General features: G+C 69.9%; 57 protein-coding genes and 2 tRNA genes (1 of these 59 only partly in view). 31 read left to right on the top strand and 28 right to left on the bottom strand.

Annotated elements, in window-relative coordinates:
* Window positions 1-558 carry the 3' end of an EAL domain-containing protein gene (locus tag AB0E85_RS29815; RefSeq protein WP_361933486.1) on the top strand. 1308 nt of this gene lie to the left of the window's left edge, so the window shows 558 of its 1866 coding nt (coding positions 1309-1866); its start codon lies beyond the left edge, outside the window; the stop codon is at window positions 556-558.
* On the opposite strand, the gene AB0E85_RS29810 is transcribed toward AB0E85_RS29815, so the two are convergent.
* The 4 genes from AB0E85_RS29810 to AB0E85_RS29795 form a co-directional block, all read right to left on the bottom strand.
* On the bottom strand, window positions 528-1646 hold the full coding sequence (locus AB0E85_RS29810; RefSeq protein WP_361933483.1) for an LLM class flavin-dependent oxidoreductase: 1119 nt from the start codon (window positions 1644-1646) through the stop codon (window positions 528-530). The two genes, AB0E85_RS29815 and AB0E85_RS29810, sit on opposite strands and share 31 nt — an antisense overlap.
* A 92-nt stretch (window positions 1647-1738) precedes the next feature.
* Window positions 1739-2008 (bottom strand): hypothetical protein, encoded by a 270-nt coding sequence (locus AB0E85_RS29805; protein WP_361933480.1) that lies wholly within the window; start codon window positions 2006-2008, stop codon window positions 1739-1741.
* Window positions 2009-2416: 408 nt separating this feature from the next.
* Window positions 2417-3148 carry an aspartate/glutamate racemase family protein gene (locus AB0E85_RS29800; protein ID WP_361933477.1) on the bottom strand — a complete coding sequence of 244 codons (732 nt, stop codon included), beginning with the start codon at window positions 3146-3148 and terminating at the stop codon, window positions 2417-2419.
* Entirely contained in the window at window positions 3145-3960 is an 816-nt protein-coding gene (locus AB0E85_RS29795; RefSeq protein ID WP_361933474.1) for an aspartate/glutamate racemase family protein, read from the bottom strand. Before AB0E85_RS29795 ends, AB0E85_RS29800 begins: the two co-directional genes overlap by 4 nt.
* Window positions 3961-4157: 197 nt before the next feature.
* Here AB0E85_RS29795 and AB0E85_RS29790 point away from each other — a divergent pair, with 197 nt between their 5' ends.
* On the top strand, window positions 4158-5105 hold the full coding sequence (locus AB0E85_RS29790; RefSeq protein ID WP_361933471.1) for a D-2-hydroxyacid dehydrogenase: 948 nt from the start codon (window positions 4158-4160) through the stop codon (window positions 5103-5105).
* 17 nt (window positions 5106-5122) lie between these two features.
* Window positions 5123-6541: an amidase gene (locus tag AB0E85_RS29785; protein WP_361933469.1), complete on the top strand. Its 1419-nt coding sequence runs from the start codon at window positions 5123-5125 to the stop codon at window positions 6539-6541.
* On the opposite strand, the gene AB0E85_RS29780 is transcribed toward AB0E85_RS29785, so the two are convergent.
* Window positions 6522-7016 (bottom strand): DUF3830 family protein, encoded by a 495-nt coding sequence (locus AB0E85_RS29780; RefSeq protein ID WP_361933466.1) that lies wholly within the window; start codon window positions 7014-7016, stop codon window positions 6522-6524. The two genes, AB0E85_RS29785 and AB0E85_RS29780, sit on opposite strands and share 20 nt — an antisense overlap.
* Before the next feature lie 209 nt (window positions 7017-7225).
* Between AB0E85_RS29780 and ehuB the strand changes: the two genes are divergently transcribed.
* The 6 genes from ehuB (at window position 7226) to AB0E85_RS29750 (ending at window position 11358) form a co-directional block, all read left to right on the top strand.
* Complete coding sequence (gene ehuB, locus AB0E85_RS29775) at window positions 7226-8065, top strand: ectoine/hydroxyectoine ABC transporter substrate-binding protein EhuB (protein ID WP_361933463.1); 840 nt, start codon at window positions 7226-7228, stop codon at window positions 8063-8065.
* Window positions 8062-8778, top strand: a complete 717-nt coding sequence (gene ehuC, locus AB0E85_RS29770) for an ectoine/hydroxyectoine ABC transporter permease subunit EhuC (RefSeq protein WP_361933460.1) — start codon at window positions 8062-8064, stop codon at window positions 8776-8778. Before ehuB ends, ehuC begins: the two co-directional genes overlap by 4 nt.
* Window positions 8775-9425 (top strand): ectoine/hydroxyectoine ABC transporter permease subunit EhuD, encoded by a 651-nt coding sequence (gene ehuD, locus AB0E85_RS29765; protein ID WP_361933457.1) that lies wholly within the window; start codon window positions 8775-8777, stop codon window positions 9423-9425. The genes ehuC and ehuD overlap by 4 nt, the downstream gene beginning before the upstream one ends.
* Complete coding sequence (ehuA, locus tag AB0E85_RS29760) at window positions 9415-10212, top strand: ectoine/hydroxyectoine ABC transporter ATP-binding protein EhuA (RefSeq protein ID WP_361933454.1); 798 nt, start codon at window positions 9415-9417, stop codon at window positions 10210-10212. Before ehuD ends, ehuA begins: the two co-directional genes overlap by 11 nt.
* 208 nt (window positions 10213-10420) lie before the next feature.
* Window positions 10421-11179 (top strand): IclR family transcriptional regulator C-terminal domain-containing protein, encoded by a 759-nt coding sequence (locus AB0E85_RS29755; protein ID WP_361933451.1) that lies wholly within the window; start codon window positions 10421-10423, stop codon window positions 11177-11179.
* 105 nt (window positions 11180-11284) lie between these two features.
* Window positions 11285-11358: transfer RNA gene (locus AB0E85_RS29750), tRNA-Lys, on the top strand.
* On the opposite strand, the gene AB0E85_RS29745 is transcribed toward AB0E85_RS29750, so the two are convergent.
* From AB0E85_RS29745 to AB0E85_RS29725, 5 genes are all read right to left on the bottom strand, one after another.
* The gene (locus AB0E85_RS29745) at window positions 11324-12997 is read right to left on the bottom strand and encodes a long-chain-fatty-acid--CoA ligase (RefSeq protein WP_361933448.1); all 1674 of its coding nucleotides are present in this window, start codon (window positions 12995-12997) and stop codon (window positions 11324-11326) included. The genes AB0E85_RS29750 and AB0E85_RS29745 overlap by 35 nt on opposite strands.
* 40 nt (window positions 12998-13037) lie before the next feature.
* On the bottom strand, window positions 13038-13502 hold the full coding sequence (locus AB0E85_RS29740; RefSeq protein ID WP_361933446.1) for a DUF3592 domain-containing protein: 465 nt from the start codon (window positions 13500-13502) through the stop codon (window positions 13038-13040).
* A gap of 105 nt (window positions 13503-13607) precedes the next feature.
* Window positions 13608-14213, bottom strand: coding sequence for a lytic polysaccharide monooxygenase (locus tag AB0E85_RS29735; protein WP_361933444.1), 606 nt, complete (start codon window positions 14211-14213; stop codon window positions 13608-13610).
* A 101-nt stretch (window positions 14214-14314) separates the two neighbouring features.
* A complete protein-coding gene (locus AB0E85_RS29730) occupies window positions 14315-15436 on the bottom strand; it encodes an SPFH domain-containing protein (protein WP_361933441.1) in 1122 nt (373 codons plus the stop codon).
* Between the two features lie 85 nt (window positions 15437-15521).
* Window positions 15522-16835: a peptidoglycan-binding protein gene (locus AB0E85_RS29725; RefSeq protein ID WP_361933439.1), complete on the bottom strand. Its 1314-nt coding sequence runs from the start codon at window positions 16833-16835 to the stop codon at window positions 15522-15524.
* A 200-nt stretch (window positions 16836-17035) separates the two neighbouring features.
* Here AB0E85_RS29725 and AB0E85_RS29720 point away from each other — a divergent pair.
* The 4 genes from AB0E85_RS29720 to AB0E85_RS29705 all read left to right on the top strand — a co-directional run bounded on the left by AB0E85_RS29720 (window position 17036) and on the right by AB0E85_RS29705 (window position 22173).
* Window positions 17036-17109, top strand: a tRNA-Lys gene (locus tag AB0E85_RS29720).
* An 86-nt stretch (window positions 17110-17195) separates the two neighbouring features.
* Window positions 17196-17909, top strand: a complete 714-nt coding sequence (locus tag AB0E85_RS29715; protein ID WP_361933437.1) for a FadR/GntR family transcriptional regulator — start codon at window positions 17196-17198, stop codon at window positions 17907-17909.
* A gap of 326 nt (window positions 17910-18235) precedes the next feature.
* Window positions 18236-20236, top strand: a complete 2001-nt coding sequence (locus AB0E85_RS29710) for a glycosyltransferase family 2 protein (RefSeq protein ID WP_361933434.1) — start codon at window positions 18236-18238, stop codon at window positions 20234-20236.
* Window positions 20233-22173, top strand: coding sequence for a kelch motif-containing protein (locus AB0E85_RS29705; RefSeq protein ID WP_361933431.1), 1941 nt, complete (start codon window positions 20233-20235; stop codon window positions 22171-22173). Before AB0E85_RS29710 ends, AB0E85_RS29705 begins: the two co-directional genes overlap by 4 nt.
* Window positions 22174-22244: 71 nt before the next feature.
* Here AB0E85_RS29705 and AB0E85_RS29700 read toward each other — a convergent pair whose 3' ends face one another.
* The 6 genes from AB0E85_RS29700 to AB0E85_RS29675 all read right to left on the bottom strand — a co-directional run bounded on the left by AB0E85_RS29700 (window position 22245) and on the right by AB0E85_RS29675 (window position 27019).
* Window positions 22245-23282 carry a glycoside hydrolase family 6 protein gene (locus tag AB0E85_RS29700; RefSeq protein ID WP_361933430.1) on the bottom strand — a complete coding sequence of 346 codons (1038 nt, stop codon included), beginning with the start codon at window positions 23280-23282 and terminating at the stop codon, window positions 22245-22247.
* A 98-nt stretch (window positions 23283-23380) separates the two neighbouring features.
* Complete coding sequence (locus AB0E85_RS29695; RefSeq protein WP_361933428.1) at window positions 23381-24040, bottom strand: class F sortase; 660 nt, start codon at window positions 24038-24040, stop codon at window positions 23381-23383.
* 20 nt (window positions 24041-24060) lie between these two features.
* A complete protein-coding gene (locus AB0E85_RS29690) occupies window positions 24061-24885 on the bottom strand; it encodes a hypothetical protein (protein ID WP_361933426.1) in 825 nt (274 codons plus the stop codon).
* 121 nt (window positions 24886-25006) lie between these two features.
* Entirely contained in the window at window positions 25007-25786 is a 780-nt protein-coding gene (locus tag AB0E85_RS29685; RefSeq protein WP_344454027.1) for an HAD-IIA family hydrolase, read from the bottom strand.
* Window positions 25787-25894: 108 nt separating this feature from the next.
* The gene (locus AB0E85_RS29680; protein WP_361933423.1) at window positions 25895-26707 is read right to left on the bottom strand and encodes an LPXTG cell wall anchor domain-containing protein; all 813 of its coding nucleotides are present in this window, start codon (window positions 26705-26707) and stop codon (window positions 25895-25897) included.
* A 96-nt stretch (window positions 26708-26803) separates the two neighbouring features.
* The gene (locus tag AB0E85_RS29675; RefSeq protein WP_361933420.1) at window positions 26804-27019 is read right to left on the bottom strand and encodes a hypothetical protein; all 216 of its coding nucleotides are present in this window, start codon (window positions 27017-27019) and stop codon (window positions 26804-26806) included.
* A 121-nt stretch (window positions 27020-27140) separates the two neighbouring features.
* Between AB0E85_RS29675 and AB0E85_RS29670 the strand changes: the two genes are divergently transcribed.
* Complete coding sequence (locus tag AB0E85_RS29670; protein ID WP_361933418.1) at window positions 27141-27944, top strand: TetR/AcrR family transcriptional regulator; 804 nt, start codon at window positions 27141-27143, stop codon at window positions 27942-27944.
* On the opposite strand, the gene AB0E85_RS29665 is transcribed toward AB0E85_RS29670, so the two are convergent.
* The 3 genes from AB0E85_RS29665 to AB0E85_RS29655 all read right to left on the bottom strand — a co-directional run bounded on the left by AB0E85_RS29665 (window position 27909) and on the right by AB0E85_RS29655 (window position 29580).
* The gene (locus AB0E85_RS29665; protein WP_361933415.1) at window positions 27909-28091 is read right to left on the bottom strand and encodes a hypothetical protein; all 183 of its coding nucleotides are present in this window, start codon (window positions 28089-28091) and stop codon (window positions 27909-27911) included. The genes AB0E85_RS29670 and AB0E85_RS29665 overlap by 36 nt on opposite strands.
* Before the next feature lie 10 nt (window positions 28092-28101).
* Window positions 28102-28257 (bottom strand): hypothetical protein, encoded by a 156-nt coding sequence (locus AB0E85_RS29660; protein WP_361933412.1) that lies wholly within the window; start codon window positions 28255-28257, stop codon window positions 28102-28104.
* Between the two features lie 81 nt (window positions 28258-28338).
* Window positions 28339-29580, bottom strand: coding sequence for an ROK family transcriptional regulator (locus AB0E85_RS29655; RefSeq protein WP_361933410.1), 1242 nt, complete (start codon window positions 29578-29580; stop codon window positions 28339-28341).
* Between the two features lie 56 nt (window positions 29581-29636).
* Between AB0E85_RS29655 and AB0E85_RS29650 the strand changes: the two genes are divergently transcribed.
* The 3 genes from AB0E85_RS29650 (at window position 29637) to AB0E85_RS29640 (ending at window position 32178) form a co-directional block, all read left to right on the top strand.
* The gene (locus tag AB0E85_RS29650) at window positions 29637-30704 is read left to right on the top strand and encodes a Gfo/Idh/MocA family oxidoreductase (RefSeq protein ID WP_361933407.1); all 1068 of its coding nucleotides are present in this window, start codon (window positions 29637-29639) and stop codon (window positions 30702-30704) included.
* Window positions 30701-31222, top strand: coding sequence for a heme-degrading domain-containing protein (locus tag AB0E85_RS29645; protein ID WP_361933404.1), 522 nt, complete (start codon window positions 30701-30703; stop codon window positions 31220-31222). Before AB0E85_RS29650 ends, AB0E85_RS29645 begins: the two co-directional genes overlap by 4 nt.
* A gap of 89 nt (window positions 31223-31311) precedes the next feature.
* Window positions 31312-32178, top strand: coding sequence for an LLM class F420-dependent oxidoreductase (locus AB0E85_RS29640; RefSeq protein WP_361933401.1), 867 nt, complete (start codon window positions 31312-31314; stop codon window positions 32176-32178).
* Window positions 32179-32271: 93 nt separating this feature from the next.
* Here the strand turns inward: AB0E85_RS29640 and AB0E85_RS29635 are convergent, their stop codons facing one another.
* The 3 genes from AB0E85_RS29635 to AB0E85_RS29625 form a co-directional block, all read right to left on the bottom strand.
* Window positions 32272-33129, bottom strand: a complete 858-nt coding sequence (locus AB0E85_RS29635; RefSeq protein WP_361933398.1) for a fumarylacetoacetate hydrolase family protein — start codon at window positions 33127-33129, stop codon at window positions 32272-32274.
* Between the two features lie 231 nt (window positions 33130-33360).
* Window positions 33361-34068, bottom strand: a complete 708-nt coding sequence (locus AB0E85_RS29630) for a YidC/Oxa1 family membrane protein insertase (protein WP_361933395.1) — start codon at window positions 34066-34068, stop codon at window positions 33361-33363.
* A gap of 90 nt (window positions 34069-34158) precedes the next feature.
* Window positions 34159-34470 (bottom strand): DUF6412 domain-containing protein, encoded by a 312-nt coding sequence (locus AB0E85_RS29625; protein WP_361933392.1) that lies wholly within the window; start codon window positions 34468-34470, stop codon window positions 34159-34161.
* A 222-nt stretch (window positions 34471-34692) separates the two neighbouring features.
* Here AB0E85_RS29625 and AB0E85_RS29620 point away from each other — a divergent pair, with 222 nt between their 5' ends.
* The 11 genes from AB0E85_RS29620 to AB0E85_RS29570 all read left to right on the top strand — a co-directional run bounded on the left by AB0E85_RS29620 (window position 34693) and on the right by AB0E85_RS29570 (window position 48578).
* Window positions 34693-36168 carry a beta-1,6-galactanase gene (locus tag AB0E85_RS29620; protein WP_361933389.1) on the top strand — a complete coding sequence of 492 codons (1476 nt, stop codon included), beginning with the start codon at window positions 34693-34695 and terminating at the stop codon, window positions 36166-36168.
* Window positions 36169-36290: 122 nt separating this feature from the next.
* Window positions 36291-37307, top strand: coding sequence for an SEC-C metal-binding domain-containing protein (locus tag AB0E85_RS29615; protein ID WP_361933386.1), 1017 nt, complete (start codon window positions 36291-36293; stop codon window positions 37305-37307).
* 492 nt (window positions 37308-37799) lie between these two features.
* Complete coding sequence (locus AB0E85_RS29610) at window positions 37800-38426, top strand: very short patch repair endonuclease (protein WP_361933383.1); 627 nt, start codon at window positions 37800-37802, stop codon at window positions 38424-38426.
* A gap of 345 nt (window positions 38427-38771) precedes the next feature.
* Window positions 38772-39998, top strand: coding sequence for a DNA cytosine methyltransferase (locus AB0E85_RS29605; protein ID WP_361933380.1), 1227 nt, complete (start codon window positions 38772-38774; stop codon window positions 39996-39998).
* A 322-nt stretch (window positions 39999-40320) separates the two neighbouring features.
* On the top strand, window positions 40321-42948 hold the full coding sequence (locus AB0E85_RS29600) for a Z1 domain-containing protein (protein ID WP_361933377.1): 2628 nt from the start codon (window positions 40321-40323) through the stop codon (window positions 42946-42948).
* Window positions 42945-43979, top strand: coding sequence for a PD-(D/E)XK motif protein (locus AB0E85_RS29595; protein WP_361933374.1), 1035 nt, complete (start codon window positions 42945-42947; stop codon window positions 43977-43979). The genes AB0E85_RS29600 and AB0E85_RS29595 overlap by 4 nt, the downstream gene beginning before the upstream one ends.
* Entirely contained in the window at window positions 43976-45916 is a 1941-nt protein-coding gene (locus AB0E85_RS29590) for a hypothetical protein (RefSeq protein ID WP_361933372.1), read from the top strand. The genes AB0E85_RS29595 and AB0E85_RS29590 overlap by 4 nt, the downstream gene beginning before the upstream one ends.
* A gap of 137 nt (window positions 45917-46053) precedes the next feature.
* Window positions 46054-46839 (top strand): hypothetical protein, encoded by a 786-nt coding sequence (locus tag AB0E85_RS29585; protein ID WP_361933369.1) that lies wholly within the window; start codon window positions 46054-46056, stop codon window positions 46837-46839.
* The gene (locus AB0E85_RS29580) at window positions 46836-47606 is read left to right on the top strand and encodes a DUF6339 family protein (RefSeq protein ID WP_361933367.1); all 771 of its coding nucleotides are present in this window, start codon (window positions 46836-46838) and stop codon (window positions 47604-47606) included. Before AB0E85_RS29585 ends, AB0E85_RS29580 begins: the two co-directional genes overlap by 4 nt.
* Before the next feature lie 23 nt (window positions 47607-47629).
* On the top strand, window positions 47630-47842 hold the full coding sequence (locus tag AB0E85_RS29575) for a DUF397 domain-containing protein (RefSeq protein WP_361933365.1): 213 nt from the start codon (window positions 47630-47632) through the stop codon (window positions 47840-47842).
* Between the two features lie 73 nt (window positions 47843-47915).
* A complete protein-coding gene (locus AB0E85_RS29570) occupies window positions 47916-48578 on the top strand; it encodes an HAD family hydrolase (protein WP_361933362.1) in 663 nt (220 codons plus the stop codon).
* Here AB0E85_RS29570 and AB0E85_RS29565 read toward each other — a convergent pair.
* A complete protein-coding gene (locus tag AB0E85_RS29565; RefSeq protein WP_361933359.1) occupies window positions 48559-49833 on the bottom strand; it encodes a transcriptional regulator in 1275 nt (424 codons plus the stop codon). The two genes, AB0E85_RS29570 and AB0E85_RS29565, sit on opposite strands and share 20 nt — an antisense overlap.
* 190 nt (window positions 49834-50023) lie before the next feature.
* On the opposite strand from AB0E85_RS29565, the gene AB0E85_RS29560 reads away from it, so the two are divergent.
* Genes AB0E85_RS29560 through tgmC form a run of 3 tightly spaced genes read left to right on the top strand, consistent with a single transcriptional unit; the run spans window position 50024 to window position 53000 of the window.
* Entirely contained in the window at window positions 50024-50803 is a 780-nt protein-coding gene (locus AB0E85_RS29560; protein WP_361933356.1) for a putative ATP-grasp-modified RiPP, read from the top strand.
* A 3-nt stretch (window positions 50804-50806) separates the two neighbouring features.
* Complete coding sequence (gene tgmB, locus AB0E85_RS29555; protein WP_361933352.1) at window positions 50807-51808, top strand: ATP-grasp ribosomal peptide maturase; 1002 nt, start codon at window positions 50807-50809, stop codon at window positions 51806-51808.
* Window positions 51792-53000: an ATP-grasp peptide maturase system methyltransferase gene (gene tgmC / locus AB0E85_RS29550; RefSeq protein WP_361933349.1), complete on the top strand. Its 1209-nt coding sequence runs from the start codon at window positions 51792-51794 to the stop codon at window positions 52998-53000. The genes tgmB and tgmC overlap by 17 nt, the downstream gene beginning before the upstream one ends.
* Here tgmC and AB0E85_RS29545 read toward each other — a convergent pair.
* The 5 genes from AB0E85_RS29545 to AB0E85_RS29525 all read right to left on the bottom strand — a co-directional run bounded on the left by AB0E85_RS29545 (window position 52974) and on the right by AB0E85_RS29525 (window position 55476).
* Window positions 52974-53348 (bottom strand): hypothetical protein, encoded by a 375-nt coding sequence (locus tag AB0E85_RS29545; protein WP_361933346.1) that lies wholly within the window; start codon window positions 53346-53348, stop codon window positions 52974-52976. The two genes, tgmC and AB0E85_RS29545, sit on opposite strands and share 27 nt — an antisense overlap.
* A gap of 75 nt (window positions 53349-53423) precedes the next feature.
* On the bottom strand, window positions 53424-53972 hold the full coding sequence (locus AB0E85_RS29540) for a hypothetical protein (RefSeq protein WP_361933343.1): 549 nt from the start codon (window positions 53970-53972) through the stop codon (window positions 53424-53426).
* Window positions 53973-53995: 23 nt separating this feature from the next.
* Window positions 53996-54361: a VOC family protein gene (locus tag AB0E85_RS29535; protein ID WP_361933340.1), complete on the bottom strand. Its 366-nt coding sequence runs from the start codon at window positions 54359-54361 to the stop codon at window positions 53996-53998.
* Between the two features lie 72 nt (window positions 54362-54433).
* Window positions 54434-54919 (bottom strand): MarR family transcriptional regulator, encoded by a 486-nt coding sequence (locus AB0E85_RS29530; RefSeq protein WP_361933337.1) that lies wholly within the window; start codon window positions 54917-54919, stop codon window positions 54434-54436.
* A 98-nt stretch (window positions 54920-55017) separates the two neighbouring features.
* On the bottom strand, window positions 55018-55476 hold the full coding sequence (locus AB0E85_RS29525) for a DUF2267 domain-containing protein (protein WP_361933334.1): 459 nt from the start codon (window positions 55474-55476) through the stop codon (window positions 55018-55020).
* Window positions 55477-55563 lie beyond the last annotated feature (87 nt).

Here is a 55563-nt window from a genome sequence, read left to right as displayed (position 1 = left end):
ATCTTCGTCAGCGTGAACGTGGCGGTACGTCAGGTCTGGGACTCCGACCTGGTGGCCGACGTCGCGGAGACCCTGGCCGGGACGGGCCTGGCACCGCACCTGCTCCAACTGGAGCTCACGGAATCGGCGGTGATGGGCTCGGCGGGCCGCCCGCTGCAGACCCTCAAGGCCCTCAGCGACATGGGCGTGCGTATCGCCATCGACGACTTCGGCACCGGCTACTCGAACCTCGCGTACCTGAGCCGGCTGCCGGTGTCGGTGCTGAAACTCGACGGATCGTTCGTGCGCGGCTTCCAGTACGACGACCGGGAGGCCGCCGCTCGTGCCAACCCGGCCGACGAGGTGGTCGTCGAGGCGATGATCCAGCTGGCGCACCGGCTCGGGCTGACCGTCACGGCCGAGTGCGTGGAGACCTCGGCCCAGGCGACCCGGCTGCGCAGCATCGGCTGCGACACCGGACAGGGCTGGCTCTACTCCCGTCCGGTGCCGCCGGACCGCATCTCCGAGCTGCTGGGCACCCCCGACGTTCAGGCGGAGGCGGGCGTCGGCAACCCGTAGGCGTCGGCGATGAGTTCGTAGGAGCGCAGCCGGACGTCACCGCCGTGCGCGTTGGCCGTGATCATCAGCTCGTCGGCGCCGGTGCGCTTGGCGAGGTCGTCCAGGCCCGAGCGGACCTCGTCGGGGGTGCCGTGGACGACGTTGGCGTTCCAGGAGTCGACGAAGTCGCGCTCCATGGGGCTGAAGTCGTAGGCCTCCGCCTCCTCCGGGCTGGGCACGAGGCCGGGGCGGCCGGTGCGCAGCCGGACCATGCTGAGGGCGGCGGCCAGCACCTGCCGGCGGGCCTCCTTCTCCTCGTCGGCGGCGAGCGCGGAGACGCCGATGAGGGCGTACGGCTCGTCCAGCACGGCGGACGGCCGGAAGGACTCCCGGTACAGGTCCAGGGCCGGGACGGTGTTCTGCGCGGAGAAGTGATGGGCGAAGGCGAAGGGCAGCCCCAGGGTCCCCGCGAGGCGGGCGCTGAAGCCGGAGGAGCCGAGCAGCCAGAGCGGCGGGCGGTGCGGGGACTGGACGCCGCCGGGGGAGGTGGCCTGGACCGGGCCGGGGACCGCGTGGATGCGGCGGTAGGGGTGCCCGTCGGGGAAGTCGTCGTCGAGGAAGCGGGTCAGCTCGGCGAGCTGCTGGGGGAAGTCGTCGGCGCCCTCGTTCAGCCGTTCCGTGCGGCGCAGGGCGGCGGCGGTGGCGCCGTCCGTGCCCGGGGCACGGCCGAGGCCGAGGTCGATCCGGCCCGGGGCCATGGCCTCCAGCGTCCCGAACTGCTCGGCGATCACGAGCGGGGCGTGGTTGGGCAGCATCACGCCGCCCGAGCCGAGCCGGATGCGTTCGGTGTGGGCGGCGAGGTGGGCCAGGATCACGGCCGGGGACGAGGAGGCGACGCCCGGCATCGAGTGGTGCTCGGCGACCCAGTAGCGGTGGAACCCGCGGCGCTCCGCGAGGCGGACCAGGTCGACGCTGGTGCGCAGGGCGTCGGAGGCGGTACGGCCGGCCCCCACGGTGACCAGGTCCAGTACGGAGAGGGGGACGGGGGCGTCCCCCTGCGCCGCGCCGCGTATCTCGTCTGCCGCGCCGTGTGTGTCGTCTGCCGCCACGGTGGGGTGCCTCCTGCTGTGGGCCGTGTGCTGTCGTTCCGGCTCTAACAGGGGACAGTCTCCGGTTATTCCCGGCCATGCGCCCGGGATCGTCAGGCGGCCTGCTCCCAGTCGCTCCGGGCGTCGCCCTGCGGGGGTGGCCGGTCGGCCTTCTCGCGGGCCCGCAGGAGGGCCCATGCGACGGCGGTCGCGCAGGCGAGCCACCAGGGCAGGAGCCACACGGCACCCCACCACCCGGGCGTGGGACGGAGGAAGGCGTCCACGGCGGCGGAGGTCATGGCCGCGGCCAGGCACCAGCACAGCAGGCGCCCGGACAGCTGGACAGCGCTTGCGGGGGATCTGAACGGGCCCGGTTCGGCCATCGGGGAGTCCTTCACGGCACGACTGGCTGCGGACGTGGCCAGTGTGCACGGGATGGACAACTGGAGGGGAACGCGCTTCCGGTCAACCCAAGGGCCGGGCGTGGCGGCGGAGTTGAGCATTCCTCAGCTTTGAGTGGGGTGTTGGAGCCGCTTTGCCCTGCTTCGTCCCGAAGAAGGGGTAGGACCGATTCCGGCCCCCATGGACGGTGCGTTCGAGGGAACGGCGTCCTTCCTCGACCGCCCCGGGGCACTCGCACTCCCTGACGACGGGTGCGTACGGGGTGGTGCGGGCCGCCGGGAGCGGCCCACCGTCCCGCCACCGCCGCGTCCGCCGCCCCCACCCCCACCCCCGGCACGGAGGGCGTGAGCCGTGCCGGAAGCAGCGGCTCACGCTGGTGCCTCCTCGCCTCACGCCTGGACGATCGGCTCCCTCGTGAACAGCGCCCCCAGCTCCGGCGCGTTCACCCGCCGGTCCGCCAGGCGCAGGCCCTCCCAGACCGTGACCTGGTTGGCGGTGAGGATCGGCTTGCCGAGTTCCTTCTCCAGGGCCGGGATGTGGGCCGCCGTGTGGAGGGCCGTGTCGGGGAGGAGGAGTGCCTCGGCGTCGGGGTGGTCGGAGTTGCGGGCCAGCGCGAGGAGTTCGGCCTCGCCCCACGTGCCGACCTCGGCGGCCGTGATGATGCCGGAGCTGTTGACCGCCACGACCTCCACACCGGCCGCGCGCAGGAACTCGGCGAAGAGCTGCGCCACGTCCTCCGGGTACGTCGCTCCGATCGCGACCCTGCGCGCCCCCAGCTCCCGCACCGCGTGCGCGAACGCGAAGGACGTGGACGAGGCCGGCAGCCCGGCGGTCTGGGCCAGGGCACGGACCTGCTCCTGCGCGCCGTCCCAGCCGTAGACGAAGCTGCCGCTCGTGCAGGCCCACACCACGGCGTCGGCACCGGCGTGCCGCAGTTCCTGGACGCCCGCCGCGAGCCGCCCGGCGGAGCCCATCTCCAGCAGCGCGTCCACCCGGTGCGCGTCCTCACCGATGTCGGTGTGCACCAGGTCCACCCGGATGTCGCTGCCCAGCAACTGCTCGATGCGCGGATAGTCGTCCTCGGCGGAGTGGCCCGGGTAGAGAAATCCCAGTGCTGTCATGTCCAGCCTTCCTGCTGCTGCTCTTCTTCCGGCAGTACGGGGCCGGGGTCCGCCCCCGGCGCTGCGGGGCCGGAACGCGCCGCCGGATTGATCAGCGCTTGGTACGGCCCCACGGCACGGGTACCCAGTCGGCGCAGTGCCGCCCACATCGTCACTTGGTTGGCCGAGATCACCGGGATGCGCAGCTCGGCCTCCAGCTGCGGGATCACGTCGTACGTGGGCAGGTTGGTGCAGCTGATGAACAGCGCGTCGGCGTCGCCGCGGACGGCCTGCCGGGCCATGTCCACGACCTCCCGGTAGGGGACCTTCCAGATGTGCCGGGTCAGCCCCATGAAGGCGCAGCCGGAGATCGTGACGCCGGCCTGCGCGACGTAGGCCTCCAGGGACTGCGTCACCGAGACCGTGTAGGGCGTCACCAGCGCCACCCGGCGTACGTCCAGCTCCACCAGGGCCTCCAGCAGTGCGCCGGAGGTGGTGATCGCCGGTACGGCTCCGGCCCGGCTCATCGCCTCGCACATCGCCCGCTCGCCCATCATGCCGCCGACGAAGCTGCCGGACGTGCAGGCGTAGGCCACGACCTCGGGGGCGATCGCGTTGAGGGTGCGGACCGCCTCGCTGAGCGTCTCGTGCTCGCTGACCAGGCGGGCCAGGTCGAGACTCACCTCGACCGGCACGTAGGGCGTTCGTGTCATGTGCAGGGAGACCTCGTCCGGCACCCAGCGCCACAGCTCGCGGTCGAGTGCGAAGTCGAAGGGGGCGACGACGCCGACCCCGCGCTGCGGGCCGGGCCCGCCGAGAAATGAGACGTCCATGGCAGGCACCGGCCTCACGCTGGGCAACTAGTGTGCAACGGATCGTGGGAACGCCCGTGTTGACGACGGTAGGTTCGGGTGCGAGCGTGGTCAATCCGCCCGGATCACTCCTTGGTCAACACCGGGTTAACTCGTCGTCACCGACCGGCGCCCCGCGACCGGCCGGCCCCGCCGAACGGCTGGAGAAACGGCTGCTCATGCCCACCCCCACGCTTCTCGTCCTGGACGCCGAACCCCTCCCCCGCCTCGGCCGCCTCACCGGTCACGCCCATATCGAGCACACCGACGCGGCGGGACTCGCCGCGCGCCTCCCGCGTGCGGATGTACTCCTGGTGTGGGACTTCACCTCGCGCGCCGTGCGGGACGCCTGGCCGGGCGAGGGCCCGCGGCCGCGCTGGGTGCATACGGCCAGCGCCGGCGTGGACCATCTGATGTGTCCGGAACTCGCCGCTTCGGACACGGTGGTGACGAACGCGCGCGGCGTCTTCGACCAGCCGATCGCCGAGTACGTCGCCGCGCTCGTGCTGGCGATGGCCAAGGACCTGCCGCGGACGCTGGAGCTCCAGCGGGAACGGACCTGGCGGCACCGCGAGTCACACAAGATCGCCGGGAGCCGGGCCGTGGTGGTCGGCTCCGGGCCGATCGGGCGGGCCATCGCGCACACACTGGGGGCGCTGGGCATCACGACCGCGCTCGTGGGCCGTGCCGCGCGCTCCGGCGTGCACGGCCCGGATGACCTGGACCGGCTGCTGGCCCGCGCCGACTGGGTGATCGCGGCAGCGCCGCTGACGGACGAGACCCGGGGCATGTTCGACGCCCGCCGCTTCGGCCTGATGCAGCCGTCGGCCCGGTTCGTCAACATCGGCCGCGGTCAACTGGTCGTCGAGGACGCACTCGCCGAGGCTCTGGCCAAGCGCTGGATCGCGGGCGCGGCCCTGGACGTCTTCGAGGCCGAACCCCTGCCCGCCGAGAGCCCGTTGTGGCAGTCACCGGACCTGATCGTGTCCCCCCACATGAGCGGCGACACCATCGGCTGGCGCGACGAACTCGGTGCCCAGTTCGTGGAGCTGTACGAACAGTGGGCGGCCGGGGAGCCGCTGAAGAACGTGGTCGACAAGCAGCGTGGGTACGTACCTGGTCACTGACGTTCCTTGGAGGGTGGATGACCGAGCTCACCGAGCTGACCGCCGTACGGCTCCTCGACGGGTACCGCAAGGGCGAATGGAGTCCCGTGGAGGCGACGCAGGCGGCCCTGGAGCGGGCCGAGGCGATCCAGCCGGAGGTGAACGCCTTCGTCCGGCTGACCGCCGAGGACGCGCTGGAACGGGCCCGGGAGTCGGAGGAGCGATGGCGGCGCGGTGAGCCACGGGGCCTGCTCGACGGCGTGCCGGTCACCGTCAAGGACATCCTGCTCCAGCGCGGGGCGCCGACCCTGCGGGGCTCGAAGGCCGTGGACCCGGCGGCCGGGCGCTGGGACGAGGACGCCCCCTCCGTGGCCCGGATGCGGGAGCACGGGGCGGTCTTCCTCGGCAAGACGACGACCCCCGAGTACGGCTGGAAGGGCGTGACGGACTCGCCGCTCAGCGGTGTGACGCGCAACCCGTGGGATCCCTCGCGCACGGCGGGCGGGTCCAGCGGCGGCAGTGCGGCGGCCGTGGCGCTCGGCGCGGGGCCGCTGTCGCTGGGCACGGACGGCGGCGGCAGTGTGCGCATCCCGGCGTCGTTCTGCGGGATCTTCGCGCTGAAGCCGACCTACGGGCGGGTGCCGCTCTACCCGGCGAGCGCGTTCGGCACGCTGGCGCACGTGGGTCCGATGACCCGGGACGCGGCGGACGCGGCGCTGCTGATGGACGTCATCGGCCACCCGGACTCGCGCGACTGGTCGGCGCTCGGGGCCCCGGCCGGTCCGTACACGGAGGGCCTGGCGGGCGCGGCCGGGGTGCGCGGGCTGCGGGTGGCGTACTCGCCGTCGCTGGGCGGGCAGGTGGCGGTGCAGCCGGAGGTCGCGCGGACGGTGCGGCGGGCGGTGGAGCGGCTGGCCGAGCTCGGCGCGTACGTCACGGAGACCGACCCGGACCTCACCGACCCGGTGGAGGCCTTCCACACCCTGTGGTTCAGCGGGGCGGCCCGGGTGACCCAGCATCTGGGCCCCCGGCAGCGGGAGTTGCTCGACCCGGGCCTGCGGGAGATCTGCGCGCGGGGCGCCCGCTACTCGGCGCTGGACTATCTGGCCGCGGTGGACGTCCGGATGGACCAGGGCCGCCGGATGGGCCGGTTCCACGAATCGTACGACCTGCTCGTCACACCGACCCTGCCGCTCACGGCGTTCGAGGCGGGCCCCGAGGTACCGAAGGGATCCGGCCACCGGCGGTGGACGGGCTGGACCCCGTTCACCTACCCGTTCAACATGACGCAGCAGCCCGCGGCGAGCGTGCCGGTCGGTGCCGACGGGGACGGTCTGCCGATCGGTCTCCAGCTCGTGGCCGCCCGGCACCGGGACGATCTGGTGCTGCGGGCGGCGCACGCGCTGTACGAGGCGGGGGCGGCCTCCGCGGGCCGGCCTACGCCCTCCGGAAGCTGAGCGACTCCCCCGCCGCTCCCGACCTCCACAGGTCGTTGCACGCCTCGGCCATGGTCTCCAGGCCGTCGACGACCTGGCCCCAGACGATGCCGGGGACCCAGCCGACGTCGCCGTTCAGCAGCAGGTTGTTGCGCTCGTAGAACAGGGCCAGGTCGACGAGCGTGGTGCCGGCACGGACCTCGCGGTCGTAGCCGTACGCCTTGGTCCCCAACTCGGCCCCGGCGAAGGTGAAATAGCAGAGGTCGCCGGGAATGGGAGTGATGGTCGGGTTTTCCAGGGGTGGCTCGTTTTGGGCGAAAGGCGGGAAGAGGGCGTAGATCTCGTTGCGTGCGTACTTCGCGTGGTAGACGTCCCCGGCCAGTGGAAGGGAATCCCAGACGGCCGCGCAGGTGATCGGCGCGCGGTCGTCCAGCAGCCTGGCCGTGCAGGTCACGTCGCGCTTGACCAGCGAGACTTCGATGTAGCGATCAGCCATGCCCTCCATGGGAGTGCCCACCGCCGCTCGGGTCAAGGGCGCATCGGGCAAGTGGGGGGCTTGAAAAGACCGGAATAACTCGGATGCGGTCGGGTAGCCGCGCGCCCATGGCTCCACCACAGAGAAGCCCACACAGAAGCACACTGCGAAGTCCCGGACTCATATCCCGGCCCGCCTCAGGGCCCACACGCCGGTCGCTGCTCGCGGGGGTGGCGGCGCTCGGCGCGCTGGGTGCCGCCGGATGCAGCCGGGTCGCCACCTCGTCGAACGTCAAGGGTGGTGACCTGCTCGCCCGGCTCCGGGCGACGGGCGTCGTCCGGCTCGGCATCGCGGGTGAGATCCCGTTCGGCTTCATCGACACGGACGGCGAACTGACCGGTGAGGCACCGGAACTGGCCAAGGTGATCTTCAAGCGGCTCGGCATCGACCGGGTGCAGCCCGTGCCGACCGAGTTCGGCTCGCTCATCCCGGGCCTGAACTCCCAGCAGTTCGACGTCGTGGCCGCCGGGATGTACGTCAACCCCGAGCGCTGCGAGCAGGTCATCTTCGCCGACCCCGACTACCAGATGCTCGACGCGTTCATCGTGCGCAAGGGCAACCCCAAGGGGCTGCACAGCTACAAGGACGTCGTCGGGAAGAAGGCGAAGTTCGCCACCGGGACCGGCTACGCCGAGATCCAGTACGCCGTCGAGGCGGGGTACAAGGAGAGCGAGATCCTGATCGTCCCGGACCAGGTCGCGGGCCTGAACGCGGTCGAGGCGGGGCGCGTGGACGTGTTCGCCGGTACGGCGCTCACCGTGCGCGAGGTGGTGAAGAAGTCCGCGAAGGCGGAGGCCACCGAGCCGTTCAAGCCGATCGTCGGCGGTAAGCCGCACGTCGACGGAGGCGCCTTCGCGTTCCGGCCGACCGAGACCAACCTGCGGGACGCCTTCAACGTGGAGCTGCGCAAGCTCAAGAAGAGCGGCGAACTGTTCCGCATCCTCAAGCCGTTCGGTTTCACCGAGGCCGAGATGACGGATCTGACCGCGAAGGAGCTCTGCGGCGGATGACCTCGGGACTCTGGGAACTCGTACTCAAGGGCGTCTGGGTCACGGTCCAGCTGCTCGTCTGCAGCGCCCTGCTGGGCGCGGCGGTGTCCTTCGTCGTCGGCGTGGCCCGCACCCACCGGCTGTGGATCGTCCGCTTCCTCGCGGGCGTCTACACCGAGGTGTTCCGCGGTACGTCGGCGCTGGTGATGATCTTCTGGGTGTACTTCGTGCTGCCCGTCGCCTTCGGCTGGCAGCTGGTGCCGCTGTGGGCGGGCACCCTCGCGCTCGGACTGACCTACGGGGCGTACGGCTCCGAGATCGTGCGCGGCGCGCTGAACGCGGTCGACCCGGCACAGAAGGAGGGCGGGATCGCGCTCAGCTTCACGCCCTGGCAGCGGCTGCGGCTGATCCTGCTGCCGCAGGCGGTGCCGGAGATGATCCCGCCGTTCTCCAACCTGCTGGTCGAACTGCTCAAGGGCACCGCCCTGGTGTCGATCATGGGCATGGGTGACCTGGCGTTCAGCGGCAACCTGGTGCGTCTGGCGCTCCAGGAGAGCGCGGAGATCTACACGATCGTGCTGCTGATCTACTTCGTGATCGCCTTCGTCCTGACGCGCGGCATGCGCGGCCTGGAGAACAAGCTCAAGGCCGGCACGGGCAAGCCGGTCGGCAGCACGCCCGACCAGGAGCTCGACCGTCCGCAGACCACCGGTGTGGGAGGTGCTGTCGCATGAAGTGGGACTGGAGCGCCGTCAGCGGCTTCATGCCGGACCTCTGGGCCGGTCTGCTGGTCACCCTGCAGATCCTCGTCCTCGGGTCGCTGATCTCGTTCGCGCTGGGCCTGGTGTGGGCGCTGCTGATGCGGGTGCCCTCGCGGTGGGTGACCTGGCCGGTCGGCGCGGTCACGGAGTTCGTCCGCAACACCCCGCTGCTGGTGCAGCTGTTCTTCCTCTTCTACGTGCTGCCCGAGTGGGGCGTGACCTTCTCGGCGCTGACCACCGGCGTCTTCGCGATCGGGCTGCACTACTCGACGTACACGATGCAGGTCTACCGGGCCGGCATCGAGGCCGTGCCGGTCGGCCAGTGGGAGGCGGCGACGGCACTGAACCTGCCGCTGCGCCGGACGTGGACCGCGGTGATCCTGCCGCAGGCGGTGCGCCGGGTCGTCCCCGCGCTCGGCAACTACGTGATCTCCATGCTCAAGGACACCCCGCTGGTCATGGCGATCACCGTGCTGGAGATGCTCGGCCGGGCGCGCCTGTACTCGCAGGAGCACTTCCAGTTCACCGAGCCGCTGACGGTGATCGGCGTGGCCTTCATCGTCATTTCCTACCTGGCCTCCCTTGCCATGCGAGCCCTGGAGCGACGCCTTGCCCACTGACACTCTTCCCAATCCCGGCACCAACCCCGAGAAGATCCCCGCCGGGAGCACCGGCGAGCTGATCCGGCTGGAGCAGGTCACCAAGCGGTTCGGGAGCAACACCGTCCTGGACCACCTGGACTTCTCGGTCGACGCCGGCAAGCACGTCACCCTGATCGGCCCGTCGGGCTCCGGCAAGACCACGATCCTGCGGCTGCTGATGACGCTGCTCAAGCCCGACGAGGGCACGATCACGGTCGACGGCCAGCAGCTGTTCCCGGCCTCCGACAAGCAGGTCCGCGAGGTCCGCAAGAAGATCGGGATGGTGTTCCAGCAGTTCAACCTGTTCCCGAACATGACGGTGCTGCGGAACATCACCGAGGCACCGGTCACCGTCCTCGGCATGCCGAAGGACGAGGCGGTGGAGCGGGCCAAGGGCCTGCTGGACATGGTGGGTCTGGCCGACAAGTGCGACGCGCACCCGGCCCAGCTCTCCGGCGGCCAGCAGCAGCGGGTGGCGATCGCCCGGGCCCTGGCGATGCGCCCGCAGGTGCTGCTCCTGGACGAGGTGACCTCCGCGCTCGACCCCGAGCTGGTCGCGGGCGTGCTCGACGTCCTCAGGGACATCGCCCGCTCCACGGACATCACGATGCTCTGTGTGACCCACGAGATGAAATTCGCCCGGGACATCTCCGACCAGGTGCTGATGTTCGATTCTGGCCGGATCATCGAGTCGGGTCCGCCGGAAAAGATCTTCAGCGACCCGGAGCTCGACCGGACACGGGAGTTCCTCAGCGCAGTCCTCTGACTACGGCCCGTGAACAGGCGGAACGTCGGGCGCGTCGGCCCGGCCGCGACTGGGGCATGCATCTGGCATATGCCAGAGTGCCATTGCCCCAGTCCGGGGCCCCGGGAATCTTGCCAACCCCCGCTCCCCGCAAGCCCCTTGCCGGTTAACCTGGAAGAGGTTCACTGACCGGATTACGGCCCTACAGCAAGCGCAGGGGGAGACCACCGTGGCGCTGAAGCACGAGCCGACCACCCCGTACCACTCGGCCCAGGAAGCCCTGCGCGTCCTGGAGACGGTGGCGCGCGGTTCCAACGGTGTCACCGACGCCGAGATAGCCCGCCACACCGGCATCGCGCCGGAGCGACTGACCGCGCTCCTGCGCATGCTGCGCCGCGAAGGGTACGTCGAGCAGATCACCGACGGCGCGTACGTCACGGGCGAGACCCTGGCCCGCCTCGGGTCCGCGCACCATCGCGAGCAGGCCCTGCGCGACAAACTCCAGCGCACCCTCGACCGGCTGCGCGACTCGGTCGGCGCCGCCGTCTACATGAGCCGGTACGTCGACGGCGAGATCAGCATCACCCAGTACGCCGACAGCCCGGCCGCGCCCAAGGTCAACGAGTGGGTCGACTTCCGCTCCTCGGCCCACGCCACCGCCATCGGCAAGAGCCTGCTCACCCAGCTCGACCACGCCGGCCGCCGCGACCACCTCGCCCGGCACAAGATGGCCCGCCTCACCTCGCGCACCATCACCAGCGACCGGCTCCTGCTGTCCCGCCTGGAGGCCCAGCCGCCGACCGTGCCCGTCCTGGACCTCCAGGAGTACGCGGTCGGCACGGTCTGCGCGGCCGTCCCGATCACGGCCGGCTCCTCCGTCGGCTGCCTGGCCCTGTCCCTCCCCGTCGAGCACGCCCACCGTCTGCGCGAGGCCGCGGACGCCCTCAACCGCAACGCGGCACCGGTGCTGCTCTCCCTGGCGATCTAGGACGTCGTCGACCCTGCCGGGTGGTCCGGAGCACCCCCCGGCATTGGGTAGTATTTTCTCCGTCGCCCGCCACGGAACATGATTCCGGCGGCAGGCGGGAGTCATGCGCCGCTAGCTCAGTTGGTTAGAGCAGCTGACTCTTAATCAGCGGGTCCGGGGTTCGAGTCCCTGGCGGCGCACGGATGAGGGGCCTCTCGTGGGAGCGAGGGGCCCCTCAGCGCGTTCCGGATCCCCGGTGGCCAGCCTGCGGTAGGCGCCCTCCCCCGGCGGCCGCCACCACACCGGATCTCCGCAGCTCAGGCCCTCTTTCCGCAGCTTCGCCCGCTGGACCTTGTTCGTCGCCGTCACCGGCATCCGCGCCACCACCCGTACGAACCGCGGCGCCATCTTCGTCCCGAGATCGGGCTGTGCGGCGAGGAACGTCGCGAAGGTCTCCGGGTCGAACGAGCCGGTGATCGTCGCCATCACCTGGTCGCCGGTCACCGGGTCGGGTACGGCGTACACGCAGACCGCCTCCGCCCCCTCGTAGCGGGCCAGGATGTTCTCGATCATCGCGGCCGCCAGGTTCTCGCCGTCGACGCGGAGGCGGTCGTCGGTGCGGCCGGCGAAGTAGAGGTAGCCGTCGGTGTCGCGGTAGAAGAGGTCGCCCGTCCAGTACCAGCCGGCCCTGCGGCGTTCCGCCTCCGCCCGGGGGTTGCGCCAGTAGCCCTCGAAGGGGCTGGGGCCCCGGTTCACGAGTTCGCCGATCGCCTCGTCCCCGTTGCGCAGGCGCCCCGCCCCGTCGAAGACGGCCGCCGGGCACTCCTCGCCGGTCTCCCGGTCGAGGACGACCAGACCGGGTGCCGCCCGGCCCACCGCGCCCGTCGGGGTTCCCGGCGACCACTGCACGGCCGCGCCGCCCTCCGACGAGCCGTACCCCTCCACCAGCCGCACCCCGAACCGCCGCTCGAAGGCCGCCGCGTCCACCGCCCCGGCCTCCGTGCCGAAGCCCAGCCGGAGCGTGTGGTCGCGGTCGTCGGGACGCGGCCCGGTGGCCAGGACGTACTGGATCGCCCGGCCCACGTACGTGAAGTACGTCGCCCCGTACCGGCGTACGTCCGGCAGGAAGCCGGACGCCGAGAAGCGGTGGCGCAGCGCCACCGTCGCACCGGTCACCAGCGCGGGTGCCCAGTCGGCGATCACCGCGTTGCCGTGGAACATCGGCATGCAGACGTAGTGGACGTCGTCCGCGGACAGGGAGAACTGGTCCGCGAGCGAGCGGCCGGCGGCTGCCAGGCGGCCCTGGGAGCAGAGTGCGGCCTTGGGGGCGCCCGTCGAGCCGGAGGTGAAGTAGAGCAGGAGGCGGTCGCGCGGGGTGGCGCGGGAGGGGTCCGGGCGGGCGTCCGCATAAGGGGCGAGGAGCTCCTGGTACTCCCTCGTGTCCGTCACCAGCACGCGGACTCCCGGCAGGGCCAAGCCCTCCAGCAGCGGCAGGTGGGCCCGCTCGGTGACCAGGACGCGGCATTCGGTGTGGAGGACGTCCCGGGCGAGTTCGGCGCCGCGGCGGGTGGGGTTGATCCCGGCGACGGCGGCCCCGGCCAGGGCCGCCGCGCCCAGCCACAGAGGAAACTCGGGGGTGTTGTCGAGCAGCACGCCGACGTGGGGTTCGACGGCCGGCGGGAGGAGGTCCGCGAGGAGTGCGGCCCGGGCCGCGGCACCCGCCGCGACCTCGTGGTGCGTCAGGGTCCGGTCCGCCCAGCGCAGACCGGGGCGTTCGTCGCCCCACCGGACGGTGATGAGTTCCGCGACCGTGTTCGCCCTGGAGCCCGTGGAGTCCATGGCCGCGCACGGTAGTTGACGTAACGTCAGATGTGGAGGGCTACGGCTGCGGGAAGTCGCCCACGGCGGAGAACATCGCGTAGGTCACCGCCATGAAGCCGATGGCGAAGAGGATGAAGACGCCGAGGAAGGCGAGCAGACATCCCGTGCCCGCGACGAGCTTCCCCTGCGCCGGGGGCCTGGCCGTGGCGTGCTCCGGACGGTCCGCCGGGTAGTGCACGGTGACGATGTCGCCCTCAAGGGTCGTCCCCGGCCCGCCCTGCTCCTCGAAGCGGACGCCGCGGCCGTCGCGCGTGGCGAACTCGTACACGTGGTGCAGCGTGGTGCGCACCGAGCTGTCACCGCCCCCACTCGTCGTGGTGTACGTCCGCAGACAGCGGGCCTCGGCGGTCAGGCCGCTGCTCCAGGCGCGGCTGACCCGCACGGAGCGGCGGATCACCACGACCACGGCACAGGAGGCGACCGCGATCATGAGCGCGGGCACGATGTAGAACAAGGTTTCCATGAGCTCCCCCGAGGCCCTGGGCGGCCTTCGAGCGGCCGGCGTGGGAGGAACCTACCCGCGCCGGCCGCACCGGTGACTCAAGGGAACCTCAGAGGTTCGGAGGGGTCAGAAGGTGACGTCCGAACAGGCGTAGAACGCGTTGGCCGTGTCGGCGATCGTCCACACGGCCACGATGACGTGACGGCCGCTCAGCCCGGACGGCAGCCTGCCGCTGTGGGAGAGCGTGGACGGCGGCCGCTGCCCGTTGTAGGGCACGGTGAAGAACGGGGTGAGGTTGAGGTCGGACCGGGCCAGGTTGTGGTTCTGGTTCCAGCCCGGCTTGGTGATGTAGTACTTGAAGTCGGTCGTGGCGTGCATCGCGGTGAACTGCCAGCGGAACGTGTAGCTCTGGCCGCCCGTCACCTTCGTGGCCGGCCAGGCACCGCCGGACGGTGTGCGCGGTGCGCTGAGCCGGCCGAAGTGGCCGAGCCCTGCGTTGCAGATCTGCCCGTCGGCCGGGCCGGAGGCCGGGAAGCCCTTGGGGCCCTCGACGCTCTGCGGCTCCCACTGGATCGAGCCGCAGTTGGTCACGGTGCCGTTCTGGCAGAGCTTCTGCCGGCTGATGGGGAGGTCGGTGTAGCCGTGGCCGCTGGCGCCGCCGGAGGAGAGTACGAGGGCTCCGGTCGTGGCCAGTCCCACCGCGGCTGCGGACAACTTGGTCCTTGTACGCATGCTGCCGCTCCTGGAGAACGTGGGGGAAGTTCGGTGAGCCGTGCGTGTAGGTCTAGACCAAGTCTGAGATTATGGCCGCTAGTTGAACATGTCCATACCAATCACGGAGCTGTTTCGCCCCGGCCGGCGCAGAACGCCACCGTCAGGTCCTTCACCAGTGCCTTCCGCTCGTAGTCGTCGAGTTCGACCAGCCCCCGCACGGTCAGCCGGGTCACCGTGTCCTCCACCGAGTCCACGACCGAGGTGAGCACGCTGGCCCGGTGCTGGGCGTCCAGCGCGGCCATCCGGCGGCGGTGCATCGCGGCGGCGACCTCGGGCGCGTACTCCACACGGACCGGCTGCACGGAGAACACCTCCAGGCCGACCGGGGCCGCGTCCGTCGCCACCAGCCGGCTCAGCGTCTCGGCCGCCGCGTCCCCGCCCGCCCTCGGCCCGCCCGGCGTCTCCACCGGCACCCGGGCCAGGGCCGCCTCGACGCACTCGCGCAGATACGTCTCGTGGTCCTCGACGCCGAGCGTGGCCCGGGCGGTGTCCCGCACCCGCCACACCACCAGGACGACCACCCGCAGCGCGACCCCGCTCCCGTCGGCCGCGGGCACGGGCTCACTGCGCCAGTGCCGCAGCCGTACGTCCACCCGGCGGCGCAGCAGCAGCGGGTTGACCCACAACAGGCCGGAGCGCCGGACGGTCCCCCGGTAGCGGCCGAACAGGTCCAGCACCCAGGCCCGCCCGGTCCGGCCCCGGGCCAGCCCGCCCAGCCCGAACAGCCCGAGCGCCCCGGCCCCCGCGTACGCCGCCCACTGTGCGGGACCGAGCCCGGGCCCGGCGATCGCGGGCAGCCGCAGTGCCTCCACCGCGAGCGGCGGCAGCACCCCGGCCCACCAGGAGGTGGCCACACAGCCCGCCGCACCACAGGCCCCGGCCAGTACACCGGCCGCGCCGGGCAGCACCCGCGCGGGCCGCTCCACCAGGTCGGGATCGACCTGCGGCACCGGGCGTTGCGGGGCGAGGGCCGGGCGTCTGAGGCGCGGCTGCTCCCCGGTGCCCTGCCTGCGGCCGACGACCGCCGGTCTCAGCGGCACCGTCGCCGGGGCGGGGTCGTCGCGGAACAGCAGGTGGACGGGGATCTCGGTGGTGGCCTCGTTCTGGATCAGCCGGGCGGGCCGGGCCGGTCCGTCGGCCGGCCCGTCGGGCTCGGACGGGTGGGAAGTGGTCGTACTCATGCGTGCCTCCAGCCTCCGCGCCAGATGCGTCACAACAGTGGTCGGTGAGGGACCGCCCGGAAGGGCCGGGGGCGGGCCGTGGGCCCTACGAGAAGAGGCGCCGCCAGGTCTCCGGGCCCGGGTAGCCGTCCGCGGCCCCGCCCCGCCAGCCCTGGGTGCGCTGGAAGGCCTCGACGGCGCGCCGGTCCGCCTCGGTCCAGCGCGGTCCCGGCCCGACCTTGTAGAACCGGCCGAACCCCTTCCGGACGAGCTGCCTGCCCAGCTGGGTGACGTAGGCGTTGTCCGCGCCGGGGCGGAACAGCGCCCGCCCGGGGTAGCCGGGCACGCCGTGCGAGGCGGGTGGCGGGCCGACCGCCCCGTCCTTCACGTCCTTGCCCTCGCCGGTGACCAGCAGCTCCCAGGTGCGCGGGCCGGGCAGCCCGTCGGCATCGGCGCCCGTCCAGCCCTGCGCCTGCTGGAACGCCCGGGTCGCCCGGCGGTCGGCGTCGGTCCAGCGCGGGCCCGGGCCCGAGGCGTACGCGCCGCCGGCCCCGCGCGTGACGAGCATCCGGCCGAGCAGCGTGACGTACTTGTTGTTCGCGCCGGGGCCGAAATACGCCGCTCCCGGGTACGCCGTGGCGGCCGGGGCGCCCGGCTGGCCGCCGTCCTTCCCGGGCACCGGCTCCTCCGGGGTGACGCCCTTGTAGCGGTAGGGCACGTACCGGTCGGAGTCGTTCCAGTAGGCGTACGGGGTGGACTGGCGGCGGGTGTGCGGGCGGGTCTGCTCGTAGGCCGTGTAGTGGGTGTGCGCGGCGTCCGTCCAGCCGCCGAAAATGGTGACGTGCGAGCCGTTCGCGGGGTCGGACGCATTGTGGAACAGCAGAATGTCGCCCGGCTGGAGTTCCTCCTTGGAAATGCGCTCCCCGTACTGGGCGAGGCTGCCCGTCCATTCGTTTCCGGGAAGCCGCCAGGCCATCGAGACATAGCCGGAGCAGTCCTGCCGGTAACCGTCGGACCAGAAGGCGCTCATGCTGTACGGCACCTTGGCGGCGACCCACGTCCTGGCCCGGTTGATGATGTCCGTGCGGGTGATGGCGGTGGGCTTGGGAGCGACCGACGGCTTGGCCGGACGGCCGCCGGGGCCGTGCAGCGGGGCCGAGCCGCCCTGGGGGGTATCGGGCTCTTCACCTGCGGAGATACCCGATTGATGGGAGGCGTGCGGGGCGGCCGCGGCCGGTACGGCGTGACCGGCGCCGAGGGCGGCGGAGGCCACGGCCGTCAGAGCGAGGGCCCGGTGCGCGGCCGGGTGGGCACCGGTCCGGCCCGACCAGGAATGCGGCAGGGCCCGACGCCAGTGGACGCAGCCGGGGCAGTCGCAATCGCTCGCGGGGTCGATTTCCTCGAATACCGGAGACTCCATGCGATTCCCCTCACACTCCCGGCGGAAAATACGGCGCCCGTGCACCAGAAGGCGCGCGTCGTCAGTTTCGCAACTGTCTTCCGCACGCGCATGCTGACGGTCCGAATGATGTACGCGGGCGCCTTGCCGGCCCCCTCCCGGCCCCGGGCCGGGTGGTCCGGAGCACCTCCGCGCGTCCTGTAGAGTTACGACGTCAGCAGGCGCCGCTAGCTCAGTTGGTTAGAGCAGCTGACTCTTAATCAGCGGGTCCGGGGTTCGAGTCCCTGGCGGCGCACCGACCGAAAGGCCCCTCGCGGAAGCGGGGGGCCTTTTGTATGCCTGTGCACAGCCTGCCGCTCTCTGGCCGGATACCCTCTCGCCATGGCAGCGCGTGACCTACAGGAGCGGATCAAGAAGCTCATCATCGACCGCCGGCTGGCCTCCGGGGCCCCGCTGCCGACCGAGCCCGAGCTGATGGAGTACCTCGGCGCGAGCCGGAACTCGGTGCGGGAGGCGCTGAAGGCACTCCAGGCGATGGGCATCGTGGAGATCCGGCACGGCTTCGGCACCTACGTCGGCCCGATGTCCCTGGCGCCGATGATCGAGGGCCTCGCCTTCCGCACGGTCGCCGGGCACTCCCGGGGCGAGGACTCCCTGCTCCAGCTGCTGGAGCTGAGGGAGGCGGTGGAGACGGGCCTGGTGTCGCGGCTCGCCGGCCGGATGCCGGAAGCGGACCTCGTTGAACTGGACGCGCTCGTCGACCGTATGGAAGAGGAGGCCGCGCAGGGAGCCGGCCTCGCCGAGACCGACCGGGCCTTCCACGCCACCCTCTACCGGGGGCTGGACAACGTGCTGCTGTGCGAGGTCCTGGAGGCGTTCTGGGACGCCTTCCACCGGGTCCGCACGGACCTCGGGGGCGAGCCGCAGGACCCGAGGGTGACCTGCCGGCAGCACCGGGAGATCCTCGACGCGGTGCGGTCCGGCGACGCGGTGCGGGCGGAGGGGGCCATAAGAGAACACTTCGGCAACATCCGAGCCCGCCTGTCCACAACGGCTCCACAGGTCCCCCACACCCGTCACAATGAACGCGTTTGACCGGTAACCACCGTGTTTCGCATCTTGCGATCATGATGGACGCCGTAGAACCCTGGTCATCTGGTTTTACAGGATGCTGCGATTTCGCGGCAGTTGGGGGGCTTTAGGGCCGGTTGCAGGCGGCGCGGGGGTAGGGGCCCGCGTTCATGAACCGATGCCGTGGGGGGCATCATGCAACCGGAAGGTCGCGTTGCCGTGTCTATAGGGTGTGGATGACGTGGTGACTGCGATCCACCACTGATACGTCTGTGAAGGTCGAGGGGGACCTGGAGCAGACGGTAGGAAGCTACGAAACACGCGGCTGTCCGCGTGTGGGGGGATGACTCATGACGTCGAGGCCCACGGGTGCCCGGCAGGAAAACGACCCGTCCCAGACCACTCAGCTCAGGGTGCCGGGGCACCGGATGAGCACGACGGGGACGTTCCGGCGGATCAAGAAGACCCTGCCGAGGTACGACTACGAGCACTACAGCCGGCTCGCGGGTCCCCTCACCCAGCCGGATCCGGGCAAGCCCTACAAGGTGCAGTACCGCTCGCTGATCTCGCAGGAACCGCACCGCATCCGGGTCGCCCTGATGCTGGCCGCGGCCCCGGTGCTGTCCCTGGTGCTGCTGTTCTGGCTGCTCCAGCCCGAGCACTGGACCGAGCGTGACTACCCGGCCTTCGACTGGCTGCCCACGCTCGACATGGTCATGCTCGTCTCGATCGGCCTGATCGAGTTCTTCCGCTGCATGAACGTGCTGTCCAACGCGCACGCCACCCTGGTGGCCCGCGACCCGATCCCGGTGGTGCCCGAGACCGGCACCAGAGTGGCCTTCCTCACCTCCTTCGTGCCCGGCAAGGAACCGCTGGAGATGGTGACCAAGACCCTGGAGGCGGCCGTCAAGATCCGCCACCGGGGCCTGATGCACGTGTGGCTGCTCGACGAGGGCGACGACCCCGAGGTGAAGGCGGTCTGCGAGCGCCTCGGCGTGCACCACTTCTCCCGCAAGGGCGTCGCGAAGTGGAACCAGGCCAAGGGCCCGCACCGCGCCAAGACCAAGCACGGCAACTACAACGCCTGGCTGGAAGCGCACGGCGACGACTACGACTTCTTCGCCTCGGTCGACACCGACCACGTGCCGCTGCCCAACTACCTGGAGCGGATGCTCGGCTTCTTCCGCGACCCGGACGTCGGCTTCGTCATCGGCCCGCAGGTCTACGGCAACTACGACAACCCCATCACCAAGGCCGCCGAGTCGCAGCAGTTCCTCTTCCACGCGCTGATCCAGCGCGCCGGCAACCGCTACGGCTCCCCCATGTTCGTCGGCACGTCCAACGCCGTGCGCATCAAGGCGCTGAAGCAGATCGGCGGTCTGTACGACTCGATCACCGAGGACATGGCGACCGGCTTCGAGATGCACCGCCACAAGAACCCGGCGACGGGCAGGAAGTGGCGCTCGGTGTACACGCCGGACGTGCTCGCGGTCGGTGAGGGCCCCAGCGCCTGGACGGACTTCTTCACCCAGCAGATGCGCTGGTCGCGAGGGACGTACGAGACGATCATCGGGCAGTACTGGAAGGGCTGGTACTCGCTGCCGCCGAGCAAGCTCTTCAACTACACGATGATGATCATCTTCTACCCGATGTCGGCCCTGAACTGGATCCTGGCGGCGCTGAGCTGCTGCCTGTTCCTGGGCCTGGGTGCCTCGGGTGTGAACATCGACCCGGCGGTCTGGCTGATGCTCTACGGCAACGCCTCCGCCCTGCAGATCGGTCTGTACGTCTGGAACCGCCGGCACAACGTCTCGCCGCACGAGCCGGAGGGCTCCGGCGGTGTGGCCGGCATGGTGATGTCCGCGCTGTCGGCGCCGCTGTACGCCAAGGCGCTGATCGACTCCGTGCTGCGGCGCAAGAGCAAGTTCGTCGTCACGCCCAAGGGCGACTCGGCGAGCCCGGACCGCTGGTTCGGCACGTTCCGCTACCACTGGTACTTCGTCGCGATCTTCGGTGGGTCGATCGCCGCCGGCTTCGTCTTCGGCCACTCCCACCCCGCGATGATCATCTGGGCGACGTTCGCGCTGCTGATCACCGCCTCGCCGGTGTTCGCCTGGCGCTGGCAGCTGCGGCAGGACGCGAAGAAGCCCGCCGCCCACGCCGCGGGACAGGCGCAGGACCCTGCCGGGCCGAACCGGACGCAGCCGCTGCCCATCCCGCAGCAGCCGTCGGGGCACGTCCCGCAGCAGAAGCCCACGTGGGCCGCCACCCCGGGCGCACACGGGGAGGTCGGGGGAACCGACCAGACCATGCAGATCGCCCTTGGTGGACTTGGGGGACGTAAGGAATGAACGACCGTGCAGGCCGCCGCCGGGCCCGTCGACTCGCGATCGGCACGGCGGTGGTACTCGCGCTGGCCGGGATGAACGGGCCGTGGCTCTACCGCTTCAGCACCGAGAAATACCACCAGTACACAATCAACAAGCCGGAGTACAAGGCCGCGAACGGCAAGTGGGAGATCATCGATTTCCCCGAGGAGTACCGGCAGAACACCATCCACGCGGCGCTGCTGCGCACCGGCAAGGTGCTGCTCGTCGCGGGGTCGGGCAACGACCAGGACAACTTCGACGCGAAGAGGTTCGACACCCGGATCTGGGACCCGGTCAAGGGCACGATCAAGAAGGTCCCCACACCGGCCGACCTGTTCTGCACCGGCCACACCCAGCTCGCCAACGGCAACCTGCTGATCGCGGGCGGCACCAAGCGCTACGAGAAGCTCAAAGGTGACGTCACCAAGGCCGGTGGCCTGATGATCGTCCACAACGAGAACCCGGACGAGCCGATCACGCTGCCGGCCGGCACGAAGTTCACGGGCAAGGAGAACGGCAAGACGTTCGTCTCCAAGGACCCGGTGCTGGTGCCGCGTGCCAAGAAGGTCTTCGACAAGGCGACCGGCAAGTTCCTGCGCAACGACCCCGGCCTGGGCCGGATCTACGTCGAGGCGCAGAAGCGGGGCAAGAAGTTCGAGACGGGCACGCAGGACAACTACCGCGTGCACGGCCTGAAGGGCGCCGACGCCAAGAACACCTACGGCATCGCGCAGAAGCTCGCGCTCGACAAGAAGGACTTCCAGGGCATCCGGGACGCCTTCGAGTTCGACCCCGTGGCCGAGAAGTACATCAAGGTCGATCCGATGAAGGAGGCCCGCTGGTACCCCACGCTCACCACCTTGAGCGACGGGAAGATCCTCAGCGTCTCCGGCCTCGACGACATCGGCCAGCTGGTCCCGGGCAAGAACGAGATCTTCGACCCGAAGACCAAGAAGTGGACCTACACCGACAAGGTCCGGCAGTTCCCGACCTACCCGGCGCTGTTCCTCATGCAGAACGGCAAGGTCTTCTACTCCGGGTCCAACGCGGGCTACGGACCGGACGACGTCGGCCGTGAGCCGGGCGTGTGGGACGTCGACACCAACAAGTTCTCGAAGATTCCGGGCCTGAGCGACCCCACGCTGATGGAGACGTCGGGCACGGTGCTGCTGCCGCCGGCGCAGGACGAGAAGTACATGGTGGTCGGCGGCGGTGGCGTCGGCGAGTCCGAGGAGTCCAGCGAGAAGACCCGGATAGTCGACCTGAAGAAGGCGGACCCGCGCTTCGAGGACGGCCCGTCCCTGGACAAGGGCACGCGCTACCCGAACGCCTCGGTCCTGCCCGACGACAGCGTGCTGATCTCCGGCGGCTCGGAGGACTACCGCGGCCGCGGTGACTCCAACATCTTCGAGGCGCGGCTCTACGACACGGAGAAGAACGAGCTCAAGCGCGTCGCCGACCCGCTCGTGGGCCGCAACTACCACTCCGGGTCGATCCTGCTGCCCGACGGCCGCGTGATGTTCTTCGGCTCCGACTCGCTCTACGCGGACGCGGCCAACACCAAGCCGGGCGAGTTCGAGCAGCGCATCGAGATCTACACGCCGCCGTACCTCTACGGCGACGGGGACCGGCCCACGCTGTCGGGCGGACCGCAGACCATCGAGCGCGGCGGGACCGGGACGTTCACCTCGTCGGACGCGGCGAAGGTCAAGAAGGTCCGGCTGATCCGGCCGAGCGCCGCCACGCACGTCACCGACGTCGACCAGCGGTCCATCGCCCTGGACTTCGAGGCGTCCGGCGGCAAGCTGACCGTGACCGTGCCGGAGAACCGGAACCTCGTCCAGGCGGGCTGGTACATGATGTTCGTGACGGACGCCGACGGGACCCCGAGCAAGGCGCAGTGGGTCAAGGTGCCCTGACAGGCAACCGGGAAGGGGCGCTCTCCGCGAGGAGAGCGCCCCTTTCGTATGGGCCGGTACGGGACCGGTCGTCAGCCGGTGGCCTTCGCCAGCTTCAGGGCGTAGTCCGCCCACCACTGGCCCGCCTTGGGTCCGCCCTTGCACTCGCCGTCCGACTCGCCCGGTCGCTTCACCCACAGGTACGCGTCGACCAGCGGGTCGGCCGTCTTCGTCGTCGGGGTCTCCCCCAGGGAGCGGCCCGGCGGGTTGCACCAGCGCTCGTCGGGCTTGCCGTCGGTGTAGGGGCCCTTGCCGTTGCGGCTGGTGTCGATGACGAAGTGCTTGCCGCCGACCTTGGCGGAGAGCTTCTTGCCGTAGGCGATGGAGTCTTCGGTGGAGTAGAAGTTGGAGACGTTGACCGAGAAGCCGTCGGCCTGTGCGATGCCCGCGCGGTTCAGCGGTTCGAAGATCTGGTCGGGGTTCTGCCAGCCGGCGTTGCCCGCGTCGAGGTAGACCTTCGTGTTCTTCAGAGACTTCAGCTTGGTGACGGCGCCCTTGAGGAGGTCGTAGCGCTCCTCGTGGAACTGCTGGGGCGTGCAGCCGTCGACGAGGTGGAGCAGCGCGTCCGGTTCCAGGACGATCGTGGCGGGCCGGTCTCCGATGCCCGCGGCCACGCCGTCGATCCAGTCACGGTAGGCGTTGCCGTCGGCGGCACCGCCCTGCGAGTACTGGCCGCAGTCGCGGTGCGGGATGTTGTAGAGGACCAGCAGGGCCGTGCGGCCGGCCTTCTCGGCGGCTTCGGTGAGGCCCCGGGTCTGCTGCCGCGGGTCGTCCGGGACGATCCATTCGGCGGTCGGCTGCTCGGCGATCTTGCGGATCTGCTCGGCTTCCCGCTTCTTGTCCGACTTCTCCAGCTCGGCGAGCTGCTGGGCCGCGGTCCCGTCCGGATTGACCCAGAACGGGGCTTTTTCCTTGGGCTGTTGGGTGATTCCGGCGCCCGCGTCGGCGGGCTCGTCCGATCCGTCTCCTCCGTCGGAGGAGGAACACCCCGTGATCAGCAGTGCCGCCCCCAGCACCACTGCGGACATCCGCCTCCCGGCGAACACCCCGGCCCCCCTGCTGCCGTACATCCAACTCCCCCTTGGGTGCAGCGTGACAAGTCTCAATCCTGACATACGTCCCGCGGCACCCACGAGGCGAACCCCACCTGCGCGGATGACCGGGTCCGTCAGAGGCCGGTCCCCGTCAGGTACGCCGAGACGACCACGTTCGCCGTGTAGCTGCGGGTCGTACGGTCGAAGCTGCCGCCGCAGGTGACCAGCCGCAGTTCGGCCCGCCCCGACTCGCGGGGCCCGTAGGCCTGGTGGGCGTCGAAGCGGTCGCGGGTGAGGACCTGGACCGACTCGACGGTGAACTCGGCGACCTTGGCGTCGGCCCGCAGCACCCGGATCGTCTGGCCGGGCCGCATGGCGCTGACCTTGTAGAAGACGGCAGGCCGGGTGTCGGTGTCGGCATGACCGACCATCAGCGCGGTGCCGGGCGCACCGGGCGCGACCCCGCCGGCGTACCAGCCGACCACGCCCGGCTGGTCGTACGGCGGCGGGTCGAGCGCCCCCCGGGCGTCGAGGCCGCGGGCCACCACGGGGGCCTGGACGCCGAGCCCCGGGATGTCGACGCGCTGCGGCAGCGCGTCTCCCAGCGGGCGGTGCTCGGGCGGCAGCTTGATGTCCGGGGGCCGTCCGGCCGCCGCCATGTCGCCCGTGGTGGGGGCGGAGATGCCGTGCCGCATCTCGGTGACCTCGCGGCCCCACAGCCACAGTCCGAGCAGCAGCACGACCCAGGCCAGGCCGGTCAGCAGGCGGCCGGTGCCGGAGAAGCGCCTTTCCATGTGATCGCGATCCCGCATGGTCAATCCGTCCCGCGGCCCCGGCGGGCACCGCGCCGCAGCACGACGATCACCGCGGCGGCCACCCCCGCGAGCACCAGTCCGGTCACCCCCTGCGCCGCGCCGGGAGCGGCGCCCCGCTCCTCGGCGGCAATGAGCCCGGCGGCACCGCCACCGCCCGCCCGGACGGGGGCGACGGGCGAGGCCGGCGCACCGGGCCGGTGCGAGGGGAACGCCTCCCGGTCACGGCCGGGAGCGGACGGCTGCCCGCCCCCTTCCGGCGCGGGCTGCTGTCCGGCCTCACCGTTTGCCGGCTCCCCGTGCGCGGCTTGCCGTCCGGCCTGACCGTCTGCCGGCTCCCCGTGCGCGGCTTGCCGTCCGGCCTGACCCTCTGCCGACTCTCCGTGCGCGGCTTGCTGTCCCGCCTCGCCGTGCGCGGGCTGCTGTCCACCGGGCACGGGCAGGGGCGGGGGCGGGGGCACGGGGAGCGGTGCGGCGTCGGAGCGCCCCGCCGCACCGTCCCGGACGGTGAGCGTGACGGTCTGATGCGCTCCACCGCAGGTGACCCGCACGGCGTACGAACCGGCCTCGATCGTGGAGCGGACGCGGCTCTCACCGGCGAGCTCGCGCGCTCCGGTCACGGTGAGCCGGACGTCCGCGACGAACGCCGCCGAGGCGGCCACGGCCGTTCGCTGGGCGCAGCCGGCCACGCGGAGTGTGACGTCACTGCCGGGGGCGGGGGCCGCCGGGGTCACCGAGACGCTCCCCCCGTCCGCCGCGTACGCCGAGGGGGCGAGGGCGACGACGGCCAGGACGCTCGTACAGACAGTGACTCTCAGGGAACCCATCGTGAACCTCCAGACGCCTGGAGCCTCCCCCGCGCGGTGGGCCGCCGCATCCTCAGGGACGCGGCGGCTGCTCCGTACGGGTGACGACGGGTTTGAGCCCCCCGGGTGCCTCCGGCCGGGCTCAGACCCGGTCGACGAGGTCCGCGATCGAGTCCACGACCTGCGACGGCCGGTACGGGAAGTCCTCGACCTGTTCGGGCCGGGTCAGGCCGGTGAGCACCAGGAACGTCTGCATCCCGGCCTCCATGCCCGCCAGCACGTCGGTGTCCATCCGGTCGCCGATCATCGCGCTGGTCTCGGAGTGCGCCCCGATGGCGTTCAGCCCGGTCCGCATCATCAGCGGGTTCGGCTTGCCCGCGAAGTACGGCTTCTTGCCGGTCGCCTGGGTGATCAGCGCGGCCACCGCGCCCGTCGCGGGCAGCGGCCCCTCGGTGGAGGGGCCCGTCTCGTCGGGGTTGGTACAGATGAACCGGGCGCCGCCGAGGATGAGCCGGACCGCCTTCGTCATGGCCTCGAAGGAGTACGTGCGGGTCTCGCCGAGGACGACGTAGTCCGGCTCGTGGTCGGTCAGGATGTAGCCGATGTCGTGCAGCGCGGTGGTCAGGCCGGCCTCGCCGATGACGTACGCCGAGCCGCCCGGCCGCTGGTCGTCCAGGAACTGGGCGGTGGCCAGGGCCGAGGTCCAGATGCTCTCGATCGGCACCTCCAGGCCCATGCGGCGCAGCCGGGCGTGCAGGTCGCGCGGGGTGTACATCGAGTTGTTGGTGAGGACCAGGAAGGGCTTCCCGGACTCGCGCAGCTTCTTCAGGAAGGCGTCGGCGCCGGGGATCGGTACGCCCTCGTGGATGAGCACACCGTCCATGTCGGTGAGCCACGACTCGATGGGCTTGCGGTCTGCCATGTGCGGGGTCTCCTGCCGTACGCGGTCCAGCGTGCGCCCCAGCCTAGACAGTGGCGGGATCTTGCGGAATGGCCCGCGTGCGGCGTCCCGACTGGCGGGACGCCCTGCTCAGCGGCGACGGCGGGCGACGAGCAGTACCCCGCCTCCGGTGAGCAGCAGGGCCGCGACGACGACGACCTGCGTGCCGGTGCCCGTCCGGGCCAGTTCCTCCGCGAAGGGGAACCGGTCCTCGCGGGGCGGGACGGAGGCGTCGGGGTCGGTGCCGGGGCGGGTCTCCTCACCGGTCTCCTCACCGGTGTCGGGGCGGGTCTCCTTACCGGTGTCGGTGTCGGTGCCGGTCCCCGCGTCCCCGGCGTCGATCCCGAACCGGTAGTCGTTCGACTGCCCGACCCAGTCGCCGTCGTCGTCGTGCCGCTGCACCACCGCGGCATTGGCCGTCACGTCGTTGGGCACGGCGTCCGAGGTGAGCATGAGCCGCACCTTCACGGTGACGGTCCTGCCCGGCCCCACGGTGAACCCGGTGAACCGGTCCTCCTCGCCGGCGAACGCCCCGACGAGCTCGTCCTCGCCGGTCTTCTCGAAGCGCACGGGGTGGGCCCGCGGCCCGTCGAAGAATTCGAGGCGCGGCTGGGACGGTTCCAGGGCGCGCCGGTCGTCGACGAGCACGACGACGGGATGGATGCCGGTGCAGGTCCGGTCGGTCGTGTTGGTCAGATCGACGTACCAGGTCCCGAACCCGCCCCCGGCCGTGTAGGTGTCCGGCCCGCCGTGGATGCGGGTGGTGAGCGGGAAGGTGTGGTCGTCGGGCGCGGCACACGCGGGCGCCGGGGCGTCCGCGCGCGCCGGATGAGCACCGGGGAGCAGGACGGCGGCCGCCGCTGCCGCCGCCAGACAGAGATGAGCGGGCGTGCAGAGTCGCATGATGATGTGACATTCCGACCGACGAGGACCACGAGACGGCACCGCCGCGAACCGCCCCCGAACGGCGGCGCGGATCCGCCCGGTCGGCGGACAGACCTACCTGCGCCCCAGCGCCTTCGCGCGCATGTGGGCCCAGCCCGCGAGGACGAGACCCACCGCGGTGAGGACCGCGTAGGTCACCAGCAGCGGTACGAAGCCACCGGGCAGCCCGCCCAGCAGTCCCCGCTCGTCGTCGATGAGGAGCCGGGCGAGCCCCTGAACGCACACCGCCAGCACCAGCATGCCGAGAACTTGCAGGACGTCGTACTTCATGGCCTTCCTTTCACGACGAGGGCTACGTTACGAACGTATCAACGGATGCGGATGACCAGGTCCTGTACTGCTGGCAATCCTCTGCTTACGTCACACTTTCTCGACGCGCTATCGTGAAGGGATGCGTGACGAAAAGACGCGGACGTGCCAGGTCTGCGGCGCGGGACTGGCCCGTCCGAGCCGGGGTCGTCCGCCCGTGTACTGCTCCCGCAGCTGTCAGGCCCGGGCGTACCGCAGGCGCAGGCAGCCGCTGCCCGAGCCGGGCACGCCGCCCGCCTCCCCGCCGACGGACGTCCGGGCGCGGCAGCGGCGCCGCATCGCGGAGGCGGTGTGGCGGATCGCCGCCCGGCAGGGCCTGGACACGGCCAGCATGCGCCGGATCGCGGCGGAGGCGGGGGTGTCACTGCGGGTCGTGCAGTACCACTTCGACTCCAAGCACGCCCTCCTGGTGGACGCGCTGCGCCTGCTGCACGAGGAGAACGAGCGGCTGGCCCGGGCGCGCATCCCGTACGACATGACGGACCCGTGCGCGCTGCTGCGGGCGGTGCTGGACGAGTTCCTGCCGCTGGACGAGCAACGCGCCTTCGCGCTGCGCGTGTTCACGGCGTACTACGCGCGCAGCCTGACCGATCCCGAGCTCGCGGCGGTCTTCCTGGCGGCCGAGCAGCCGCTGGAACACCTCGTCGCGGACATCATCGGGGCCGGCCAGGCGGCGGGGAGTGCGGCCCCGGGCATCGACCGGGCGCACGAGGCCGACCTGCTGGTGTCGGGAGCCGTCGGGCTGGGCATGGACGTCGTGCACGAACGCCGGTCCCTCGCGGGGGTGCGGGGGGTGCTCGACTATCACCTGGACAGGATCTTCCCGGCCAGGACCGCCGGGCATCGACCGTCAGTGCCCGGACATCAGCCGAGCACCGCACCCTGACACCGGCACCGGCTCCCGCTCGGTCGCCGCGTCCAGGACCGGCTCCCGCTCGGTCGCCGCATCCAGCACCGGATCCTGCTCGATCGCCGCGTCCAGGACCGACTCCCGCTCGGTCGCCGCATCCTGCTCGGTCGCCGCATCCAGCACCGGATGCTGCTCAGCGCCGCGTCCAGCACCGGATCCTGCTCGGCGCCGCGTCCTGCACCGGCTCCCGCTCGATCGCCGCGTCTTGGACCGACTCCCGCTCGGTCGCCGCATCCTGCTCGGTCGCCGCGTCCAGCACCGGATCCTGCTCGGTCGCCGCATCCAGCACCGGATGCTGCTCAGCGCCGCGTCCAGCACCGGCTCCCGCTCGATTGCCGCGTCCTGCCCGAGCCGCTCCCCATTCCCGTGTTCAGACGCCCCCGCGCCCGAACACCGGTCCCAGCACCAGCTCGGCCGCCCCCACTGCCACGGCTCCGCCGCCCCCGGCCGCGACGCGCACCGGTACGGCGTCCTGGCCCGTGCGCCGGGCCCAGGCCCCCAGCACCGCGCCGACTCCCTCCGTGAAGATCTCCGGGTCCGCCGCCACCGTCCGGCCGCCGAGCAGGACGACGTCGATGTCGAGCAGCCCCACGAGGTTCGCCGCCCCGGCCCCCAGAACCCGTGCCGCCTCCCGCAGATCACCGCGTTCCACCGCAGCGAGGCACAGGGCTTCGACACAGCCCCGGTTCCCGCAGGTGCAGGGCGGGCCGTCGAGCTGGATCACCTGGTGGCCGAACTCCCCGGCCCCGGTCCTGGCCCCCCGGTGCACACTGCCGCCGATGACCAGCCCTGCCCCCAGTCCCGTGCCGAGGTGCAGGTACGCGAAGGAGCCGCCCTGGCCCCCGGCGGCGAGGCCCAGCGCCGCCGCGTTGGTGTCCTTGTCGACCACGACCGGCACGCCGAGCCGCTCCGCCAGCGCCTCCCGCAGCGGGAAACCGTCCCACTCGGGAAACCCGGTCACCCGGTGCAGCACCCCCCGGACATGATCAAGCGGCCCGGGCAACGCGACCCCTACGCCGAGCAGGGCGGGGTCCGGCCGGGCGGGGCCCAGCCGGGATGCGTCGCCGTCCCCATCCGTCCCGGCCGCCGGCACCCCGGCCACCGTCTCCCGTACCGCCCCCAGTACGGCCTCGGCCCCCGCCCCCAGGTCCAGCGCGGCCCGCCGCTCCCCGACCACCGTGCCCCGCAGGTCCACGAGCACGGCCCGCGCCTCGTCCCGGTCCAGGTGGACGCCGACCGCGTGCCCGGCCTCCGGCACCAGGCGGAGCACCGTGCGCGGCTTGCCCCCGGTCGATGCCCGGCGCCCGGCATCTGCCGCGAGGCCGTCCTCCCGCAGGCGGGCCGTGATCTTGCTGACGGCCTGCGGGGTGAGGCCGGTGCGCTCGGCGAGTTCGAGCCGGCTGATGCCCTCGTCCCCGGCGGTTCGCAACAGGTCGAGCACCAGCGCGGCGTTGTGGCTGCGCAGGGCGAGCAGGTTCACCCCGCCGCCACCCGGGCTGACCGGGCCGACCGGGCCGACCGGGCCACCCTGGCCGGCCGGGCCAGTCGGCCCCGACCCTCGCGCCCCGCGCATGCCGCCCACCCCGCCCGTACGGTCGTCCGCCCTGTTCACCACCCCATTGTCCCCGGCGCTTGCACTTTGGCAACAGCGTTGCGAAAGTGGGAGGCATGACTGGCACACCCCTCCGCGTCGGCCTCGTCGGCTACGGCCTCGCCGGCTCCGTCTTTCACGCCCCGCTGATCGCCGCCACGGAGGGCCTCGCCCTCGACACGGTGGTCACCTCGAACCCGGAGCGGCAGCAGCAGGCCCGCGTCGAGTTCCCGGACGTGCGCCTCGCCGCCTCACCGGACGAGCTGTTCGCCCGGGCCGCCGAGCTGGACCTGATCGTCGTGGCGTCCCCGAACAAGACGCACGTGCCGCTCGCGACGACCGCGCTGAAGGCCGGCCTGCCGGTCGTCGTCGACAAGCCCGTCGCGGGCACCGCGGCCGAGGCCCGCGAGCTGGCCGCCCTGGCCGAGGAGCGCGAGCTGCTCCTCTCCGTCTTCCAGAACCGCCGCTGGGACAACGACTTCCTCACCCTGCGCAAGCTGCTCAACGAGGGTGAACTGGGCGACGTGTGGCGGTTCGAGTCCCGCTTCGAGCGCTGGCGTCCGAAGCCGAAGGGCGGCTGGCGCGAGTCCGGCGACCCCGCAGAGATCGGAGGTCTGCTCTTCGACCTCGGCAGCCATGTCGTCGACCAGGCCCTGGTCCTGTTCGGCCCGGCGGCCTCCGTGTACGCGGAGACGGACATCCGTCGCCCGGGCGCCGAGACGGACGACGACACGTTCATCGCGATCACCCACACCAACGGCGTCCGCTCCCACCTCTACGTCTCCGCGACGACCGCTCAACTCGGCCCCCGCTTCCGCGTCCTGGGCTCCTTGGCCGGGTACGTCAAGTACTGCCTCGACCCCCAGGAGGCGGCGCTCCGGGACGGCCTGCGCCCCGGCCCCGGCTGGGGTGCGGAGCCCGAGTCGCTGTGGGGCCGCGTGGGCTCCGGCGAGTCCCCGGTGACCGGCGGCGGCCGCCCCGAACCCACCCTCCCGGGCGACTACCCGGCTTACTATGCGGCCGTGGCGAAGTCCCTGCTGGAGGGCGCCCCGAACCCGGTGACCGCACGGGAGGCGGCCGCCGCCCTGGACGTACTGGAGGCCGCCCGTCGTTCGGCCCGCGAGAAGGTGACGGTGACGCTGTGACCCACAAGAGCAACCCCTCCCACAGCCAGGGGCTCACCCCGAAGTTCCACCCGGAGCTCACCCCGAGCCTGGAGGAGCTGGAGAAGCAGGAACGCCACCTGGTGTTCCGCCAGTTCACGTACGACGACGCCTGGGCGCTCGGCTCACTCCTGGTCGAGCTGGCCCGGGAGCGGCAGGCCCCGGTCGCCATCGACATCCACCGCGCCGGCCAGCAGCTGTTCCACGCGGCCCTGCCGGGCTCCACCCCGGACAACGACGCCTGGATCGCCCGCAAGCGCCGGGTGGTCGAGCGCTACGGCTCCGCCTCCTACCTGGTGGGCGCCCGCTTCCGCGCCAAGGGCAGCACCTTCGAGGAGTCCTCGCGCCTGGACCCCGACACCTACGCGGCCCACGGCGGCTCGTTCCCGATCACCGTCGAGGGCGTGGGTGTGATCGGCGCGGTGACGGTGTCCGGACTGCCGCAACTCCAGGACCACCGGCTGGTGGTGGAGGCGCTGGAGCGGTTCCTGGACCTCTGACTCCGTTCCCGGAATGAGCGGGGACCCTCTCCGGTTGGCACCTGCGTACGCGTGATCGACAACGGCGCCCACCGGAGGGACCCCACCCCATGACCACCCCCCTGAAGGAGACCGTCGGCCGGTACGGCATCTGGAGCGTGGGCCTGCGCTCGGAGGACCCGGACCGGCGCGGCGAACTCGCCGAGACCGCCGCCGAACTGGAGGAACTCGGCTACGGCGCCGTCTGGCTCGGCGGCAACAGCTCCGCCGCCAACGCCGCCCCGCTGATCGAGGCGACCTCGACGCTCACGGTCGGCACCAGCATCCAGAGCATCTGGCAGCACGAACCGGACGCCGCCGCCACGGCCTTCGCGGACCTGGAGTCGGCCCACCCCGGGCGCTTCCTGCTGGGCCTCGGGGTGAGCCACGCCAAGCGGGTCGAGCAGTACGCCCGCCCCTACTCGGCGCTGGTCGGCCACCTCGACGGCCTGGACGCCGCCGGAGTTCCGGCGGAGCGCCGGCTCCTGGCCGCCTTGGGCCCGAAGTCGCTGCGGCTGGCCCGCGACCGGGCGGCGGGCTCGATCCCGTACCTGGTCACCCCGGAGCACACGGCGCACGCCCGCGAGATCCTGGGCGAAGCCCCGCTGCTGGCGCCGGAGCTGGGCGTCGTCCCGGAGACGGACCCGGTCCGCGCCCGGGCCGTGGCCCGCGAGTTCCTGGAGATCTACCTCCCCCTGCCGAACTACACCAACAACTTCCTCAGGCACGGCTTCACGGAGGACGACCTGGTGGACGGCGGCAGCGACCGCCTGGTCGACGCCCTGTTCGCCTGGGGCGACGACCAGGCGATCCGCGCGAAGATCGACGCCTTCTTCGCGGCGGGCGCGGACCACGTCGCCCTCCAGGTCCTGACCGGCGAGTCCCGCGACGCCCTCCCGAGGAAGGCGTGGCGCGACGTAGCAGCTCTGCTGGACTGACGTTTCCTCAGGGGCGCGGGGAACTGCGCGACCAGCCACGGACGGCCCGCAGCAGGCAACGGACCGCAGTCCCCCGCCCCTCCCAGCGGAGCGCTACGCGTCCTTGAACTCCTGCCGCTGCCGCCCGAGCCCCTCGATCTCCAGCTCCACGACATCCCCGGCCCGCAGGAACGGCTTCGGCTCGGGCGCACCCAGGGCCACCCCCGCCGGCGTCCCCGTGTTGATCACATCGCCCGGGTAGAGCGTCATGAACTGGCTGAGGTACCGCACGACCTCCCCGACCGGGAAGATCTGCTCGGCCGTCGTCCCGTCCTGCTTGAGCTCCCCGTTGACCCAGAGCTTCAGGGACAGGTCCTGCGGGTCCCGTACCTCGTCCGCCGTGACGAGCCACGGCCCCAGCGGATTGAACGTCTCGCAGTTCTTCCCCTTGTCCCAGGTCCCGCCGCGCTCGATCTGGAACTCCCGCTCGGACACGTCGTGCGCCACGGCGTACCCGGCGACGTGCGCCAGCGCCTCCTCCGTGGACCCGAGGTACCTGGCAGTGCGCCCGATGACGACGGCCAGCTCGACCTCCCAATCGGTCTTGAGGGACCGGCGCGGCACGAGGACCGTGTCGTTCGGCCCGACGACGGTGTCCGGCGCCTTCATGAAGACGACCGGCTCGGCGGGCGGCTCGGCGCCGGTCTCGCGCGCGTGGTCGTGGTAGTTCAGCCCGATACAGACGATCTTGCCGATCCGCGCGAGCGGCGGTCCGATCCGCAGCCCGGTGGCGTCCAGCACGGGCAGGTCACCGGCGTCGGCGGCGGCCCGCACCCGGCCGAGTGCCTCGTCGTCGGCGAGCAGCGCGCCGTCGATGTCCGCGACGACGCCCGACAGATCCCGCAGGGTTCCCTCGGCGTCGAGCAGCGCGGGCCGCTCCGTCCCCGCCGTACCGACTCGCAGCAGCTTCATGATCAGTCTCCCTCGATCGCGTGCGCCCGGCCGATGCGCGCGACCCGGATGCGGCGGGACAGCCATCGGAGGACTGGTCGATCCTCCAAGCTGGACGTGCACTCCGCAATACCCCGTTCACGTACTGGACCCCGGCCGTCCGGTCACCTGCACAGCCGGGCCCGGTCACCTACACGGCCGGGCCCGGTCACCTGCACAGCACGGCCCAGCCGCCTGCACAGCCGGGCCCGGTCACCTGTACAGCACGGCCCGCTCGACGGCACTCCACGTCGTACTGGTCACGACGTACAGCGCGGCGGCCAGTGGCACGACGGCCACGGTGACCAGCGTGAAGAACGACATGAACGGCATCACCTTCGTCACCGCCCCCAGCCCGGGCAGCTGCTCCCCGCCGGCCTGGGCGGCCGGGTTCGCGGCCATCATGCGCCGGCTGAGCCGGTAGCTGAACGCGGCGACGCAGGCCACGACCACGAACAGCCCGGCGTAGACGAGCCCCGCCCCGCTGAGGACACCGCCCTGGAGGGCGTCCGCCCACCGCTCCCCCAGCGGCGCCGCAAGCAGCTGGTGGCCGAGCAGTCCGTTGGGCTCGCCGCCGATCGTTTCGCTGGAGAACAGGTGGTAGAGCAGGAAGAACGCGGGGATCTGGAGCATCCCGGGCAGGCAGCCGGCCAGCGGCGACACCTTCTCCTCGGCGTGCAGCTCCAGCACGGCCTTCTGGAGCTTCTCGGGGTTCTTGCCGTGCTTCTTCCGCAGCTCGGCGATCTTCGGCTGGAGCGCGGTGCGGGCCTTCTGGCCGCGCGCGGCAGCCCGGGAGAGGGGGTGGACGAGGAGTCGTACGAGCGCGGTGAACAGGACGATCGCGGCGGCTGCGGCCGAGGCGCCGAACAGCGGCTGGAGCAGGTCGGCAAGGTGCTCGACCAGGTTGGCGAAGACGGACATGGGTGAGCCCTCCGGGGGTCTCGTCGTGCCGGAACAGGTCATGGCGGCATGACGACCCGCGCGGGGTCGGCTCAGGTGTGGATTGCGCCCCTACGCGACGGTCGCCCGGAGGGCGTGACCGGGTGCCCGGGGCCGGGTGCGCCCCCGGGCGTCGGGATCACGCTGGGGCAGGAAGGCCGTACGCCGGTCCCGGTCGCGGATGGCCGTCCGCACTCGGGTGCGCGGCACGGTGGGCGCGCAGCGGGAGGCGACGACGGCGCAGAGCGCGAGGGCTGCGGAGGCCGCGGTGGTCGCGGCGAGCGTGACGGTGGCGGAGAGGCTGCCGGTGTCGAGCAGCGCCACCTCGACGAGCAGGAAGAGCAGCACGAGGGCGGGACGCAGCGTCGCCCAGCTCCGGTTCATCGGCTGCCCTCCCCTCGTACGTGTGTATGCCCTGTTGTTCGTTATACAGGATCACCCTCCCGCCCGGGCCCGCGACTTCGTACACGGGTTTGAGAAAGGTCCGTCAGAACTCTCGACAACCCACCCGCCACACCCGATGCTTCTCGTCACCAACCACGGGGACACCCCTGTGACGCCGGGCCGGGGACCGGCGTCTGCCCCCATCTCCCTTACGGAGGAGCCGTGATCCGACGCAGGAGTCTGCTGGCAGCAGCAGGCGGTACGTTCCTCGGCAGCGCCCTGGCGACGGGCACCGCGCACGCGGACGCCACGATCGCCGTCAACCCGTCGACGACATACGGCACCTGGGAGGGCTGGGGCACCTCCCTCGCCTGGTGGGCCAACGTCTTCGGCGCCCGGGACGACTTCGCCGACCTGTTCTTCACCACCAAGTCCGTCACGTACAACGGCCGTTCCCTCCCCGGCCTGGGACTCAACATCGCCCGCTACAACCTCGGCGCGTGCAGCTGGAACAGCGTCGGCGGCGAGACAATGGTGAAGTCGCCCAACATCCCCGCCTTCAAGCAGATCGAGGGCTTCTGGCAGGACTGGAACAACGAGGACCCCACCTCCTCGGCATGGAAGTGGACGGCGGACGCCAACCAGCGCGCGATGCTGGTGAAGGCGACCCAGCGCGGCGCGATCACCGAGCTCTTCGCCAACTCCCCCATGTGGTGGATGTGCAGCAACCACAACCCCTCGGGCGCCGCGGGCGGCGGCAACAACCTCCAGACCTGGAACTACCGCCAGCACGCCTCCCACCTGGCGGCGACAGCCCTGTACGCACGCAACAACTGGGGCGTGAACTTCGCGACGGTCGACCCCTTCAACGAGCCGGCCTCCACGTGGTGGACCGCGACCGGCACCCAGGAGGGCTGCCACATGGACCCGGCGGTCCAGGCGGCCGTCCTCCCCTACATGCGCAGCGAGTTGGACAAGCGCGGCCTGACCAGCCTCCGCATAGCGGCCTCGGACGAGACGAACTACGACACGGCCCGCTCCACCTGGTCGTCCTTCAACGCGACGACCAAGGGCCTGGTCTCCCAGGTCAACGTGCACGGCTACCAGGGCTCGGGCGGCCGCCGCGACCTCCTCTACACGGACGTGGTGACCACCTCCCGCAAGAAGCTGTGGAACTCCGAGACGGGCGACAGCGACGGCACCGGCCTGACCATGGCCTCGAACCTCTGCCTCGACTTCCGCTGGCTGCACCCCACGGCCTGGTGCTACTGGCAGGTCATGGACCCGTCGTCGGGCTGGGCGATGATCGCCTACGACGCGAACACCCTCCAGCCGACCACCGTCCAGACCAAGCACTACGTGATGGCCCAGTTCAGTCGCCACATCCGCCCCGGCATGACGATCCTGGACACGGGCGTGGGCTACGCGGTGGCGGCGTACGACGCGACGGCCCGCCGCCTGGTGATCGTCGCGGTGAACACCTCCACCTCCGCCCAGACCCTGACCTTCGACCTCTCCCGCTTCTCGACGGTCACGGGCGGCTCCGGAGGCCTGGTCCCCCGCTGGAACACGGTCACGACGGGCGGCGGAGACCTCTACACGCCCCGCTCCGACATCCGCCTGTCCGGCACATCCGTCAGCGTCCCCTTCACGGCCAAATCAGTCCAAACCCTCCAGATAGACGGTGTGACGCTGTAAGTCCGCGGCGGCGGTTCGGGGCGAACCGAAGCCTGGGTGGCGAGCATGGGAGGTCGGGAGGCCGGGTGGTCTGGCCTGCGCATCTCTCACGCTCGTCACCTCCCGGCAGTACGGTGTCCCCCATGCGCCCCGACACGCCTGCCGAAAACGTCGACCACACCGCCGAGGCGGCACGCCTGGAGCGGACCGCCGGCCTGTATCCCGAGGACGCCGAGGCCCTGCTGCTGCGGGCAGCGGCCCACCTGGAACTCTCCGGCGACCGCCCCACCGCGACCACGCTCTACGACCGCCTGCTGTCCTCCTCCGACGGCCTGGAGAACCCCCACCTGGTACGGGCGCTCAAGGCCTCCAACCTCTGGGAGTACGGTCACGAGGCCGAGGCCCGCGCGATCATCGAGGGCGTCCGGGTGGCGTCCCCCGGGGACCCGGCGCCCTGGGTGATCGTGGCGGAGTCCCTGGAATCCCACGACGAGCTCGAAGCGGCCCACGACACCTTCACCGAGGCCGTACGCCGCCTCCTGACGGACGTCGCCGACCCCCCGCAGCCGACCCACCCCCTCCTCTTCGGCCGCCACCGGGTCCGCCGCATGCTGGGCCGTGCCCACGACGAATGGGACGCCCTGGCGGACTCGGTCCACTCCCTCCCGATCACCCTGGACGAACTCCACGACCCCAAGCGGGTCTGGTCCCTGGGCTCGGAGAACCCCGCGGAACTGGAGGCGGAGATCCTCCGCCTCCGAGCAGAACTGGGCGCCTACCGGGAGGCCCTCTCCCGCCCCTTCCCGGTAGCGATCCTGCACTGGCCGGCGCAGGAACTCTCGGAACTCCTGGAGGCGTACCCGGACCTCACCTCGGAGTACCCGACCCACGAGGAACACCTCGCGACCATAGAGACGGCCCTGCGCGAACTGTCCGCCTCGGGCACCCCGAACCTGGGCATCGTCACGGGAACGGTCCCGTCCTACGAGGCCTTCGCCGCCTCGGAACTCTCCTCCCCGAACGACTCGACCCTCCTCCCCCAGTACGCGACGACCCTGGCGGCGAGGGGCAGAGCAGCGGCTTGGCCGCCCCAGCAGGGGGCGGCTTGCTGGTGCGGGTCGGGCACGGCGTACGGCCAGTGTCACGGCAGCACTGTCTGAGTTCCCCCGGTGGGTAGCCGCTGAGCCAACCCGGCGTGCGCGGAGCCGCTGCCGCGCCCGTCACGCCGGGCACCTGCGCAGCGCCCTGCGGCGCTCCCCACTCTGACCCCCGCTTCCCCGGGCCGCCCGCTCACTCCTCTCCCGTGCCGGAGCGGCCCGGGCCAAGGGTGGCCCGCAGGGCCATCGGCGCAGCCGACGCGGAACGCAGCGCAGCGGAGTGGAGAGCTCTTGAGGCGGGGGGAGGCACGACACTGGCCAGGAAGCGGGCGGCCTACACGGCACCAACCTGTCATGGGCGCACGTACGCCTCGTTGAACGCACATGTCCATGCCCCACGACACGGAACCCGTCCAACCGCCACCCTCCCTGCGCCAGATCGACGCGGTGCCATGTGGCTCCAGTGCCGCTTCAGGAAGCGTTGCCCTTACCCACTCCTGCCACTCCATGCCTGTTAGGACACCGGCTCCGCCACCGCCGCCATGACCATTTGCCATGGCATGCCACGGGGCCCAACCTGCGATCGCTCGAACGAGTACTCTCGGCATTGCCACGGGCTGCACGACCGATCTCCCCCAAGCCCATCGTCCCGTCTTCCCCCGGGAAACCATGAGTGAGAGCAGCGCGCGCCGGAAGGATGCTCAGCCCTCCTGGGCGTCATCGCCGGCCACGCGTGCAAGCATGCAGTCCAATAGGCCGAGGGACACGAAGCCTGAAAGGGCTCTCCGGAGTGCCGTACACGCCCTGGGACTCCGATTCAGTGTGTCTACACGACCACTACCGAAGGTCAGGCGCACCGCTGATCTCGTTTTCACCCGAGTCCACCTGGCCGTCTTCCTGGATGGGTGCTACTGGCACGGGTGCCCCGAGCACCACACCCTGTCGGCGACCAACACGCCCTATTGGACCGCGAAATTCGAGACGAATCGCCGGCGCGATCGGCAGACGGATCAGTGGCTGCGCGAGGCGGGGTGGGAGGTGTTGCGCGTATGGGAGCACGAAGACCCGGCGACCGCCGCCCTGCGAGTACGCGAGGTCTACGACCGGCTCTCCAAGGAGATCGAAGAGGCACGGGCCGAGCGCGCGAGCACTCGTCGAAGGCGGCCCCTGAACGGCTCCTGAAACCTCGACTCGCCGCGAGACGACGCCTGCAAGACCGAGACGCACGGCCGTACCGAGTCACCTCTCGGTCTGAAACCCCTGTGCGGCGACGAATGTTCGGACAGGCCATGGTGTCGCCTACCAGCCAGGGCAGGAACTCGATCACGTCGGCGTCTGTCCGAGTTGACCTCAGGGACCGCCGACTTGGCTTGTTCGCCGAGCTCAGAGGCGGATCGAAGACGACCGCCGCATACCTGTCTGGACCCGGCACAGCGAAAGCGTCCCACGGTGGCCGGCCACCGTGAACAGGCGTTATCCTGTCAGATCGATGATGACGACCCACTGAGGGGAGATCGAGGCGGCCACGTGCGGGACATCCTCGTGATCGCCTCCGCGGACCGCATACAGCCTGGAGACTACGTGCCCGACCCCCTTATTGTGGATCTTTTCGCCGGTCCCGGTGGGCTGGACGTGGCTGCCGGCTGGCTGGGGATTCCCGCCGTCGGCATCGAGCTGGACTCCGACGCGTGCGCGACGCGCGAGGCAGCGGGCCTGGCAACCATGCCGGGCGACGTGAAGGCCTTCCAGCCGGCCGACTTCCCGGGGGCGAAAGTTTTGGCCGGGGGTCCTCCCTGCCAGACATATACGGTTGCGGGCGGACGCGATGGTGGCGCCGGACGCCGGGCGCTCACCCAGGTACTCGACTTGGCCGCCCTCATGGCCGAGAGCAAGAACGACAAGCGGAAGAAGGCCAAGGTCGAGGCCGAGCTCACCGAGCTCGCCAAGGCCCCGGGCGATAAGGGCCGGACGGGTTTGGTACTCGAACCGCTGCGGTGGGCGCTGACCGCCCTTGCTGAGGGCCGACCGTACGAAGCTATCGTGCTGGAGCAGGTCCCCACGGTGATGCGGGTATGGGACGCCTACGACGCGATCCTCACGAAAGAGGGCTATTCGGTCGAAACCGCTGTACTGCGCGCGGAGGAATACGGGGTGCCACAAACCCGCAAGCGTGCAGTGCTGATCGCCCGCCGTCGGGGACCGGCGTTGCTGCCGGAGAAAACCCATCGCCCGTTTCGCAAGAAGTACACGCACGAGGAAAAGGGCAGGCGGTCCTACGTGACGATGGCGGACGTGCTCGAGCGTCTGACGCCGTTCGAGGTCACCTCCAACTACGGCACCGGAGGCGACCCCAAAGCGCGTGGCAGGCGGCAGCATGATGAGCCGGCCTTCACCGTCACCGGAAAGATTCGGAGAAACAGGGTGGGACCTCCGGGTCGGCCCGACGCCGACCCCCGTTTCGACGACGCCGAGGCCGGCCAGCTGCAGAGCTTCCCCCGGGACTTTCCGTGGCGAGGCAAGGACATTCCCCAGCAAATCGGCAACGCCATCCCCCCTCTCCTCGGTGTCCATATCCTCGCCGCCGCGCTGGGTCTGGGGAACGAAGCTCGCGACGCCGCCGTCAAGAAGGCCATCGCGTGCCATGCGGCGGCACCGCAATCGGCGCCGTTGCCAGCCGGTCACCGGAGCAACGGGGTGGAAGTGCCGGAGCTGTTCCCCGTGCAGGTGGCGTCGCCCGTCAAGCAGCCGGTATGAAACAGACGCCGTTTTAGGCGGGTACACCCGTCCCTCTTGCCGCCCTCTCGACTGTTACCTCATTCAGACGGCTGCACACCACCTCGGGCACGCGAGCCGACCGCCCGGTTTTCCCCGGCAGCCCTAGCCACGGCTGACGTGTCTGGACCGCCAGCGGCAAGAACCTCCGGCAGTAGTTCCTACGGTGAGCCGATATTGGCAACCCGGCGTGGTTTGTCAGTGCTGATCGGTAGCGTAAGCAGGTGGAAGGACGTGGTGTCGGTCAGGCGGGGGGACGTCGGCCGGCCGTGATCACTTGTGAGGCATTGTGGGCGATCCGCGTATGGACGCGGCCTGGGCGCGTTTTCAGAGCATGCTCGACGGGATGCTCCCGCACGAGGCCACGCAGCAGCTGCACGATCTCTTCGTTCCCGACGAGGTGATCGAGGAGATGCTGCGGCGACACGAAGCGGCCATGACGAAGATCGTCAGCCTTCGTGAGCCGTTGGCGCTGGGGCGGGAGAACGCCGTTCCTTGGTATGGGGGACCGCGAGCAGGAGACAAAAACTGGCCGGCCTTCGAGAAGCGTCTGCGGCGCTATCTGGACTTCGATGAAGTCAGGAAGATCGACGAGGCCTCCGACCGGGTCGTCGCAATGCTCGATCACCCTAAGACCGCGAACTTCCGTTCCCGCGGGCTGGTCATCGGGCACGTGCAGTCCGGCAAGACGAGCAACTTCACGGCCGTCGTGAGCAAGGCCGCAGACCGCGGGTACCGCATGTTCATCGTCCTGTCGGGCGTGCACAATTCACTGCGGCGGCAGACGCAGACTCGTCTCATCCGAGATCTCGTGGATCTCAATCCACCGCTGTGGCATCAAATAACCAAGCCTGAGCACGACTTCCAGCCTCCGCCCAATGCGCAATCCTTCCTCGCCTCCAAAGACCAGCATCTGCTATTGGTGGTCAAGAAGAACGGCCCTGTGCTCAAGAAGTTGCGAGACTGGCTCGAGCAGGCACGAGAGCAGCTGGGCAACTGCCCTACGTTGATCATCGACGACGAGGCCGACCAAGCGACTCTCGCCACACGCCGGATCAATCCGCTCATACGCGATGTGATCGGCCGCATCCCCAAGGTGTGCTACGTGGGTTACACGGCCACGCCCTTCGCCAACCTCCTCGTCGACCCTGTCGATGAGGAGGACTTCTACCCTCGAGACTTCATCCTCAGCCTTCCTCGTGGAGAGCGATACCAAGGGCCCGAAACCCTGTTCGGCCGGAATCCACTTGACCATGAAGACCCGTCCGAGGTTCCCGGCGGACTCGACATGATCCGCAGTATCCCCGTCGACGAACTGCCCGCACTGCGACCGGCCAAGAAGGCCGACGCACCCGACTTCGCCCCCGAAGCGACTCCGTCGCTTCGCCGCGCCGTCTTCTGGTTCTGGCTGGCCACCGCCGCCCGGCATGCACGAGGACAGAACGACCAGCATTCGTCGATGCTCGTCCACGCACATTCGGATACGCGCGTCCACGACTCGTACCACCCTGTGCTCCAGAGGCTTCGCGATGAGGTCGATCAGGGGCTTCGCGAGCGGACCGGTGTCGTCGACGAGCTACGGGCGCTGTGGAACGAGGAGTCCCGCCGGGTAGAACCGGCGGACGCGAACCGGCGCGTGGACTTCGAGGCCGTGTCTGCGGTGCTGGCCTCGGTCGTTTCGACGACGAGAATCGTCATGGACCACTACCGCAGCACCGACCGACTTGACTATGACTCCGGGCCGGTCAACGTCATCGCGGTGGGCGGAAACACCTTGTCCCGGGGTCTCACCCTGGAGGGGCTCGTGGTCAGCTTCTTCGTACGCTCGTCCAACGTCTACGACACACTTCTGCAGATGGGGCGCTGGTTCGGGTACCGGCCTGGCTACGAAGACCTCCCCCGCATCTTCATGCCTGACGAAACCCGACGCTGGTTCGCCCATCTGGCAACGGTCGAGGCGGAAATGCGTATCGAAATCGACCGCTACCTCACCGAGCACCTCACGCCGCTCGACTTGGCCCCTCGGATCAGGTGCCACCCCAAGATGAAGGTGACAGCCCCGGCGAAATCCAAGAGTGCGGTAAGAGCTGCGGCCTCATACGGGGGCCAACTCGTCGAGACGCGCTACTTCCCGCGTGAGAAGAACGACGCCGACGAGCGGTGGCATTCCGAAAACGCCGTAGCAGTGCACAAACTGTTGGCCGGTGCACATCGCGACGGAAGCGTCGACGACGGTGTCACCGTCGGCCGCGCCCTCTGGCGGGGTGTACCGATGGAACACGTGCTCACGTTCATCGACGAGTACGAGTTTCACCCTAAGGCGCTCGACGCCGCTCGTAGCCTGATGCGAGACTACGTCATCAAGAGGAACAAGAATTCCGGCGCTTTGGCCTTCTGGAATATCGGAGTCATCGGGAAGAAGCCGGCCACCGCCGGCGGCCGCGTCGATCTACCCAACGGCGCAGCGGTCGATCTTGTGGTGCGCACCCGCCTCTCGTCGACCGGCGATGATTCGGTTGCTGACATCAAGACCCTCACAGGTTCCCGCGACGAGGCCCTCGACCTCACCGTCCCGAAGGGCGAGGAAAAGGTGAACCGCATCGTCCTGCAAAAATTGAGGATGGCCCAACAGCCCGAGCGTGGCCTGGTCCTCCTCTATCCGATCGACGCCAAAGCCCCGGTGCCGATCGTCCGCAAGAACGGTGAGGAGCGGCCTGTGGATGGGCGTGCCCCTCTAGACGCGCCCGGCGAGATCGTGTGGGGCGCCGCGCTCGTCTTCCCCAAGCCGACCAGCGGGCAGGACCTCGGCATCGAGTACGACTACCTCCAGGCCGATCTCTCTCGGGTATTCCCCTCCGCCGGCGAAGACGAAGACGAAGATTTCTCAGTGCTCGAGCAGGACCTCGACGCCGGTCCGGAGGCTGCCGCATGAACGACCACCGCTGGTCTGTGGCTTCTCTGCGTCTGCGCGAACTCCTGGAAGTGCTTTGGGGCCGGCTCGACCGGCAAGCTTTCATGGAGACCGAGAGCGCGATGATCACGGTGGCGCTGGAGGCCGAGACTCCCCATGGTCCACTCCGACTTGGTCGGGATGCCGATGGGCTGCGCCACCTGCTGGTGCCCATTGATCCGGGCGACCAAGTCGAGGACGATCTGCGCAGCGCGGGTGTACAGCTGACCACTCGGACGCTGTCGAGCGACGATGAACTGCCCGTCAGATACGCCGACATCGCTTGTCGACGGCACGATCTCGCGGGAACGTTCACGGGACTGGTCGCAGATTTGACCGGCCTGATAGCCGCGAATCCCGATCGGGCGCCGTCACTCATCGTCCGTACACTGCACGCCTGGAGGCTCTTGCTCGGCGGTATGTCCAGCAAGTGGACGGTCCCGCGACTTGCGGGCTTGTTCGCCGAACTAGTCGTGTTGGAAGACCTGTTGGGGGTGCAGCCGCGCTCGGTCCGCGCCTGGCTCGGCCCGCTCGGCTGCCCTCAGGACTTCCGCGGCGCACACCACGCCATAGAGGTCAAGGGCACCGTGGCCGCCGAAGATCGTGTCGTCCACATCCATGGGGCGGACCAACTGGAAGCACCCGAGAACGGGACACTCGCCCTCGTCTGGCTGCGCATCACCGAGTCGACGGCGCCGGGGGCCCGATCAATACCGGAGATACTCGACGCATGTCGCGAAAAGACCCATGATCTGGCCGCCTTGGACACTAGGTTGGCGGCTCTCGGCCTACCCGAGGGCGACGAAGGTCCGATGAGCCGAACCCGCTTTCTTCCGACAGAACACCGCTGGTACGAGGTCGATGGTGACTTTCCCCGCGTTGTCCCCCAGAGTTTTGTACGCGGAGCCGTTCCCGCCGGGGTGCAAAGCGTGGAGTACCAGATCGATCTCGACGCGGTCTCACACCTCGCCGAGCGGGAGGTCGTCCTGGAACGCTTGGGAGCCGATCTATGAACGAGCCTGGCTGGTACGCACAACCCTTTCGCGCCGACGGCGGGATTACCGCCAGCGGCCTCCTCAGCCAGCTCGGCCGACCTAGTCTGTCACGTTTGACGCTGCTCGTCCGTGAAGCGGCCCAGAATTCCTGGGACGCCCGCTTGCCCGGTCACCCCGTCGTGCCCTTCCGTCTCGATTTGAGCACCGTCGGCCCCGGGCACGTTGCAGCCTGGCGCCGCATGTTCTCCCTTGGCTCGTCGAGCACCGGCTTCACGGACGGGATTTTCCATCGCCTCACCAAAGCTACGGCCATTCGCTATCTCGCCGTCTCCGACCGTGGCACGTCCGGGCTCGCCGGGCCGACCCGATCCGACGCCGGAAGGACGGAGAGGAGGGAATGGGCGCGGTTCGTGTTGAACAGCGGTGACCGCGACGGCGCCTCGGCCTCCTCGAGCGGCGGCACTTACGGTTATGGCAAGAGCGCCCTGTTCCAGCTGTCCAAAGTCGGCTGCGTGCTCGTCTACACGCGCTTTGAGGATGAAGGTGGAGGCCTGCGCTCCCGCTTCATCGGCGTAGCAATCCGGGAGGCGTTCTGGGAAGACGACTCGCGGTACACCGGACGGCATTGGTGGGGACTGCCGGAGGAGGAACACTGTGAGCCCCTGCTGGACGCTCAGGCGGACACGATCGCCCGAGAGCTGGGCATTCCCGGATTTCAAGCCGAGGAGACGGGCACGACCCTCATCGTGGTCGATCCCGACCTGACGGATCCCTCGCTCCCGGACTCGGACGCGCCGCCGGAACTTTCCGTGGCCGATGCGGGCGCATTTCTCGCCGACGCGGCGGCCTGGAACTTGTGGCCGATCATGCTTACGGACCGGGCCGTACACATGGCTGTCCGAGTGACGGCGAACGGTGTCGACATCAAGGTGCCGGACGCCGAATCCGATGCAGCCCTCGCCTTCTTCGCTTCCGCCTACCGAACGGTCGCGGAAGGCTCCGGCCTAATGCTCGCCTGCGGCAAACCACGCAAGGAACTCGGCCTTTTTGCACACCAGTACACGTACGGGGCATCCGTGACCTCACTCGCCGCGCGTGAACTCGGACTCGAGGGAGCCCCTCACCACGTCTGTCTGCTGCGTGGTCCCGAGCTCGTCGTCCGTTACCACTCCGGACCGGAGAGATCGAATCCCGACGCCGGCTATGCCGCCGTATTCAGAGTCAACGAAGATTTGGACCAGACGTTCGCACGAGCCGAGCCGCCGACCCACGACGGGTGGGAATACCAGCAGTTGCAGGGCCGAGAAGCGACCTTCGTACGCACTGCCGGACGGCGCTTGAAGGAGCAGTGCGACAGACTCAGCGGGGCCCAGGCGCGGAGAGCCGTCAAGGTCGGCGCTTATGCCCTGGGCTCGGTGGCACAACGGCTCGGACATCTCTTGGCAGGCCCCGGTGGGTTCGGCACGGCTGTGCTCCCCTCCAGCCTCCTCCCCGGAACCTCACGGGTCGTAACGGCGCCTGCGAGACAGGATGATGTTTCCGGAGCTCCTCCGGGTCTCGCACCGTTTCCTGCCCCGCGAGGCGACGCGGGGGAAGGAGGCGGCGGCGCATGGGAACCGGCCGGAAGGAGACGTGGCGCCCGCAGGCCGACGTTGACGTCCGAGCCCTACTTCGAAGTGATCGACGGGTTGCCGGTCATCGTGCAGCGCGTTCGGCTTCATGGACCCGACAGAGTCGAGGGCTCCGTACGAGTCATGACCGGTGACGGAGGAGCGGAAGGACAAACGCCCACCGGCGCGACGCAACCGGAGGTCTACGGCTGGCGCATTCCTGCGGACGGACGCATCGTGACCGGAGAAGTCCTTTACCACTCCGGTGATGCTGTGGATGTCGAGATGATCGTCATCGCCGTGGCTGACGTACTCATCGACATCAACGTCGTGGGCCGCTCATGAGCGTTCGAGTCTGGCCCTACCGCAGGCCTGTAGGCCGGGTCCACGCCGAAGCGTGGAGATCGGGCGACGCCACGGGCGAGTCTGCACCGACCGCGTTCACCGCCTGGGACTACACCACCGACATCGCTCTAGGGCGTGTGATCGAAATCGACCTCGCCGAGCTCCGCGAGGACTGCGGACTGACACCGGATGCGCCCCTGCGTCTGTGTGTTCGGTACTGGCCGTCCACGTCGCTTCTCCGCAGGTCCGCATTCGTCCACGACCTCCCCACCCACATGGCTCGCACATCCTGCGAGATCCAGTTCTCGGCCGACAGCACTCGACTCGGCGGGCTCTTGACCGTCGAGACACTGATAGAGCTGGCCGCCGATCTCCCCTCCGCCGTGCCCTTCGTCGCTACGCGCGCCGGCTCGATCCTTTGGAGCGACCAAATCCGAATCCATCTGGAAGGCGGTGCCGGGCTGCTGCCGGTGGCCCCAGTGTCTTTCAGCGAAGCGGGGCTCCCCGCGGGCTCCGCCTGGTATGTGAGCATGGACGGTGGCGACTGGCAGCAGGCCGCTATGGGCAGCCTCCTCGTCCTGCTCAATGAAGACAATCCCGCGGTCAAGGAGGCCATGGAGTCCACGCAGGGAGAGTTGTCCGGGATGCTATGGAGCATCCTCGAGGCCGATATCGTCACCGACCTCGTAGGACGCGCCTTGGACGACGAAGCGTTCGTCGACGAATCCCCATCGGACGATCCTGACGGCGACTTGACGATGGCGGGTCTGGTACGCGCTCTCGTGCGCACGTACCTGGCGCGCCCAGGTGAGGTTGCCGAACAGGCGATCAAGCGACTGCGCGACGAACGGCGCAGAGATCCGTCTCGGTTCCGCGCCGATGTCCACGCCGGTGTCAAGTTCCCCCGGGAGGCCACAGCATGAGCCTGCTATACCCGCGTCTCCTCCCCAACGAGACGGAGCGGCGCTTCCGCAAACTCCACGAGATCTCCCCTGAGCACCACCCGACCATGGTGGCCAATCACTCTCCGCGAGCCGTCTACGCCGCGACAGGAGGCCGCCGGATCTCACGGGAGGAGCTCGATCAACTCCGAGAGAGCGTGCTTCGAATCGCCCGTGACCAAGGATTTCCGACCTCCAGATCCACCGTGCAACGGAGCATCTTCGACCGGGAGACAGCCCAGATTCTGCACGAGCAGTGCCTCATGGTGCCGGGTGAAGCCTCACAACGGCAGGTCTGGGCGTTTCTCTCGCTCGTCCTGCTTCCTGACGTATGTGCCTGGCGATGGCCTGCCGACTCGGACGGCCGTTATGTGGCTGACCGCTTCAAGGGCACCGACCTGACCCGCCACGCGTTCGCCCGTCTGTGGACCCGCGCGCACGTGCTCCACGACCCGACGGAAGACGATGTTTACCACCTAATGGATGTCCTGGGTGAATCCGATCTCGACCAAATCATGGCCAGACGTTCCGCTCTCGCCGCTTCACCCGCGCTGGTGCGATCGATCGTCAGGGCACACCGCGATGACCAGTCCGACAGACTCGTCTCGTCCAGGGACGTACTCCGGGAAAGCCTGATGCGCCTTCTCCGCCTCACGGCATTCCTTGACCTCGACTCGGCTTCGGAGCCCGAGCTGGGGCACTTGGTGAGGAGCGTCAGAGCCGAGGCTCGTTCCGCACTGGCGAGTTGAGAAGCGTGAAGGAGCACATGGTGATGTCGACCGAAGACGGTGTTGACAACCGTTTGATGTGGTTCACGTCTTCCCATAGCAACGGCGCCGGAGGGGAGTGCGTCGAGTGTGCGCTCGCCGGTGACGGCGTTCTCGTTCGGGACTCGAAGATCGCGGGGTCGCACATGATCGCCGCGAGCAGCGATGCGTGGCACTCCTTCACCCAGGCCGTGAAGCGCCTCGGTGCGAGGTACTGACCCTGCTACCAAGACGACGGCAATGGGCTCTTGTGGTCAGCACTGAAGAACTGGCTGTCGATACTCTGCCCCCATGATTCGCGCAGTGGTCTTCGACGTCGGTGAGTGCCTCGTGGACGAGACCCGGGAGTACGGGACTTGGGCCGACTGGCTCGGCGTGCCGAGGCACACCTTTCATGCGATGTTCGGGGCCGTCATCGCCCAGGGCCGTGACTACCGGGAGACCTTCCAGGAGTTCCGGCCCGGGTTCGATCTGTACGCCGAGCGGGAGAAGCGGGCCGCTGCCGGGCAGCCGGAGAGCTTCGGGGAAGACGACCTGTACAGCGATGTTCGCCCCGCCCTCCGACAGCTCCGGGCCGCGGGGCTATGGCTCGGGATCGCCGGCAACCAGACCGTACGGGCCGGTGGCCTTCTGCGGGAGCTGTTCTCCGATGACGTCGACCTGATCGGTACGTCCGACGACTGGGGCGCCAGTAAGCCCGACCCCGAGTTCTTCAAGCGCGTGGCCGCTGCCGTGCCCTTCGAGGCCGGCGAGATTCTTTACGTCGGTGACCGGTGCGACAACGACATCGCACCGGCCAGGCAGGCTGGGATGCGTACCGCGCTCGTGCATAGGGGGCCGTGGGCCGGCATTCAGTGGAACAGCACCGAAGCCAAGGAGCTGCCGACCTTCCGTATCGAGACCCTCACCGAGCTTGCCTCCAGGGTGGACGAGTTCAACGCCTCAACGCGCTGAGGGTCGTCGACCAGTCGTACAGGCGGTCGTCGAGGTCGCGAACACAGCTCTCGTGCTGGTGCGGAGTCAACGCACGTCGGACTTCCCGCACCCGGTCCATACCGGTGGCGTACCAGGTGAGAGCCAGCTGATCGAGTGCCTTGCCCGCGTAGTCGCAGGCCTCTTCGGGATTGCCTGAGGCCGCTTCTACGGCCGCCAAGTCGCCGTACACGACCGTTCGTTGCTTCTCCTCGCCCGGAGTCATGGCTTCAAGTGCCTGGAGGAGCGCGGCCCGGGCTTGCGGGAGGTGGCCGGCGAGCAGCTGGGTGTTTCCCTTGAAGGCGGCGAGCCGCGCCGGGGAGAACCAGTCCATCCAGGGCGGTGACGGGTGCTCGTTGCCGGCCTCCAGGACGTCCTCGGCGTGGGCGATCAGGTTCAGCGCGGTTCGGGTGTCGCCACACCTGGTCTCGCACTCGGCCTCCACTGCGTCCAGCCAAGCGAGGAACTCGGCAGAGGCGGGGGCGCGGCGGGCGTAGGTCCTGGCCGCGATCATCCGCTCCCGCGCTCCTTCCTGATCACCCACCCAGCCCGGGATGAAGGCCATGTGCGCGATGATCGCCGAACCGAGCAACGCGTGGTCGGCCTCGCCTGCCGCTTGCAGGGCGAGGAGAAGCGTGTCGTGCGCGGTGGCGGGCTCGGAGAGGTCGAAGAACTCGATCCGGCCGGCCAGCAGGTATGTCTCGGCGAGGGCGGCGGCGATCGTACGTCGGGTGGAGTCTGACGTTTCCGGCAGCAGGGCACAGCCGAGCGTCGCGTGTGCCACGACGGCCGGGTGCAGTGTGGTCGGTGCGACCGACCAGTAGAGCCGACGGTGGGAACGGGTGACGGCCTCGAAGTCCGCTCCGGCTGTCTCCGGGTGCGAGGCGGCTGCGGCACGGCCTGCTCCGATTGCCGGACCCCGTGTTCGCGCCGCTCCGGCGAACGGCCTGCGCATGGCGTCGTCTGGCACCGTTCCTTCCGCGCCCCACGGAGGCGTGAAGCCGAGGGTCTCCAGGCTCTGGCCGAGCAGGTGTACCAGCACGCGCTGACAGTCCGGTTGGGGCCACGGTGGATTGTCCGACTCCCAGCGCCGGACCTGCCGCGCCCCGATGGACAACCCTCGAATGCCCATGTCCTTCGCATGCTCCGTGAGCGCGTCGGCCAGGTCCTGTTGCGAGTTGAAGCCGGCGGCCACCCGAGCAGCCTTGAGTCGCACGTTGCCTGTGGGCCTTGGCATGAGCCACCTCCTCCTGCTGTCTGCGGCTCATACTTTCCCACGTGAGTCCCCTACAGGACATCGACTCCACCTCAAGTAGGCATCCAGGCCCTCTTCATGTCCTGTCAACGGCCTTTGGAAGTCCTCGAATAGGCAGATCGCTTGGTGAACTCTGTCCCGTGCACACCGACGGACAGCGAGGGAGCATGTTGTGTACTCACACGAGGGCTTGGACGGAGTGGTCTCGGAGTGGCTGGCTCGGACCCACCCGGACCCGGGACGCGTATGGACGGAGTGGGCCACGCTGGGCGTGGCGCTGCTGCCTCTCGGCCGGCGATTCGCCGCCGTGCGTATGCCGTCCGAGATCGTGCACGCCGCCGTCCGGTCCGAGGACCCGGACCGCGTGAGGGCCGCGCTCGGTGGCTTACTGGGAGGGGGGATCATCTTCGACCGTCGAGTGGCAGGTGGCACCTACTACGCCCTGGTCGATGGGCATGCCGGTCTCGCGTGGGTCGACGACGATGCCGTGACGTGCCTTGGTCGTGGCACCTACTTGGGGGTTCCGCACATCGACAGACGGCAACCGCCCGGGACGTACTGGGTTGTTCCGCCGCGGCACGGGGGCGAACTGTGTTGCTCGCGTGCGGTCCTCGACCTGCTCGGAGCGGGTCGCGCCCGACTGGCCGCGGAGGGCGAGGTCCGTTCGCATGACGAGGGTGGAGTCATCCGGGCTGTGGTCGTCGAAGGCCCGTGGGCCATGCGACTCGTGATGGACCGGCTGCCCGTACGCCCGCCGGCTTACGCGAGCGTCGTGTTGGACGGGCCCTCACAGACGGCTCGGTACACGGGCGCCGACGGCCGACCCGTCGAGATGGGCAAGCACGGCACATCCAGGACGACGGGCACCGCATCGATCTCTGGAGGCGGGGACGGGCAGAATCCGCAGCCCCAGACTCAGGACGACCACACCACCGACTACGAGTCGGACTGAGCGGTGGCGTCCACGGTTCTGGTGGTCACCGCGTTGGAGGACGTCACAGCGGATCTCGTCATCCATGCGCTCAATGAGCGCGGGGTGCCTGTCGTACGCGTCGATCCGGCGGATATCGGAGCGGACCTGGCCTTCGGATTTCGCCTCGGCGACGACGATCCTCTGTGGGCCGGGCGGCTGACCACCCTCAGTCGAGAGATGGACCTACGGGAGGTGGCGGCGGTCTACTACCGTCGCCCCACCCCGTACACCGCCCGCTTCGCGCGTCTCCCCCGGCAACAGCAGGTCTTCTGCGAGGCAGAGGCGAGACACGGGCTGGGTGGCGTCCTGAACGCCCTGCGGACGGCGACGTATGTGAACCATCCCCATGCGGTGGCCCGCGCTGACTTCAAGCCCGCCCAGTTGCAGCAGTTTGCCCTGTCGGGACTTCGGGTCCCGCCCACACTGATCACCAACAAGGTGGACACGGCCAGGAAGTTCGCCGCCGATCACGGGCGGGTCGTCTGCAAGACCTTCCGTGGGCTTCCCCGCAGCAAGGACGGCCACACCGGGGCGATCTGGACCCAGCGGGTGGACCCCGACAGCTTCGACGAGTCCCTGACGGTGACCGCGCACCTGTTCCAGGCAGAGATCCCCAAACGCGCGGATGTACGGATCACTGTTGTGGGCCACCGGGTCTTCGCCCAGCAGATCATCACACCGGACCGGGCGTTGGACTGGCGTCGTGGCGACTGGGACGAGCTGTCGCACTCCTCCATCGCCGTACCCGCCGCGATCGAGGCTGCACTCCATGCCTACTTGAAGTTCTTCGGCCTGGTTTTCGGCTGCTTCGACTTCGCGCTCACCGGCAACGGGGACGATGCCGACGACTGGTGGGCCATCGAGTGCAACCCGAACGGTCAGTGGGGCTGGCTACCGGACGCGGCGGACATCGCCGAGTCATTCGCCGACATTCTGAGCAACGACGTACGGAAGGAGACGCCAGGTCATGGCGATGCCCCCTGACCCCGAGACCGACGCGGTCCCGCTCCGCGCAGCCATGGTGGACGCCCTCTCGCAGAACGATGCTCTGGCTGATCCGGCTTGGCGGACTGCTGTGGAAGCGGTGCCACGGCACCGCTTCGTGCCCGGGTTCTACCTGCCGGCCGACGAGCGTGACGAGCGGGGACTGACGGCTTGGGAGCCGGTCACAGCCGAGCTCGACTACGGCCGCTGGCTGGCGGCCGTGTACTCGGACACGACCCTGATCACACAGTTCGACGGCGAAGAGCCCAACTGGCGGGCACCGGTCGTGCGGCACGGCGGCGCGCCCACCTCGTCGTCAACGCTGCCATCCCTGGTGGTGCGGATGTGGTCTGACGCCGACGTGGCTGAGGGACACACCGTGCTGGAGATCGGAACCGGCACGGGATACTCGACCGCACTGGCTTGTGAGCGTCTCGATTCCGGGGATGTCACCAGCATCGAGGTCGATCCCCGTCGCTTGGAGGCGGCGGCGAACGCGCTGTACGGCTGCGGCTACAGCCCGACCCTGGCCGTGGCAGACGGGCTGTACGGGTACTGGCCCGAGGCCCGCTTCGATCGAGTCGTCGCCGCGTGCTCCTTCCGTGCGGTCCCACCTGCCCTGCTCGCGCAGACCCGACCGGGCGGAAAGGTCCTGCTCACCCTGTCGGGGTGGCTCTACGGCTACGCGCGCGTGCTGCTCACCGTCGCCGCGGACGGCACGGCCGAGGGGGCATTGCTGCCCGGTACGGTGTCCTTCATGTCCGCGCGGACCCATGCCGCACCGGCACTCGGAAATCCTGCCCACTGGGCCGCCGGACTTCCGGACAATCCCAGAGCGGCCCGACACGGGCCGGATCGACTCGCGGCTGTGACCGAAGAGGCGTTCCATCTGCGGTTCCTCGCCCAATGCGCCGTGCCGGACGCCCAGATGGTCGCTGTCGACGACGTCGTGTATCTGATCGACGTCGTGAGCGGCTCGGCGGCCACGCTGACGCGCCCGGACGGCGACTGGCAGGTACGAGAGGGCGGGCCGGTGAGGTTGTGGGAACGCGTGGAGAGCGTCCTGGAGGCCTTCGATGGCGCAGGCCGTCCAAGGCCGGAGACTTTCACGCTACGGGTGTGCGCCAAGGGTCAGCGTCTGGATCACCCGATCATGCCCGGCCTTCTATTGCCCGGGACCGCTCCGCTCTGAGCGCAGTCCCCTCTCGAACCGATACTGCTCCACCAGTTCCTCCCACTCCCCGGCATCGCCCTCAGTCACGGCGACGACCCTCCCCTCACCCGTGAGGGCGCGTACCTGGGCCGCCACCCGCGTGGCCCGGCCGCTGGACGTATACACGCCCAGGACCAGGGCGGTGGAAGCGTCGTCGATGCTGTCGGCGAGGGTGAAGCTCCAGGGGATCTCGCACGGCGGCGCGTGGTCGGGGTCCGGGCACAGGAGGCGTTCGATCGGGGCCTGGAGGGCGAGCGCCTCCTGCGTGCTCGGGTATCCGGCGATGCGGATCTCGTAGACCCGTGGTTGGTCTTCGGCCGGTGACAAGGGCCCTCCTGGTTCGGTGCTAAAGCTTCTGAGTCGGTGCCGCGGGATGTGCGGTGGCGCCCTTCGCCGTGCGGCTCACATGTACTGGAAGTACCTGTCCCACCAGGCCGGCGGCAGATCCTCGTCTTCGTCCTCGTCGGGATCGAAGCCGTACTCGGCGGCCGCCCACGCCCGCAGTACCTCCTCGTCCTCCTCCGAAGGTTCCAACTGGGCCCGGCCGTCGTACGGCTCCAGGAGCAGGGTCACGGGTACGTGGACGCATCCCAGCTCCGTGCAGAGTTCGTCGAGCCAGGTCAGGAATTCCTCGGTCAGGCCTTCCTCGCAGCCGGGCATTCCCCAGTCCCTGCCGGTGCCGGCCGTGACGAAGGGGCCGAAGTTGCTCATCAGTACCCACAGGGGGCGGTCGGTGCCCGTGGCGGAGGCAGGGACCGAGACGGCGCCGTAGTAGCTCGCGTCCTGGGGCATGCCCGACGTCGCGGACTGGCCGTAGCGTGCCTTCAGGGCGTCGGTCAGGCGGGTGAAGCGGGCGCGGGCGGCCGGGAGGTCGTAGTGCTCGGGGAGTTCCAGGTGCTCGGGGTCGTCCAGTTCGTGCAGGAGCTCACGGATGCGGTCGATGGAGAGCATGATGGTGGATACCTGAGCAGCCCCTAGCCCCGTTCCACGCAGAACTCGTTGTCCTCCGGGTCCGCCAACACGACCCAGCCCCGGCCGTTCGGGAGGGTGCGGTCGGTCAGGATGCGGGCGCCCAGGGAGACCGCGCGTTCGACCTCCTCGGAGCGGGTGCGGCCGGTGGGGCCCAGGTCGAAGTGGATGCGGTTCTTCGCCGTCTTGGCCTCCTCGACTCTGACGAAGAGGAGGCCGGGCACTCCGTCGGGGAGTTCGACCAGGACCTCGTCGTCGCCGGGCTTGTCGGTGTCGGAGATCGGGTGGCCCAGGAACTCGGACCAGAAGCGGGCCAGTTCGTAGGGCTCGCCCGTGCAGTCGAAGGTGATGTGGCGGATGGTCGGGTTCAACGGCCTTCTCCCTCAGGTGTGTTGTGCGAGGTGCGTCTCGCAGGATGCGTGGGAAGGCCGGTGTCTGTCGAACTATTTGGGGCTCTCGGGGAGGTTTCCGTTGCCGCCCAGGTTGGCGACCATGCGGCGCAGGACGTTGATCGTCGTGATGAAGTCGGCCTCGGTGATGCCCTCGTGGGTCCGGTGGTGGACGCGGAGATGGCGTTCCCGGGCGCGGAGACGGCCGGCCTCGCCCTCCTCGGTGAGGGACATGGCACCCGTCGCGTCCTGAGTGAGCCAGCCCCGGGCGATGAGGTCGTCGTAGACCGCGTCGAAGGCGGTGTTCTGATCGTCGTAGGGGGTCAGGCGGTCGGTGAGGGTCGCTCGGGTCCAGTGGCCGGGGGCGCCGGAGGCGTGGTTGAGGGTCCACCAGTGGGGCTGGGTGAGGTCCTCCACGGCCAGTTGGCCGCGGATGGCCCCCACCACCCTGCGGCAGGCCTCGCCGGTCCAGGCGCCGATCGGCTGGGCGGCCAGCTCCTCCGGGGAGTACTCCTTGAGGTTCTCCATGTGTGCGCTCATGCGGTCAACGTAGGACCTCAAGCAAACTTGAGGTCAAAGGAACGGCCACCCCGGACCTCAAGGGGGTGGCCGTTTTGGTGCGCGCTGCGCTGCGCGAGCTACGACGCCGGGGTCAGATCGGCTCGGCCGAACAGGAGGGCGTAGCCCGCGGGGAGTTGGGCCAGGATGCGGGTGACCAGGTCGTCGCCGATCAGGGGCGGCAGCGTGCTGAGGACCGAGCTGACGTCCCAGCGGGCCGTGGCGGACGTGGCTCCGGGGGTGTGTGAGGCGACCTCGTCGACGAAGCGCGCGGCCGTGAGCCGGTGTGTGGCCGGGATCTGGGCGGCGATCAGCCGGGCGGCCTCGCCGGGCAGGGCGCGGGCGAGCTCGACCCGTTCGTCGCCGGTGACGTGGGTGCCGAGGGCGGCCAGGACGGTGCGGGTGACCTGCTCCGCCTTCGTCCGGGTGGGGTACAGGCCCGTCTCGCGGACCGCTTCGATCAGCTGGGGCCAGCCGTTGCCGTCGGTGGTGTGGGGGGCGCGGCTGGTCGTCACACGGGGCACCGTCGTCGTGCTCATGTGTGGGGTTGTCCTCCGAGTGGGTGGGTGGGCGTGAGAGTGAAGGGGCCGTGTCGCGCCGCCGGGGATCGTGCCGGCGGCGCGACG

Origin of the sequence: Streptomyces sp. NPDC029044 (assembly GCF_040637495.1) — a bacterium.
Classification (GTDB): domain Bacteria; phylum Actinomycetota; class Actinomycetes; order Streptomycetales; family Streptomycetaceae; genus Streptomyces.
Note: the sequence above shows the minus strand (reverse complement) of the source record. Positions and strands in the feature narration are given on the sequence as shown.

Bases quoted from the DNA above. Each gene is read 5' to 3' on its own strand.
- AB0E85_RS29805 (WP_361933480.1), bottom strand. From the start codon at position 2,008: ATGGCCGAACCGGGCCCGTTCAGATCCCCCGCAAGCGCTGTCCAGCTG.
- AB0E85_RS29800 (WP_361933477.1), bottom strand. From the start codon at position 3,148: ATGACAGCACTGGGATTTCTCTACCCGGGCCACTCCGCCGAGGACGAC.
- AB0E85_RS29795 (WP_361933474.1), bottom strand. From the start codon at position 3,960: ATGGACGTCTCATTTCTCGGCGGGCCCGGCCCGCAGCGCGGGGTCGGC.
- AB0E85_RS29790 (WP_361933471.1), top strand. From the start codon at position 4,158: ATGCCCACCCCCACGCTTCTCGTCCTGGACGCCGAACCCCTCCCCCGC.
- AB0E85_RS29785 (WP_361933469.1), top strand. From the start codon at position 5,123: ATGACCGAGCTCACCGAGCTGACCGCCGTACGGCTCCTCGACGGGTAC.
- AB0E85_RS29780 (WP_361933466.1), bottom strand. From the start codon at position 7,016: ATGGCTGATCGCTACATCGAAGTCTCGCTGGTCAAGCGCGACGTGACC.
- ehuC (WP_361933460.1), top strand. From the start codon at position 8,062: ATGACCTCGGGACTCTGGGAACTCGTACTCAAGGGCGTCTGGGTCACG.
- ehuD (WP_361933457.1), top strand. From the start codon at position 8,775: ATGAAGTGGGACTGGAGCGCCGTCAGCGGCTTCATGCCGGACCTCTGG.
- AB0E85_RS29745 (WP_361933448.1), bottom strand. From the start codon at position 12,997: ATGGACTCCACGGGCTCCAGGGCGAACACGGTCGCGGAACTCATCACC.
- AB0E85_RS29740 (WP_361933446.1), bottom strand. From the start codon at position 13,502: ATGGAAACCTTGTTCTACATCGTGCCCGCGCTCATGATCGCGGTCGCC.
- AB0E85_RS29735 (WP_361933444.1), bottom strand. From the start codon at position 14,213: ATGCGTACAAGGACCAAGTTGTCCGCAGCCGCGGTGGGACTGGCCACG.
- AB0E85_RS29730 (WP_361933441.1), bottom strand. From the start codon at position 15,436: ATGAGTACGACCACTTCCCACCCGTCCGAGCCCGACGGGCCGGCCGAC.
- AB0E85_RS29725 (WP_361933439.1), bottom strand. From the start codon at position 16,835: ATGGAGTCTCCGGTATTCGAGGAAATCGACCCCGCGAGCGATTGCGAC.
- AB0E85_RS29715 (WP_361933437.1), top strand. From the start codon at position 17,196: ATGGCAGCGCGTGACCTACAGGAGCGGATCAAGAAGCTCATCATCGAC.
- AB0E85_RS29710 (WP_361933434.1), top strand. From the start codon at position 18,236: ATGACGTCGAGGCCCACGGGTGCCCGGCAGGAAAACGACCCGTCCCAG.
- AB0E85_RS29705 (WP_361933431.1), top strand. From the start codon at position 20,233: ATGAACGACCGTGCAGGCCGCCGCCGGGCCCGTCGACTCGCGATCGGC.
- AB0E85_RS29700 (WP_361933430.1), bottom strand. From the start codon at position 23,282: ATGTACGGCAGCAGGGGGGCCGGGGTGTTCGCCGGGAGGCGGATGTCC.
- AB0E85_RS29695 (WP_361933428.1), bottom strand. From the start codon at position 24,040: ATGGAAAGGCGCTTCTCCGGCACCGGCCGCCTGCTGACCGGCCTGGCC.
- AB0E85_RS29690 (WP_361933426.1), bottom strand. From the start codon at position 24,885: ATGGGTTCCCTGAGAGTCACTGTCTGTACGAGCGTCCTGGCCGTCGTC.
- AB0E85_RS29685 (WP_344454027.1), bottom strand. From the start codon at position 25,786: ATGGCAGACCGCAAGCCCATCGAGTCGTGGCTCACCGACATGGACGGT.
- AB0E85_RS29680 (WP_361933423.1), bottom strand. From the start codon at position 26,707: ATGCGACTCTGCACGCCCGCTCATCTCTGTCTGGCGGCGGCAGCGGCG.
- AB0E85_RS29675 (WP_361933420.1), bottom strand. From the start codon at position 27,019: ATGAAGTACGACGTCCTGCAAGTTCTCGGCATGCTGGTGCTGGCGGTG.
- AB0E85_RS29670 (WP_361933418.1), top strand. From the start codon at position 27,141: ATGCGTGACGAAAAGACGCGGACGTGCCAGGTCTGCGGCGCGGGACTG.
- AB0E85_RS29650 (WP_361933407.1), top strand. From the start codon at position 29,637: ATGACTGGCACACCCCTCCGCGTCGGCCTCGTCGGCTACGGCCTCGCC.
- AB0E85_RS29640 (WP_361933401.1), top strand. From the start codon at position 31,312: ATGACCACCCCCCTGAAGGAGACCGTCGGCCGGTACGGCATCTGGAGC.
- AB0E85_RS29635 (WP_361933398.1), bottom strand. From the start codon at position 33,129: ATGAAGCTGCTGCGAGTCGGTACGGCGGGGACGGAGCGGCCCGCGCTG.
- AB0E85_RS29630 (WP_361933395.1), bottom strand. From the start codon at position 34,068: ATGTCCGTCTTCGCCAACCTGGTCGAGCACCTTGCCGACCTGCTCCAG.
- AB0E85_RS29625 (WP_361933392.1), bottom strand. From the start codon at position 34,470: ATGAACCGGAGCTGGGCGACGCTGCGTCCCGCCCTCGTGCTGCTCTTC.
- AB0E85_RS29615 (WP_361933386.1), top strand. From the start codon at position 36,291: ATGCGCCCCGACACGCCTGCCGAAAACGTCGACCACACCGCCGAGGCG.
- AB0E85_RS29610 (WP_361933383.1), top strand. From the start codon at position 37,800: ATGGCATGCCACGGGGCCCAACCTGCGATCGCTCGAACGAGTACTCTC.
- AB0E85_RS29600 (WP_361933377.1), top strand. From the start codon at position 40,321: ATGGACGCGGCCTGGGCGCGTTTTCAGAGCATGCTCGACGGGATGCTC.
- AB0E85_RS29595 (WP_361933374.1), top strand. From the start codon at position 42,945: ATGAACGACCACCGCTGGTCTGTGGCTTCTCTGCGTCTGCGCGAACTC.
- AB0E85_RS29590 (WP_361933372.1), top strand. From the start codon at position 43,976: ATGAACGAGCCTGGCTGGTACGCACAACCCTTTCGCGCCGACGGCGGG.
- AB0E85_RS29580 (WP_361933367.1), top strand. From the start codon at position 46,836: ATGAGCCTGCTATACCCGCGTCTCCTCCCCAACGAGACGGAGCGGCGC.
- AB0E85_RS29575 (WP_361933365.1), top strand. From the start codon at position 47,630: ATGTCGACCGAAGACGGTGTTGACAACCGTTTGATGTGGTTCACGTCT.
- AB0E85_RS29570 (WP_361933362.1), top strand. From the start codon at position 47,916: ATGATTCGCGCAGTGGTCTTCGACGTCGGTGAGTGCCTCGTGGACGAG.
- AB0E85_RS29565 (WP_361933359.1), bottom strand. From the start codon at position 49,833: ATGCCAAGGCCCACAGGCAACGTGCGACTCAAGGCTGCTCGGGTGGCC.
- tgmC (WP_361933349.1), top strand. From the start codon at position 51,792: ATGGCGATGCCCCCTGACCCCGAGACCGACGCGGTCCCGCTCCGCGCA.
- AB0E85_RS29540 (WP_361933343.1), bottom strand. From the start codon at position 53,972: ATGCTCTCCATCGACCGCATCCGTGAGCTCCTGCACGAACTGGACGAC.
- AB0E85_RS29530 (WP_361933337.1), bottom strand. From the start codon at position 54,919: ATGAGCGCACACATGGAGAACCTCAAGGAGTACTCCCCGGAGGAGCTG.
- AB0E85_RS29525 (WP_361933334.1), bottom strand. From the start codon at position 55,476: ATGAGCACGACGACGGTGCCCCGTGTGACGACCAGCCGCGCCCCCCAC.